The organism is Acidovorax sp. DW039 (genome assembly GCF_037101375.1).
Lineage (GTDB): Bacteria > Pseudomonadota > Gammaproteobacteria > Burkholderiales > Burkholderiaceae_C > Acidovorax.
This window is the reverse complement of record NZ_AP029019.1, coordinates 3,064,100-3,121,770: the sequence shown is the minus strand read 5'-3', so window position 1 is coordinate 3,121,770 and position 57,671 is coordinate 3,064,100. Positions and strand designations below refer to the sequence as shown.

The following is a 57,671-nucleotide window of genomic DNA, read 5'->3' as shown; positions in this document are numbered from 1 at the left end:
ATGCGCCAGCGCCACAGCGTGCTGATCGACGAGGCTGGCGAGCCTGAAGGCGGCCAATGGAACTACGACCACGACAACCGCAAGCCCTGGCCCGGCACGCCTGCTTTGCCGCCTGACGACCGCCCCACGCACGACCACAGCGCCCTGTGGGCCACCATCCAGGCCGCGGGCGTGCAAAGCTTTGGCAACCCGCAGGCCCACGCGCTGCGCTGGCCGCTGAACCGGGCCGAGGCACTGGCGTGGCTCGACCACTTCATCACCACCACGCTGCCCGACTTTGGCGCGTATGAAGACGCCATGAGCACCAAGAGCGCGCGGCTCTTTCACTCGCTGCTGTCCTTCGCACTCAACACCAAAATGCTGTGCCCGCACGAGGTGGTGCAACGCGCCCAGGCCGCGTACCACGCAGGCGCTGCGCCCCTGCCTGCGGTGGAGGGCTTTGTCCGCCAGATCCTCGGCTGGCGCGAATACGTACGCGGCATCTACTGGGCCCACATGCCCGGCTACGACGAGCGCAACGCCCTTGGCCACAGCATGCCGCTGCCCGAATGGTTCTGGACGGGCCAAACCCGTATGCGCTGCATGCAGCACGCCGTGGGCCAGTCGCTGGAGCATGCGTATGCCCACCACATCCAGCGTCTCATGGTCATCGGCAACTTTGCGCTTCTGGCGGGGCTTGACCCTGCCGCCGTGCACCGCTGGTACCTGGGCGTGTACATCGACGCCTTCGAATGGGTGGAAGTGCCCAACACCGTGGGCATGAGCCAGTTTGCCGACGGCGGCCTGCTGGCCACCAAACCCTATGTGAGCAGCGCCGCCTACATCGACCGCATGAGCGACTACTGCAGCGGCTGCCACTACGACAAAAAGCAAAAAGTGGGTGAGCGCGCCTGCCCGTACAACGCGCTTTACTGGGACTTTTTTGTGCGCAACGAAGGCACGCTGGGCAACAACTTTCGCCTCGGCATGGTGTACCGCCAGTTGCAGAAGATGCAGGGCCCGCAGCTGGATGCGCTGCGTGAGCATGCTGTCAGTCTGCGCACGCGGCTGGATGCGCTGTAGCCCCCCTGCTGCCCCTCCATCAAACCCTCACCGGACCGCGCCATGTCACAAGCTCAGCCCACCGCAACGCCGTTCACCTCTTTGCAGTCATTGCCCGAGGGTTACCGCGTCATCGTCATCGGCTCCACCGGCGCCATCGGCAGCGCCTTTCTCGCCCACCTGCAGGCCGACCCACGCTGCGCCCTGGCTGTGGGGCTGGGCCGTCATACCAACCCAGCGGTGGACTTGGACGACGAAGCCACCATCGCCACTGCCGCCCAGCAACTCAAGGCCCAGGGCCCGTGGCACTGCATCATCCACGCCGCAGGCCTGCTGCACGGCCCCCACGGCATGCCCGAAAAGCGCCTGGGCCAGTTGAACTACGCGCAGATAGAGGCCACCTTCCGCACCAACACCTTTGGCCCCGCGCTGGTGCTGGCCCACTTTGCGCCGCTGCTGCCCAAGCAGGGCCGCAGCCTGCTGGCCGTGCTGTCGGCCAAGGTGGGCAGCATTGGCGACAACCGCCTGGGTGGTTGGTACAGCTACCGCGCCAGCAAGGCCGCGCTCAACATGGTGGTCAAAACCGCGTCCATCGAAGTGGCCCGTACCTACCCGCAGGCCGTGCTGGTAGCGCTGCACCCAGGCACCGTCAATTCAGCCTTGTCGGCTCCGTTCAATGGCGCAGAAATTGGCCGCCCGGCTGCTGATGCGGCGGGGGATATGTTGCGGGTGCTGGATAGGGTGCCTGTGGAAGAAACGGGCGGGTTTTATGCGTACAGCGGGGACAAGCTGCCTTGGTAGCCGCGCTGGTGCGATCAAAGCGTTTTGCTATCGTTTTGATACTGCATGCGCCCGTCTATCAAGCGCTAGCGGGCGATTTGGTCTTGAGTCAGTTCGACGCGAGCGGGTTCTAGGGGCAAATTGCAAGACCTGACTCCTGCGATCCGACCCATTCGATCCCCTCGTTTTGCTTCGACCGCCAAGCTCTTGCATCGCATACTGGTGAACCAGCACACAAGGAGGCCGCATGAAGATCACCGTGGAAACCACTGTCAACGCTCCCATCGACCGGGTCTGGAGCGCTTACACGACGCCAGAGGACATCAAGCAATGGAACGCAGCATCAGACGACTGGCACACCACACAGTCCACGGTGGACTTGCGCGAGGGAGGCTCGTTCTCATCCCGCATGGAAGCCAAGGACGGCAGCTTTGGCTTTGACTTTGCGGGCACCTATACGAAAGTCGTTCCACACCAGCTCATTGAATACTCGTTTGGTGAGCGGGGTGCCGTGGTGGAATTCAGCCGTGCAACCAACGGTGTCAAGGTACGTGTCACTTTCGACGCGGAACAGCAGCACTCGGTCGAGCAGCAGCGTCAGGGTTGGCAGTCCATTCTGGATAACTTTGCCAAGTACGTGCACAAGCAGCAGTAGGTTTTGAATCCAGGCGGCGGTTTGGAAGCAACTGCCTGAGCACACGGGCACTTCGCCACACGATCCACGCGCAGGTGCGTGGTCAGAACAGGGCAGCAAGATCCTTGGTCAGCCAGAGCGCCATGCCGAACATGGCCATCGCCGTCACTGCATCCACGATCTGCCAGCTCTTTGGCGAGGTCAGCCAGTGGCTGGTGCCCCTGGCCAGAAAGACCCACGCGGTGAACCACACGACCGACGCGCACACGGCACCCAAGGAGAAGGTCACACTGGCTGAGGAGGGTAGTGCTGCCCCCACCGATCCAAGGATGACCACGGTATCGAGCCATGAGGCAGGGTTGCCCAGAGACATCACCAAGAGGCGGCGCACCCAACTTCCGTTGGCCTCTTGGGTCGCAGAGACAAGAACTGCAGAGGACCCTTTTGATGCAGCACACGCCGCGTGCACAGCGTGACCGAGGAGCAGGGCCACGCCTGCGGCCTGCAAGAGCATTTGGAGAGAGGGAAAGGTTTCAAGCGCCGCAGAGACACCGAGAACGCCCACGGCAATCAGGACAAGGTCGCTGCCACTACTGATGGCGACAAGCACTGCCCGAGAGCGCCCCAGAAGTGCCTCGCGGAAAACCAGAACGTCCTTGGGGCCGGGGCAGACGAAAAGGCCCAGGGCAAGCAAAAAGCCTTGTACGGCAGCAGAGAGGTCGAGCATGTCGGAGAAACCGACAACCTCTCAAGCTGAACCGGGTGGGTGAGTAGATGCCGCTCATCTTACCTGCGGCGTCGCTCATGTCCCGCTCTTCCTTGGCTGCACCCCCGCAGACACATCTGTGGAGCCCTTCAGCTCTGCTCTTTTCCACCAAGAGGCAGCAGCCCACTTCTTCGCTGGCGATCTGGCGGATGAGCGCCAGGGCCCTCGCAGCGGCGGTTTGCCGTCTGGGCTCCTCTTCTCAATTCCTAATCCCAAACTTTCTCACCCGATAAGCCATCGTCGCGCGGCTGATCCCCAGCAACCTCCCAGCCAGCGCCACGTTCCCCCCCGCGCTCTGCAGGGCCTGCCGCAGCATCTGCTCTTCCGCCTGGTGCAGCGGTGCCACCACCGGCGCAGCGGCAGGCATTGGCCCCGCACCAGCCCGCACACTCGCTGCTGCAGCGGTTTGCGGAACCTGTATCGCAGCAGCCCCCACACCCGCCAACCCCTGCGCATGCAACGTCCCCCCGCTGTTGCCTTGCAAGTGCAGCGACATCACCCCGCCGCCGCTTTGCTCACCCCCCGCAAACAGATGGTGCGGCTCAATTGGCTCGCCATCCGTCGCCAAGATCACCGCGCGTTCAATCAGGTTCTGCAGCTCGCGGATGTTGCCGGGGAAGGGGTAGTGAAACATCGCCTTCACCGCAGTTTGACTGAAGCCGGGCACCTGCCGCTGGTGCTTGCGCTGGTAGTGGGCCAAGAAGTGGCTCATCAGCAGTGGGATGTCGTCGCGCCGCTCGCGCAGCGGGGGCAGGTGGATGGGGAAGACGTTGAGGCGGTAGAACAAGTCCTCGCGGAAGCTGCCCTCGCGCACGGCCTGGCGCAGGTCAACGTTGGTGGCGGCCACCAGGCGCACGTCCACGCGCACGGTGCGGGTGCCGCCAACGCGCTCGACCTCGCCTTCTTGCAGGGCGCGCAGCAGCTTGCCCTGGGCTACCAGGCTGAGCGTGCCGATTTCGTCGAGGAAGAGGGTGCCGCCGTGGGCGCGCTCAAACCGGCCGGGGCGGGATGTGCCTGCGCCGGTGTAGGCACCGCGCTCCACACCAAAGAGTTCGCTCTCCACCAGCGTTTCGGGGATGGCTGCGCAGTTGATGGCCACAAACGGCTGGCTGCTGCGCGGGCTGATGCGGTGGAGCATGCTGGCAAACATTTCCTTGCCCACGCCCGATTCCCCGGTGAACAGCACAGTGGCGGCGGTGGGGGCCACGCGCTGCAGCATGTGGCAGGCAGCGTTAAAGGCGGATGACGCGCCCACCATGGTGGCGTGGGCGGTGGGCTCTGCTGCAGTGGGGGTGGGGTGAGTAGGCGGGGTAGCAGGTGCCTTGCCGGGTGGCGTGCCCAGGTAGGTGGTGCGGCCTGCTTTGCCCAGCAGCTTGTCGGCCAGCGCGGCGGGCGGGGTGCCTACAAAGTCTTGCGCGTTCAGGTAGAAGAGGTCTTGCTCGGGGTCGTCCCAGCGCTCGGCCGATTTGCCGATCACGCGGCAATGCGCTGCGCCGGACGATCGGCACTCCACCTCACGAAAAACGATCATGCGGCCAAACAGGGTGCTGACGTAGCCAGTGGCGTAGCCCACCTGCATCCAGCATGCGGGCGAGCCGCCCACGCCGTAGGCAGCAATGTGCTCGTCGTCCTCGCTGGAGTTGTGCCAGAGGAATTCGCCGTCGTAGTCGCCCAGCTCGGCGTTGTAGCGGGCGTGTACCACCTCTACCTGCACCACGCCCTCCAGCGCGTGCAGGCGGGTGCCTGCCAGGGCAGCGGCCTGGGGCTCTACATCGGGCCACTGCTTGCGCACCAGGCGGGCGTCGCGTGCGCCGCTCACATAGCCTGCGCGGGTCAGCAGGCCGCGGGCCTTGTCCAGGCCAATGCTGTCGATCAGCTCGCGCCGCAGCGCGCCCAGGGCCTCAGCGTGCAGCAGCACCATGCGCTGGTCTTGCAGCCAGATGCGCCCGTCGCCAGGCGAGAAGAACAGGCATTCGCTGATGTCGGCCACCGTGGGGTGGGCGTGCTGGCTGATGCCGTGGGTGTCAAACCCGCCCAGGGCGCGAGGGGCTTCAGCGGGCACGCTGCCCAGCAAGGCCTGACCCTGGCCCATGGCGTTGCGGTGCAGGTCGGCCAAAGAAATACGGCGTTTGGGCATGGGCTGGTGTACCGGAAGTGAATCAAAAATTCATCAAAAAGTGATCATTTGATCAATTGCAGTGGCTGCTTTTGATGATGAATCGTAACGATTTGGCGGTGAAAAGTCGCCCATGCCAGCGCACTGAATGACTAGGGAAAGTCCGTAGCGCTCCCTCTGAAAAACACCGTTTTTGCACCCCTTGTGCCGCCTTGCACGTGCCTGCCTGGTATGCGCGTTGCAAAAACAGGCCACACCGCACCCGGAGGTCAGTCGCTTGGTGATGAACAAGCCCCGGCTTGCCGGGTGGCGGTGATGACTACCCCGGCGATTACGCAAACACACAAGGAGCAACGCACATGGGAATTTCTGAAACACCGGGCCTGCTGGACAGCAGCCTGTGGGCAGGCAAGGCATTTGATGGAACGTGGCGCACCACGCTGAGTGCGGTGCGCGATGTGGTGGAGCCCGCCACCGGCAAGATTCTGGGCCTGGTGGGTGTGGCCAGCGCGGGCGACATGCGCACCGCCATTGGCCGTGCAGCGCAGGCCCAGGCCGCCTGGGCCGCGCAGAGCCCGCGTGAACGTGCCGCGGTGTTTTTGCGCGCGGCGCGCATTTTTGAGCAGCACTTTGACGAGCTGGCCCTGCACATTGCGCGTGAGACGGGCGGCATCGTGCCCAAGGGCCAGCACGAGGTGCGCGAGGCCATCACGCTGTGCCAACTGGCTGCCGCCTTGCCCATGCAGGCGCAAGGCCAGGTGCTGCCCAGCACGCCAGGGCGTTTGTCCATTGCGCGGCGCGTGCCGTATGGGGTGGTGGGGGTGATTTCGCCGTTCAACTTCCCGCTCATCCTGGGCTTGCGCTCGGTGGCTCCGGCGCTGGCGCTGGGCAATGCGGTGGTGCTCAAGCCTGACACGCGCACGCCTGCCAGCGGTGGCTTCATCATGGCCCGCGTGTTTGAAGAGGCGGGCCTGCCCGCAGGCCTGCTGCAGGTGGTGCCCGGCGACGCCGAGGCGGGCGAGGCGCTGGTGGTGGACGAGCGCGTGCCCATGATTGCCTTCACCGGCTCGCCCACCGTGGGCCGCCGCATTGGCGCGCTGGCGGGCCAGCACCTCAAGAAGGTGTCACTGGAGCTGGGCGGGGCCAACAACCTCATCATTCTGGAAGACGCTGACCTGGACGCCGCTGCCAGCGCGGCGGCTTTTGGTGCGTGGTTCCACCAGGGGCAGATCTGCATGGCGTCCAACCGCGTGCTGGTGCACGAATCCATCGCCGCAGCGCTACAGCAGCGCCTGGTGGCCAAGGCCACGCACCTGCCGGTGGGCGATGGTGCCAGTGGGCAGGTGGCCCTGGGGCCGATGATCGACGCCAAGCAACTGCAGCGCTTTGACAGCGTCATCAAAGACAGCGTGGCCCAAGGGGCCAAGCTGGAGGCCGGCGGCACCTACGACGGCCTTTGCTACAAGCCCACCGTGCTCTCGGGCGTGAAGCCCGGCATCCGCTCGTTTGACGAAGAGCCCTTTGGCCCCGTGGTCAACCTCGTCACCTTCCGCACCGATGACGAAGCCGTGCAACTGGCCAATACCAGCCAGGGCGGGCTGGCTGCCGCCGTCATCAGCCCCAACGTGGGCCGCGCCCTGGCACTGGGCCAGCGCCTGCGTGCAGGCATGGTGCACATCAACGACCAGACCGTGAACGACGAATGCACCAACCCCTTTGGCGGCCCCGGCCTGGGTGGCAACGGCAGCAGCGTGGGTGGCCCTGCGGACATTGACGAATACACGCAATGGCAGTGGGTGACGGTGAAGGACGCGCCGCCCGCATTCCCGTTCTGAAGTTTCAGGCCCATGGCGGTTGGGCCGTACTGGGCCTGGCCCCCCCTCAAAAAAACAGGAGACAAGTTTCATGACACTGCAAAACAAAACCATCGTCGTCACCGGCTGCTGCTCGGGCATTGGCGCAGACTTTGCCAAGCTGGCCCGCCAGCAAGGTGCCCGCGTGATTGGCGTAGACCGCAACGCTCCCACGCTCACGCTGGATGGCTTTGTGCCGATTGACCTGGGCGACCCTGCGGCGATTGACGCTGCCCTGGCCCGCCTCCCCTCCGAGGTGGATGCACTGGCCAACATTGCCGGCGTGCCCGGCACGGCACCGGCCGAGCTGGTGGGCCGCGTCAACTACCTGGGCCTGCGCCACTTCACCCACCGCGTGCTGCAGCGCATGGGCGAGGGCGGCTCCATCGTCAATATCTCGTCCATCCTGGGGGCAGAGTGGCCCCAGCGGCTGGAGCAGCACCGCGCCCTGGGGGCCACCACCAGTTTTGATGAAGGTGCCAAGTGGCTGGCAGAGCACCCCGTGCCGCAAGAGACCTGCTACCAGTACTTCAAAGAGGCGCTGATCGTGTGGACGTACACCCAGTCGCAAAAGATCTTTATGGAGCACGGCGTGCGCATGAACTGCGTTGCCCCCGGCCCGGTGTTCACGCCCATTCTGGGCGACTTTGTGCAGATGCTGGGGCAGGAGCGCGTAGAGAAAGACGCCCACCGCATGAAGCGCCCCGCCTTCAGCGACGAAGTGGCTCCGGTGATTGCCTTCCTGTGCAGCGACGCGGCACGCTGGGTGAGCGGCATCAACCTGCCGGTGGATGGCGGGCTGGCTTCGACCTACATCTGAGCCCGCCTGAGTCCCACCGAATACCTGCCAGCGGTGCAGCAAGCAACCGCTCCGCACTCGCAACACAAAACCCATAACGAGGAGACAACATGCCCATCCATTCAACACCCCTGCGCCTGTGCCTTACCCTGGCACTGGGCGGCCTGCTCACCCACGGCGCTTTTGCTACCGAGGGTGGTGGCTCCACCTACCCCGTAGGCACAGAGAACTTCACCGCCGGGGCTGCGCCACCGCCCGGCCTGTATGTGCTGGAGTACCTGAACCGCTACAGCGCCACGCGCGTCAACGATGGGCAGGGCAACGCCGTGCCGGTGCCCGGCTTCAAGGTGCGGGCCAATGTGGCTGCCACGCGCATCATCTGGGTTACGCCGGTGGAGGTGCTGGGGGGCAACTTTGCGGCCCACACCATCTTGCCGCTGGTGGATTTGTCGGTGCGTGCCGGGGGCGCAAGCGATTCGCGCACCGGCCTGGGCGATGTGACCGTGGGCGGGGCCATTGCCTGGCACCACTCTGCCAAGCTGCACACCGTGGCGGGGCTGGACGCCGTGCTGCCCACCGGCGCATACGACCGCAACCGCCAGGCCAACATCGGGCGCAACTACCTCTCGTGGCAGCCCATTGGCGTGGTGACGTGGATGGACCCGACCGGCCTGAACGCCGACGTGAAAGCCACGCTCAACTTCAACCGCACCAACGACGACACGGGCTACCGCTCGGGTCGCGAATTCATCGCCGACTACGCCGTGGGCTGGGGCCTGGGCGGCGGCTGGATTGTGGGCGTGGGCGGGTACGTGTACCGGCAGTGGAGCGACGACAAGCTCAACGGCGCGGTGGTGCCCGGCGCACGCGGGCGCAGCCAGTCCATAGGCCCCTCCGTCCGCTACGCCAATGACAAGGGCTGGCTCATCACCGCCAAGGTAGAAAAAGAGTTTGGTGCACGCAACCGGGCACAAGGCTCGGCATTCTGGCTGCGCACCACGGTGCCGTTCTGATAGCGCCTGTGGCGTGTTCCACTGGTGCTGCAGGCACTGAGCCTTTTTCACAGGGCTTTGTTGATCTTGCATGCGCCTGCTTGAACCGTTCACGCTGAGCTTGTCGAAGCGCCGCACAGCCCGTGCCCTGGCTTCGACAAGCTCAGCCCGAACGGACTTTCAAGTTCAAAAAGTCCGGATTCATAAAAGCCCGTTCAGGCTGAGCCTGTCGAAGCCCAGCGCAGCGCTTCGACAGGCTCAGCGTGAACGGTTCAAGCAAGTTCACGCTGGCCCCATAAATTCAAGAACGCGAACCCCAGCACCGCTGTTTTTGGCGACACTCCCCCCGGTAGCGGGCAAATGGTTTGCCCCGCTCGGCTCGATAAGGAGGAGTGTGCGATGTACCGTCTTCACAGCTTTTGCCAGTCTGGCAATGCATACAAGGTGGCGTTCTTTCTGCAGACCTTGGGTCTGGAGTGGGAGCCCGTGTTTGTGGACTTCATGAACGGAGTCACCCGCACGGCAGACTGGCGCGAGCAGGTCAACCCCATGGGCGAGGCCCCTGTGCTGGAGGACGGAGAGCGCAGCCTTACCCAGTCTGGCGTGATCCTGACCTATCTGGCCCAAAAGCACGCCCCCGCGTATCTGGGCAACACCGAGGACGACAAGCTGGAAGTGCTGCGCTGGGTGCTGTTCGACAACCACAAATTCACCGGCTACTTTGCCCCCTATCGCTTCATGAAATCGTTTGGCCCCACAGCCCCTGATGCAGCAGTGATGGGCTGGCTGAAAGGGCGCATGGACAACGCCTTTGGCATCGTCAACAAGCATCTGGCACACCGGGCCTTCATGGTGGGCGATCAGCCCACCATTGCCGACTTTTCTCTGTGCGGCTACATGTTCTACCCGCTGGAAGAAAGCGGCTACGACGTGGCCGCGAGCTACCCCCACATCCATGCGTGGCTGCAGCGCCTGCGCCAACTGCCCGGATGGGGCAGTCCCTACGACATGCTGCCGGGCGAGCGCATCCAGCCCAAGTGGTAACGGGGTTACCTGCAACGGGTAGCACCGCCAAAAAGTTGCAATGGCGGCGGCTGCAAATCTGCCGTGGCCCTGTTGGCGCACCCACACCGCTGCAGCGCGTGGGCCAGCGCCATGGCCATGGCCTGCTGCACAGCGCGCCCCCGCATCAGGCGGCGATGATGCGCAAGCGACAGCGCGGCCCCATCACCGTGCCAGAATGAACTGATGAGCACCACCTCCTCATTCCAGTCCAACGCCGATGGCACCCGCATCACCACCTACACCTGGGCCCAAACCCTGGGCCAGCCTGTGGGGGCAGTGCAAATCTCTCACGGTTTGGCCGAACATGGCGAGCGTTACGACCGCTTTGCCCGCGCCCTCAACGCCGCAGGCTTTATCGTCCACGCGGCAGACCATCGCGGCCACGGGCGCACCGCTGGCGGGAGGTTGGGGGACTTTGGCAGCGCAGGCTTCAACGGCCTGATTGCCGACGTGGCCCAGTTTGGCGCATTGCTGCGCGCCCAGCACGGACCGCGACTGCCCGTCTTCCTGTTCGGCCACTCCATGGGCTCGTTTGCAGCGCAGGCGGCCATCTTGGATCACTCCGCCACTTGGTCCGGCGTCATCCTGTCAGGCTCCACCGCCCTCGACCTGTTCGCTGCCGCCATGGCCAACGCCCCCGCCGATGCGCCTGCCGGGCTGGCTGCCTTCAACGCAGGCTTTGAACACCGCACCGGCTACGAATGGCTGTCGCGCGACGCTGCCGAGGTAGACGCCTACGTGGCCGACCCCTGGTGCGGTTGGGACGTGCCACCCGACGTCATCCCCTCACTCTTCGCCCCCGCACCGCGCCTGGCCGACCCCGCACAACTCGCCCGCATCCGCAGCGATTTGCCCATCCTCATCGCATCCGGCGACGCAGACCCGCTGGCCGCAGGCGGCGTCTTGCTTGAGCAACTGGGCCAGCGGTATCGGGACGCGGGTTTGGCCGATGTCACGGTCAAGCTGTACCTGGCGGCGCGGCATGAGATCTTGAATGAGACGAATCGGGATGACGTAACGAGCGATGTGCTGGGGTGGTTGCGGGGGCGGGTTGCAGCGATTTGATGTGCAACAGCGAGTGGTTTGGTAGTGCTGGTAGCTCTTTCACTTCGACACTCTATTGCAAGTGAAGGAATACCAGAGGCTGGAGGCTTGGTTTGAGCGCGCGGGAGCGGTTTTATTTGGAACCGCTAAGTCGATACCGGCCAGTATCGATCTTTACCAACAGCTTTTGTGCACACAAGCTACTAATCGTACGACCTACAAGGTCTTCGATGGGATCATCCAATTCGCTACTTACTAATACTTCTCTCAGCCATTGGTTGATCTGGGCTTTGTTAGCAACTCCTGTTTCGGTGCGCATCCGAAACTCAACAATCGTTGTAGCGAGGAATAACGCGGGCATTTCAGTTATCCCGCGTACCGAGTCATTTGCTCGGGGGAAATCGAAATTTTCGACCACTGCGGCGGTTTTGAGCAGTGATGCTCCCCGTGCACTCGGCGGCATGATTCCAAAATTGGTCGCTTGTAGAACGATCGCTGGGATTCTGGTTTCGTCCAATGCTGAAGCAGTGCAGGTCAGACATTCGCCATATGGGTCATGCGGTGTGATGGTGCAGCACTTGGTGCACTGATGTAAGTAGCTGTCGGTCAGCTCGTTGCGCACAAGATCAACTCCCGAAATGGGAAGGCTTGTCGAGAGCGATAGCCACCAGCCCCAGAGCTGTACTCCGCGGCTGGTCCACCGCGCACCTCCTTCGTAGATCCATCGTTTCCAACGGCTTGCGTAAAAGAAACCTTCACCGAATACTTGGTGTCTTCCGATTGCGCCCGCAAATCTTGGTATTTTGTTCGTGATGAAACTTGGATTCGGAGCATAGGCGTCCTGATCTAGCACTCTTGCACGGTCGCTTTTCTCCAGGCCTTTGCGCAGGAAATCCGACTTCACAGCGCTCACGCCGACTAACAACGTTACAGGTACGATGATGTAAGCGCACGTAGTTGCTCGCCCGAGTGCGCAGGCTAGCGTGGTGTCGTCCATCTCGAAGCCCGCCACGATGATGACGATCGGCTTCTCCATGCCCCGATATGCCGAGATCGTGGAGCGCGAGATATTGACTCCTTCGAGCGACCATGGGAACTGACCAAGTACTACCAAGTCGTCTGCGTTGATACCCGCTTTCAAGAGTTCCGCCGTCAATGTGTTAATGCTCTTGGGAACATCTTTGCAGATTCTTCTGGACAGGTCCTCCGTTGAGATGGGACGAATGCGGTTGACCTCGTGTTGAGGGGGGCGCATCTCCATCATCGTTTTGGTGATGCCGCCGGGATTCCTATACACCGTCGCCAAGTAGAAGAATCGTTCACCATAGGTATCTTCTAAGAAGCGGTAGGAGCTGCCTTTTTCGATTCCGGGAAGAACCTGAAGTTCGTCGGCAAAGACGAATTTGCGTGCGTTAGTGAAATGGTCGTGCAACGCTATGTGATCAGCTTCGTTCAGTGCCTGAGCTTCATCGACGATCAATACGGCGTATTTTTGGTCAACAGTTCCATGCAGCGCCAAGTGATGGTGGTCGTAGTTGGGTTCGCCGACGTTCGTGTCCCTGTTCCGCGCGCCTAGTGACTCGCAATAGGAGTGGAAGGTTTGAACCGTGACCAATGGGCCGATATGACCCAGTTGAAGGGCCACTTTCTGCGTGATTTGTCGATTCTTGAGAAGGAAGAGCACCTTAAAGTCCCGAACCGCAAATTGCTCTGCCAGGGAGCGTGCAATCAGCGTCTTACCACTGCCCGAGAATCCCGCTATCAAACGTTGATTTGCTTCAAGGCACAAGGAGACTTGATTCGCTTGCTTTTCGTCCAGTCGAAGCCACAACTCGCCATCAGCGAGAATTTTGCGTCCTAGATGGCCATCCCGAGCTTCTTGCGGCCAGACAGCTTCGAGAAAGCGATTGATTTCACGGCTGAAGTTGTTCTGATTTCCGTAGTTCAGTGCAACTTTCCAGTGCGCCATCAATTGCATGATGCGTGAGGGCATCGCTGCGCTATGTTTCTGCAGGATTAGGATACCGTCCGCGAGCGGTCGGCCAAGCGGCAGGTATGCATTGGAAATCTGCGAAATATCGAGATCGAAATCCGGGAAGTGCACTGCGTACCCAACGGGACACTTCATCTGCCATGACCGCAGCATCTCGTTGAGGGCGAAGGTGTTGTCCCTCACCTGAGTCAGTGGATCAATTTCGTATCCGTCCCGTTCGTGGACGAATCGAAAGCCCGAGGGTTTGTAGCGTCCAGACTTCGTCTCGATGCACAGCATGCCCAGCTCTACATGCAAGATTACGAAGTCCACTTCGCCGGAGAGATGCTTTCTGGCAATCGGCTCCTGTAGGTACTCCTGGAGTTCCTTGGAGTACACCCGCTTGGTTCTACCGCGCAGCCACGGCAAGGAGTGAATGACGGTAAAGCCGTCGTCGAGCGCGGCCAATTCCTGGAAGAGATGGAACTCGCCTTTGCTGCGGAATTCCGCTTGATCGAGTGTCGGAAAGAACTTAGCCATGAACGGGAAGTGTGTTTTCAGTGAGATGTATCAACGCGCGTGGTAATGGCTGCGGAATAGCGGCTCTAAATACTTCGGGCTGAGTGGCCGGGTGCTTGTAAGTCACGCCGAGACCAGGCGATTACGCTCATCTCGAACTTGCGCAGCTCTTCCTATCTGCTCCGCCCCCCACGCCCCCTCCGCGCCCCACCCGCCACCTGACAAGCCCTCCGATACCCCCGCAGCGTCACTTCCGCCCGCTGCATCACCGTGTCCTCCACCGTGGCTGCACCTCCGGCCAGTGCATCGGCCTGCGCCTGCACTAGCTCCGCCGGGCTCATACCCGATGCCTCGCCCGTCAGCAGCGCAATGCCTTCGCTGACGTGCTGCATGGTGTAGACGTGGAACAGCCCGCGTTCCACGGCGTCCAGCACGGCGCGGCTGAGCATCAGGTGGCGCTGGTTGCGGGCGGGGATGAGTACGCCTTGGGTGCCGTCCAGCCCCGCCGTATCGCAGGCGCGGAACCAGCCTTCGATTTTTTCGTTGATGCCGCCCACGGGTAGCACTTCGCCATGCTGGTTGAGTGCGCCGGTGATGGCGATGCCCTGGCGCAGCGGCAGGCCTGACAGGCTGGACAGCAGCGCATACAGCTCGGCGCACGAGGCGGAGTCGCCTTCGATGCCGCTGTATTCCTGCTCAAACACGATGGAGGCGTTGAGCGCCAGTGGTGCCACATGGCTGAACAGGGCGGTGAGGTAGCTGTGCAGGATGAGCACGCCTTTGTCGTGGATGGGGCCGGACATATCGACCTCGCGCTCGATGTTGAGCAGGCCTTCTTGCCCCGCAAAGGTGCGGGCGGTGATGCGTACGGGGAAGCCAAAGCGGTAGTCGCCCAGGTCGATTTGCGTGAGGGCGTTGATTTGCCCCACGGCGCTGCCGGTGAGGGTGATGAGGCGCTCGCCTTCGACGATGGATTCGTGCAGTTCTTCTTCGGGGTAGTTGTGGCGCAGGGTGCGGGCCTGTTGGGCGGCGTGCACGTCGGCGGGCTCTACCAGTGCGCCGCCACGGGCCTGGCACAGGGCGGCGGCTTCCATCAGCAGGGCTTCGATGTGGCCGAACTGGGCGCTTTGGCGGCCTTGGTCGTCGGCCTCGCGGTGGGCTTGCTCCAACAGCAGGGCCACGGCGGGCGCGCCAAAGTGGGGCAGGCCCCGGCGTTTGCAGCTGTGGGCCACAAAGATGGCGCTGGCCAGGCGGGTGGCGGGGCTGGCGGTAAAGCGCTCTACAAAGTCCACCTTGGCGCGAAAGCGGCGGGCGGTGTCGGGGTCGGCCTCTTGCAGGGCGTAGTACTCGTCCACGGTGCCGATGAGCACGATCTTCACATCGACCTGCACCGCCTCGGGCTGCAGGGCCACGGGTGCGCCTGCGCTGGCACCGCTGGTGGCTTCGTCAATGTGCAGGCGGTTGCAGCGCAGAAAGCGCCGCAGGCGCGCCCACAGGCCTTCTTCATGCGTCAGGTCGTGCAGGTGCAGCAGCAAAAAGCCGCCGTGCGCGCGCAGCAGGCTGCCTGCGCGGATGCCGGTGTAGTCGGCCTGGGGTGTGTCGCCGTCGTGGCGCGATTCGATGCTGCCAAACAGGGTGCGGTGCTGGGGGTTGTCTTCCACGATGACGGGCGCACCTGCCTGGCCGTGGTGGTCTACCGCCAGATGGACCTGGCACAGGTGCAGCAGGTGGTCCAGCGCGTCTTGCGCGTCGTCGTCACGGTTGTTGTTCCGGTCGGTGTCGTCTTCGTAGTCATTGCCGGGGGCTGAGCGCGTGTCTTTGCCGGAGCTGCTCGAATTGCTGGCGTTGCCCGGGATGCCGGAAGAGGGCAGGTCGGCCAGTTCAAACCAGTGCAGGTGGTTGAGCAGTTCGCGCTCCACCTGTTGCAGCCAAGCGGGCAGGGGCTCGGGTTGCTCGGGCATGGCGGCGCGCACGGCGTTCAGCGCCTGTTGCACCACGGGGCGCACGGTGCCGCGGCGCAGGTCGTTCAGCGCGTCGTCGCGGGTGCGTTCCAGCGGGCGCAGGGTTTGCGCAAAGGCCACGATCTCGCTGCGCAGGGCCTGCTCGGCTTCGTCAATGCGGGCGCGCTGCTCGGGCGGCAGCGCGCGGGCTTCGCTCTCTGTCAGCGGCTGGCCGTTGGCCCCGGTGAGGGTAAAGACCAGATGCCCGCCGTCTTCGTCGGTGCGCGAGAGCTGGAACTGCCGCGCCTGCGCAAAGGCTTGCAGGGTCGCAAAGGCCTGGGCCTCTTGCGCTTCGTAGGCTTGCTCGATGCTGCGGGCCTGGGCGCGGAAGTCGGGGCTTGTCAGGTGGCGGGGGATGTCGGTCTGCAGGGTTTTGGCCAGCTCGGCCATGGCGCGGCGCAGCACGCGGCCCTGGCCTGCAGGCAGGCGCAGGGCGCGTGGGTGCTCGGGCGATTCAAAGTTGTGCAGGTAGCACAGGTCGGGCGGCACGGGGCGCAAGGCTGCTGCCGTGTGCATGGCCTGCCGCATGAGCGAGGCGCGGCCACTGCCCACTTCGCCCAGCACAAACAGGTGGTAGTCGGGCTGGGCCATCTGCAGGCCAAACTGTGCGGCGGCCTGGGCGCGCTCTTGCCCAATCCATGGCAGGGGCAGGTCTTGCAGCTCGGCGGTGCTGGCAAAGCCCAGGGTGGCGGGGTCAATGGTCAGGCGCAGTTGCGGGGCAGAGAGGGCGTGAGCAGGCATGGGCAACGTGGGGGCCGCTGCCGGGGCTGGTGCAGGCCCGCAGCGGCTGGTTGATAAGAAAATGGCAGCTAGCGCTTATGGAATAAGCGCAGGCAGCTATTATTTTTGTAGCGATAGAGTCAGGGCCGGAAGGCCGGGCGCTACCGCAGTGGGGCTCAGTGTGCCACCGGGCAGCGGCCCTGGGGCGCACCGCCCGCCAGCGCATGCTGCCTGACCTGCTGCAGCACCGCATCGGGCGGCACCTGGGTGGGCCAGCCCTGCAGGTGCTGCTGGGCCACGCGGCTCAGGGCCGTGATCCAGTGGCTGTTGTCGTTCAGGCACGGGATGTAGTGGAACTCCTTGCCGCCGTGGTGCAAAAAGGCCTCGCGCACTTCCATGTTGATTTCTTCCAGCGTTTCCAGGCAGTCGCTGGTAAAGCCAGGGCAGATCACGTCCACACGGCGCGTGCCTTTTTGGGCCAGGGCTTCGATGGTGGGCTGGGTGTAGGGCTCCAGCCACTTGGCCTTGCCAAAGCGCGACTGGAAGGTGATCTGGTAGCGGTCTTCGCGCAGGTCCAGGCGCTCGGCCAGCAGGCGGCCGGTTTTGCGGGCCTCGCAGTGGTAGGGGTCGCCCAGGTGCAGGGTGCGTTCGGGCACGCCGTGAAAGCTCATCACCAGCTGGTCGGGCTGGCCGTTGTGCCGCCAGTGGGTTTCCACGGTGCGGGCCAGGGCGTCGATATAGCCGGTGTCGTCGTGGTAGTGGTTCACAAAGCGCAGCTCGGGCACGTTGCGGGTGCGGGCGGCCCAGGTGTAGACCGCGTCAAACACGCTGGCGGTGGTGGTGCCGGAGTATTGCGGGTACAGCGGCAGGATCAGGATGCGTGTGGCCCCCTCGGCCTTGAGCGCCTCAAGCTGGCTGGCAATGGAGGGGTTGCCGTAGCGCATGGCGTGGCGCACCAGCACGTTGTGCCCGGCCTCGCCCAGCCAGCCGCGCAGCAGCGTGGCCTGCTTGGCCGTCCACACCGCCAGGGGCGAGCCCTCGGGCGTCCACACACTGGCGTATTTGGCGGCCGACTTGGCGGGCCGCACCCGCAGGATGATGCCGTGCAGGATGAGCATCCACAGGGGTTTGGGAATCTCCACCACGCGGTGGTCCGACAGGAACTGGCCCAGGTAGCGCCGCAGCGCGGGGGCGGTGGGCTCATCGGGCGTGCCCAGGTTGCACAGCAGCACGGCGGTGCGTTCTGCCTGGCCGTGGGTGTAGGGGGGTTCTGGGGAGAAAGGAGAGAGCATGAGGCGATTGTGGCAAATGCGCCGGAGGCCCGGCCGGTGGTGGAGTATTCTCAGCGTTCCATGCTGCCTTCTTCTCTTGACACGCATCAATCCCCAGGCTCTGCCGCAACGCTGGACGTGGGCCGCATCCGCGCCATTTCCATCGACCTGGACGACACCCTGTGGCCCATCTGGCCCACCATTGCCAAGGCCGAAGAGGTGCTGCTGCAGTGGCTGACGCTGCACGCCCCCGCCACCGCCCGGCTGTTTGCCAACACCGAGGCGCTGCGCGCCATACGCAACCAGATGGTGACGCTGCGGCCTGACCTGGTGCATGACCTGAGTGCGTTGCGGCTGGAGTCCATTCGCCTCGCGCTGGTGCAGGCGGGTGACGAGCCCGCCCTGGCAGAGCCCGCGTTTGATGTGTTTTTTGACCAGCGCCAGCGCGTGGAGCTGTTTGACGATGCCCACGACACGCTGGCTTTTCTATCGGCACGCTACCCGGTGGTGGCTTTGTCCAACGGAAATGCCGACGTGCAGCGGGTGGGCATTGGCCACTATTTCACGGCCAGCATCCACGCCAAGGAGTTTGGTGTGCCCAAGCCCGATGCGCGCATTTTTCACGAGGCAGCGCGCGCCGCGCAGGTGCAGCCCCACGAGGTGCTGCACGTGGGCGACGACGCCACAGCCGATGCCCTGGGCGCCCTGGCCGCAGGCATGCAGGCGGTGTGGCTGAACGCAGCAGGGCACGAATGGCCGCACGGCTCGCAACCCCACGCTACGGTGGGGAGCCTGTCTGAGCTGTGCCGTTTGCTGGCCTGAGGGCTGACGGGTTTGCCAGGTGGTTCGCTGATGCACTGTGACGACTGCCCTTCGATTGCCTTTTTGATTGCCAGCTGATTGCTTGAAGAAACAGGTGACCTCCGCCATGCCCAAGACACCGCTTTCCCTGCCGCACGTTCGTACCGTGGGGCTGATGCAGCCCATGACCTGGCTCGTGCTGGCCTGGCGCGACATGGCGCGCTCGGGCTGGATCAGCTTTGCCCACGGGCTGGCGCTTACCGCGCTGGGGGCGCTGATTTTTACCGTGGCGGGCCAGCGGTTCTGGTTGCTGGCGGGTGCCTTGTCGGGGTTTCTGGTGGTGGCCCCGGTGCTGGCAACCAGCCTGTATGCCCTGAGCCGGGCGCTGGAGCAAAAGCAGGCCGCCAACATGGGGGTGGTGCTGAAAACCTGGCTGAACTGGCAGAACAGCCACATCAACAAATGGGGCAGCGACTACTGGTGCATGCTGCAGTTTGGTGCGCTGCTGGCCCTGGCGGCCACAGGCTGGGTGGTCACTTCGGCCGCATTCATCACGCTGCTGGCCCCCATGCCGGTGAACACGCCCATGGACTTTATGCACCATGTGGTGCTGGCCAACGATGGCTGGCTGTTTGAGCTGTGGCTGGCGCTGGGCAGCCTGTTGGCTGCGCCCATTTTTGCATCCAGCGTGGTGGCGATGCCGCTGCTGCTGGACCGCCGCGCATCGCTGCGCCTGGCGGTGCTGACCAGTTGGCAGGTGGTGGTGGCCAATCCGCTGCCCATGGCGTTCTGGGCGGCCTTGATTCTGGGCTTTACGCTGCTGGGGCTGGGTTCCCTGCTGCTGGGGCTGATTTTTGTGATGCCCATGCTGGGCCATGCCAGCTGGCATGCCTATCGCGATCTGGTAGACGCTTCAAGCCTGCCCCTGCGTGATGCCCCGGCAGACCATGGGCAAGGCAGTGGGGTTGCATCGTGATTTTTGGTTTTACCGAAGCGCAGATCTCTGGCTTCTTCCTCACCTACGGGGTGGGGGCTTTCATCCTGTACATGCTGTTCATCATCGGGCAGCTGGCGTGGGAATCCAAGGCCGGGCGGTTTGGCACCTTTGTGCTGTTCCTGGGGCTGGGGGTGGGCTTCCTGGGCTTTCTGGCCAAGGTCGTCATCCAGTGGTGGCTGACGCGTTAGCTGCCCGTGTGCGACCCTCAGAAAAAGGCTTGCACGCCTCTTGCATGCGCCTGATGAAGGTGTCCACTTTGTGACCTGTCATCGCCGTTTCACAAGGGTTTTGGCAGAGTTTCTTACAATCAATAGCTTCTTGGTACACAGGGTGCGTCAGGCACCCTTCATATGGAAATAGCAATACTGTTCGCCCTCATCTGCCTCAACGGGGTATTCGCCATGTCGGAAATTGCGCTGGTGACTGCGCGCAAGGCCCGTTTGCAAAAGCTGATTGATGAGGGCGACAACGGCGCAGCCGCCGCCGTGAAACTGGGGGAAGACCCCACACGTTTTCTCTCTACCATTCAGATCGGCATCACGTCGATCGGTGTGCTCAACGGTATCGTGGGTGAAGCGGCATTGGCCGAACCCCTGGGCCTGTGGCTGGCCAGCGTGGGCGTGCCTTCGCCCTATGGCAACTACGCGGCGACCGGGCTGGTGGTGGTGCTGATCACCTATTTCTCCATCGTGGTGGGAGAACTGGTGCCCAAGCGCATCGGGCAGTCTTACCCTGAGACTTTTGCACGCCTGGTGGCCCGCCCTATCAACCTGCTGGCCTTGGCCACCAAGCCATTCGTGCTGCTGCTTTCGGGCTCCACGCGCACCTTGCTGCGCCTGTTGGGTGTGAAGGAAACCAGTGGCAGCCCGGTGACGGAAGAAGAAATTCACGCCATGCTGGTGGAAGGCACCACGGCGGGCGTGATCGAGTCGCATGAGCACACCATGGTGCGCAATGTGTTCCGTCTGGACGACCGCCAGATCGGTTCGCTGATGGTGCCCCGCGGCGATGTCGTGTGCCTGGACCTGGATGCGCCTTTTGAGGAAAACCTACGCCGCATTGAAGAATCAGACCACGCCCGCTTTCCGGTGGTGCGGGGCGGTATGGACAACCTGCTGGGCGTGATCAATGCGCGCCAGTGGCTGTCTCGCGCATTGCGGGACCCTTCCCATACCCTGGCCGACCAGCACCTGCAGACTGCGCTGTATGTGCCTGAGACGATCACGGGCATGGAGTTGCTGGACAACTTCCGCCTTTCGGATGTGCACATGGCGTTTGTCATCGACGAATATGGCGAAGTGCAGGGTATTGTCACGCTGCAGGATCTGATCGAGGCCATCACTGGGGAATTCCAGCCACGCGACCCAGAGACCTCCTGGGCCTTGCAGCGGGAAGACGGCAGCTGGCTGCTGGATGGGCATATTCCCGTGCCTGAGCTGAAGGATCGGCTGAACCTGGATGCAGTGCCGGAAGAAGAAAAGGGCCGCTACCACACCCTGAGCGGCATGGTCATGTTGCTGACGGGCCGTTTGCCCAAGGTGACCGACACCGTTCAGTGGGAAGACTGGAAGCTGGAGGTGGTGGACATGGACGGCAAGACCATCGACAAGGTGCTGGCCACCCGCATTGCGCAGCCTGAGCAGCCTGCGGCCTCTGCCGTAGAAGCGGTCTGATCAGGGTCTGAGCAGGAAGCAGGCTTAGAGGGCCTGCTCAGGAAATCTGTTCAGGGGGCCTGCTTCAGGCCTTGGGACTTCCACATCTGCAGCCCCAGCTCCTTGGCCAGCTGCTGGTATTCATCCACGCTTTTTTGCACAAACGCCTGCAAGGCCGCGCCTGTCAGGCGGTGGGGCTGCAGGCCCACCGCCTCGCAAAGCGCGGCGTAGCCGGGCGCGGCGTGGGCCTGGGTGAATGCGGCCGTCCACGCATCGGCCACCGCGTCTGGCGTGCCTGCGCCCATGTAGACGCCACGCACAGTGGGCCACACCAGTGCGATGCCTTGTTCCTTTGCAGTCGGTGCAGTGCGCAACGGGCCGTTGAGCCGGTGGGGTGACAGCACTGCCAGCAGTCTGAAGGTGGCCCCCTGGTTCAGGGCGCGCATGGCTTCAGCGGCATCGCCTGTAAAGACCTGGATGTGGCCGCCTTGCAGGGCCTTGATGGCTTCACCTCCACCCTCGAACGATACGAAGCGCATGTTGCGCGGCTCTTGTCCGGCATGCCGCGCCAGCAGTGCCGCTTTCATCCAGTCCTGGCTGCCCAGGGTACCGCCCGCACCAAACACCAGCCTGGGTGCGCCATCGCGCAGGGCCTTTATCAGCTGCGCCAGGGTTTGGTAGGGGCTTTCCTGGTGCACGGCGATGACCCCGTAGTCGGTGCCCAGCGTGGCGATCCAGCGTACCGCCTGAATGCCGTGAGGCCCGAAACGGCCTTGCGCAATGTTCAGAAGCGAGCCACTGGAGAACGCCACCAAGGTACCTGAACCACCCAGCCTGCCCGTGGCGGCCTGGTCAAAAGCCACAGCGCCAATGCCGCCCGGCAGGTAGCGGGTTTGTACCGTGATGCTCGGGCGCAAGACGGCCAAGGCCTGTGTGGTCAGCGTGCAGGTCAGGTCAAAGCCACCCCCAGGTTTGGAGGGGGCCACGCACTCCGCTTGTGACGGCCACGGCCCGGTTGGCGAGGCATGAGTCGTGGTGGCTGCAGGTGCTGTGTTTGCCAACGCGCTCCCCCAGGTGCTGGTCAGCAGGGGCGCAGCCAGCGCACACAAGGCATGGCGCCTGTTCGGGGTGCGCGGCGGTCTTGTGGCAAAGGCGGGGAGGGGCATCTTCATGGCTGGCCTGGGGCCCGAGATTATGGCTGTGCCGAAGGGCTAGTCCGCTGATTTCAAGGATTCAGTGGACTAGGCTTGCGGGGCCACCACACGGTGGCGATCAGCCCTCGGCCCTGTTCACGGTTTTCCAGGCGCAGGGTTCCTTGGTGCCGCTCTGCGATGGAGCGCGCTATTGACAGCCCCAGTCCAGAGCCAGGCGCACTGGCTGCTGTTCCACGGCGAAACCGCGTGCCCAAGGCAGACAGTTCGCCCGAAGTAAGGCCGGGGCCGTTGTCTTCCACCCGCAGGCTCCAGCCCAATGGGTCGCCCGCGGCACACAGGGTGACCGTGCTGCCCGCAGGGCAGTAGGTGACGGCGTTGGCCGCCAGGTTGCGCAGCGCTTCGCGCATCAGGTCTCCGTCGGCCACAGCCGTGGCGTAGGTGGTGCCGGGGGGCTGGATGCCCAGATCAATCTGCCGTGTGCGCGCCAGTGGCAGCAGCTCCAGGGCCACGGTGCGCAGGAGTGCAGGCAAATCCAACGGTGCCAGCGTGAGCGCGGCGGTGTCACTGCGGCCCAGCGCCAGCAGTTGCTGCGTGCTGCGGGTGGCGCGCGAAATCTCTGCAGCGATGGCCGTCAGGGTGTTTTGCACCTCGGCTGCGTCGGGCTCGCGCCGCGCGCAATCGATCTGCATCTGCAGCGTCGTCAGGTGCGTGCGCAGCTGGTGGGATGCGTCGTCCAGAAAATCGCGCTGTTGTCGCACCAGCGCCTGGTTGCGCTGCATGTGCTGGTTGACCGCCTGCACCAGGGGGCGTATGTCTGCAGGCAAGTGTTCTGCCGCTATTGGCGCGAGGTCTTCGGCGGTGCGCTGCTCCACATCTTGCGCCATGCGTGCCAGCGGGCGCAGCGCTACAGCCAAGGTGCCTGCAGTGCCCAGCAGCATCAATGCCAGTACCAGCCCATCGCGCAGTGCCGCACGTTGAACAAAGCGGCGGGTGAACTCTTGCCGGGATTGCAGGCTTTCTCCTACCTGCACCAGCACATGGCTTGGCGGATGGGTGGGTGCGGAGCCAGCGCTGTCTGCGTGGGTTGTGATCGGGCGGCTGAATGCGGCCAGTCGTAGGGTTTCGCCAAAGTAAGTGGCGTCGTAAAAGCGGGGCACTCCCGGCTCCAGAGGCTGCGCAGGCAAGGGCAGGTCTGCATTGCCAAGCTCCACCAGCCCATCGGAAGAGGCGACTCTGAAAAACACCGCCCCACTGGCCGTGAGTTCGAAAAACTCCAGCACGCTGTACGGCAGCTCGACGGACAGGCCACCGGAGGCTGTGGATACGCCTGCATCAATGGCCTTGAGGGCTCCAGCGAGTGAGCGGTCGTAAGCAGCGTTGGCGGCTTCCAGTGCGTCGTGGCGGGTCATCCACAGCTCCAGTGCCGTCACTGCAGCCAGAAGGGGAAGCAGCACCATGGCCAGCCGCTGCCACAAACGGGCCCGCACAAATACGCCCGCGAAGACGGAGCGCTTGGGCTTCAGCCCCATCATTCAGAAGCTTTCCAGGGCGTAGCCCAGCCCGCGCAGCGTGGTGATGCGTACATCGCTGCCCTCCAGCCGCTTGCGCAGGCGGTGCACAAACACTTCTACGGCTTCGGGGTGCACGTCTTCGTCGTCCGAAAAAACGCGCTCAAGAATCTGTTGCTTGGAAAAAGGCTCGCCACTGCGCTGCACGAGTACCCGCAGCACAGCCTGTTCCCGTGGTGACAGGAGCAGGGGGGCTCCGTTCAGAAAAAATTGCTTGCGCCCGGTATCGAACACCAGCGAACCGCAGGCAAGGCGGGGATGTTCTACACCGCGGGCACGCCGTACCAGTGCATGCAAGCGTGCCTCCAGTTCCGCCAGCTCGAACGGTTTTGCCAGAAAGTCGTCCGCCCCCGCATGCAGTGACCGCACCCGCTCTTCCAGCGAGTTGCGGGCAGTCAGGATGAGGGCAGGCAGGCGCTGGTCGCGTTCGCGCAGACGTTGCAGCACGGTTTGCCCGTCCATGCCGGGCAAGCCGAGGTCGAGCACCAGCGCGTCATGGTCGGCCTGCTGCAAGACGCGGTCGGCCAGCCGTCCATCGGTCACCCACTCGACCTGGATGCCTGCATGTTCCAGAGCCCGGGTGAGCCAGGTGCCCAGGCTGTGTTCGTCTTCCACCAGAAGGATGCGCATGCAGCGATGCTACTTGGAACAGGCTTTGCCCTTTGAACAGGTTCTTCGCGGCCGGGCATGCGCCTTCGTGGGGGCGATATCAGTCGGGTTTGACCTTGGCGCGCAGCAGCACCTTCTTCCAGCGCTCCTGCTCTGCTGCGATGAACTGTGCAAACTGGGCAGGTGTGCCGCCAATGGCCTCCGCTGCGTCGCCATTGAGTCGTTCCAGCGATGCGGGGGCTTTGACGGCCTTCATCGTTTCGGCCGAGAGCTTGTCGAGGTTGGCCGCGGGCATGTTGGCGGGGGCCAGCATGCCGTACCACTGTGTCATTTCAAAGCCGGGAAAGCCTTGCTCGGCCACGGTAGGGACATCGGGCAACTGGGGCAGGCGCTTGGCAGAGCCTGTGGCAATGCAGCGCACCTTGCCCGATTTGATGAAGGGCAGCATGGCTGCTGCACCCACTGCCGATGCCTCAAGTCTGCCCGAGAGCAGGTCCGTCATCATGGGGCCGGTGCCGCGGTAGGGCACATGCAGCATGAACAGGTCGGCCGTCATCTTGAGGTATTCAAAGGCCAGATGGCCTGCGCTGCCGTTGCCTGCAGAGCCGTAGCTCAGCTTGCCAGGGTTCTTTTTGGCGTAGGCGATGAATTCCTTGAGGTTCTTGGCGGGAACGTCGGGATGCACCACGTACAGGCTGGGGACTTTGGCCAGCAGGCTGACGGGCTTGAAGTCCTTGTTGGCGTCGTAGGGCAGCTTGTCAAAGATGAATGGGTTGACCGCCAGGGTGCCGATGTGACCCAGGATGATGGTGTGCTGGTCTTCCGCGCGGGCCACTTCTGACATGGCAATGTTGCCTGCCGCGCCAGGTTTGTTGTCCACATAAACGCTTTGGCCCAGGGTCTTGGTCAGCTCGGCTGCCGTGGACCGGGCCACGATTTCAGAGCTGCCGCCGGGTGCAAAGGGCACCACGAAGCGCACTGACTTGCTGGGCCACGCGGCCTGCGCCGAAGCGCCCGAAGGGATAAGCCCTGCCAAGGCAAGGCCTGCACCTGCGCCCAGCATCTGACGGCGTGTGGAATGAGAAGGAAGATGTGGCATGAATGTCTCCGCGTTGTGTTCGTAAGCCCGTTCCGGGGTGGCTCGCATCCTGCCTTGGCCCAGCTTTCGGAATGCTGTCGGTGTTGCTGTATTGCCGCAGTGAATCGAGTTCTCGGCCACAGTGAACCGCTTTTAACGATCAGACAACTCTGCCGCAGGTGGCGGTGACATCACTACCTTGTTGCGCCCGGTATTTTTGGCCTCATACAGTGCTGCATCGGCACGGGCCAGGGTGTCTGCAGAGTTCTCCATTACAGTGCTTACGCCGATGCTCATCGTCACCCGTATGACTTCGCCCGCGTCTGTCACCACCTGGCTTTGCTCCAGGGCCTGACGCAGCCGCTCACCGATGGCAAGGGCTTCCTGGGCGTTGGTGGAAGGCAGTAGCACGGCGAATTCCTCACCGCCCAGGCGCCCCGCAATGTCTTCCTTGCGAAGCAGGTTGCCACGCAGCAGCTTGGCCAGATGGACCAGAACCTTGTCGCCCGTGGCGTGCCCCCAGGTGTCGTTGACGCGCTTGAAGTGGTCTAGATCCAGCATCAGCAGCATGGCGCAGGGGGCACCGTGGGCCACATGGGTCAGCTCTGCTTCCAGCCTCGCCATGAAGGCCCTGCGATTGGCCAAGCCTGTCAGCGTGTCTGTGGCAGCCAGGCGCTCCAGCGTGCGTTCGTGGCGACGGCGCTCCGTGATGTCCTGACCCAGCCAGAGTTGGCCCAGGTCATCGCCGCGGCCTGTGCGCATCGGAATACATTCCACCCGTACCGTGCGGCCATCCTGCAGCATGACCTCGGTGTGCTCACTGGTCTGCCCTGCGACGGGTTGGTCGCAAGGGGGAAGAGCAGAGAGCACTTCCGCAGGCACCAATGCCTTCAAGGCATCGCGTTCCCATCCCACCAGCTCTTCAGGGGGCGTTGTAGTGCCTATCAGATCACACATGGTCTGGTTGATGACCACGGCCTTGCCAGACTGGTTCTGGACCAGCACTCCGCCGGGGAAGTGCTGAATGACCTCCAGCAGGTGGGCGCGGGCTGTGGCCAGGGCCTCCTCCGTTTCGCGTCGCTCTGTGGTGTCCACCAGGGTCCAGACCGTGTCTCCTTCCGGCTGGTCGGGGTCCAGCGGAGTCCCTCGCATGGAGAACCAGCGCAAAGCGCCGCTGGCGGTACGCAGCAGGTATTCCACCTGGGCATTTCCGTTCTGGCGCGCGGCATCAGCATATTGCTGAAAGTGCACAAAGGCCGCTTCGTGCCTGTGCAAGGCGCGTGTGCTCTGGCCCTGCAGGGGCATCCCATCTTCCGAGAACGCCTCCACCGCACGCTGGTTGGCCAGTGCAATGGTCCGCTCGGGGGTGGTAATGAGCAACGCGGCAGCCGCGTTGTCCAGCAGTGCCTGGCGCAGGTGGGCTTCCTGCTTGCGTTGGGTGATGTCGGTCTGGGTGCCAATCACAAGAAGTGGCATGCCGGGGGTGACAGGCGCCGCCTGGCCCCGAATCTCCACCCACTTCCAGTGGCCCTCCTGCGTGCGAAGGCGCACTTCAATATCAAAGGGCTGACCCAGAGCCACCTGCCTTTGCAGGGTGGTCAAAACGGTCTGGCTGTCGTTGGGGTGCAGAAGCCGGGTCCAGTCGGCAAAGGGCACGCCTTGGGGTTGCATTCCGTAGCCCAGGATTTCGGCGCAGCGTGCGTCCATTGTGATGGTGTCGGACTCGGTGTCCCATTCCCACACGCCGTCCTGCACCGCAGCCATCGTCAGCCGCAGGCGGGCTTCGCTGTGCTGCAAGGCCTCTACCATCGTGTGCTGCTCGGTCACGTCATGCACGTAGCCATGCCACAGGGTGCCACCGTCGGCCTCGCGTTCGGGGTTGGCCCTGCCAGCAAGCCAGCGCACTGAACCATCCTGCCTGCGCTGCCGCCATTCACATTGCCAGGGCTGCAGGCTTTGGGAGGATTGCTGCACGCTGGCCAGTACCGCTTCCCGGTCATCGGGGTGGATGCTGTCAAAAATGGGCTGAGCGTCCTGAAGGGCCGCTTCGGGGGAGAGTCCGTAGATATCGACAATCGCAGGGCTGGCGTAGGGAAAGCTGGCCGTGCCGTCACTGCTGACTCTGAATTGGTAGACCATGCCAGGCACCTGGCTGAGCAGCTTGCTCAGCCGTTGCTGGAGTTCGTTGCGGGCATCCTCCGCCGCATGGCGCGCGGTCACGTCGGCATAGGTGCCCGCCACATGGGCGGTTTGCATTGCATGGCTTCGGAAAACCCGCCCCCTCAGGTGCAACCAGATCCAGCGGCCGCTGCTGTGCTGGAAGCGGGACTCGGTCTCGAACGTTTCCGCCAGCGCCATGCGGTGATCGTGCAAGGCCTGCGCCCATGCGGGCCAGTCCTCAGGGTGAATCAGGTCCTGCAGTGCCTGCAGGCTGGGGCTGCGCGCCTGGTGTGGCAAACCCAGCAAGCGTGCCCATGCCGCGTCGAAGTGCATATATTCCAGCGTGGATGGCCAGTCCCAAGTGCCGAGCTTGCCGCCGTCCAGCGCCAGCCGGTAGCGTTGGCGGTGCCGTTCCAGTCGGGCCTGCGTGCGGCGTTGCCTTACGAAAAGGCTTGCGATCCACAACGAGGCAATCAGCACCACTGCGGTGCCCGTCGCGTTGCGCAGCTGGCTTTGGTGCACTACCTCGAGCGTGGACTGAAGCGCCTGCTCACGGCCGAGCCCGACGCTGACCACTAGCGGGTATTGCCCCACGCGCTGCCATGCATACATCCTGTCTACGCCGTCAATGGGTGCAGGGCCTTCGTAGGTACCGCTGTTCCTTTCGGGATGGTTGAGAAATTCCCGGTCGTTCGGAATGCTCTGGTCCAGCACCTCGCTTTGCACATGTGAGCGGGCAAGGTATGCGCCGTCTTCCCGCACCAGCAGTGCCACATCTTTGCCACGGGTGAACACCTCGCGGAAATGGCGGGAGAGGTATTCCGGGTTGATGGACAGAACCACTGCACCTGCAAAGCGACCGTCATGCTCCACCGGATAGGACATTTGCACGGACCATTTGCCCGAAATCAGGCCTTGCACCGGGCGGCTGATGAAAAGACGCTTTTCCGCAGCGTGTGCATGGGCCAGAAAATGCGCCCGCTCTGCGATGGAAACCTCTGGCAGGGGTTGCCCTGAGGGCACCAGTGATGAATACACGATGCGCCCTTGCGCATCGGCCACGGCTATCTGTGTGATGCTTTCCGGCGGAAAGGTGGCCAGCGCATTTGCTGTGGCAAGGGTAAACGTTCGCTCCGGGTTGTCGTCGTAGAGCACCGCGAGGCTGCGCGCCAGATACTCCAGACCAGACATTTGCGAGCCCACCTGCGCTGCCAGGGTTTGAGAGACCTGGCTTGCGCGCAGGCGGGTTTGCTCCTCTGCGAAGGTGATCTGTTCGCGGTGTTCCCCCAGCAGGTGCCACCAGTAACCTGCGCAGGCCATGATCACCAGACTGAGCGTGGCGACCACGCGCCATTGTTGCCGCAAGCTCTTCATGATGAAGCGTCCGGTAAATGGTTGCCCTGTGCGACGGATGTGTCAGGGCGGAAAACGGGACTGGGTGGGTGTGCTGGCTGCATGGACTTTCATTCAAGGGCACTGGTATCAGTTTGTTACTCCACTGAACCTTGATCAAGACCACTGGTGCCAGTTTGCGACGCCACAGCGGTTTCATTTGACGTTCGTCAAGGGTTTACGTTCGTCCCGTCGGTCGCCCGCACCGCATCGGTTGGCCTGTACCCGGCAACGTTATTGGCAGAGCAAAGTGGCCGCTTTTTGCCCGCTCATCACGGCTCCCTCCAGAGTGGCGGGGTAGGGGCCTTCGGTGTAGTCCCCTGCAGCACACAGGCCGGGTGCCAGCACATTGGGTGGGCGGTTCAGGCCAGGGGTGCAGGCAAATGTGGCCCGTTTTTCCACCACGGTTTTCAGGGGGGTGAACTGGGTGAGGCCCAACTGATCCCGGGCTTGCTGTATGACTTGCTCTTCCAGCACGGCGCGGTCCGCCTCGCTGGCACTCACCACAAATGCCAGCAAACCCCTTGGCCCGGCGAGTTGGCCCCTGTCGAACACAAACTGTGCAGGCTGGTGGAGCCCGGGGCGCAGGGCCACCATGGGCTGGGGCAACGTGTGCCCACTGGTAGAGGTGTAGGCATAGACCGTGCCGATGGCCGTGTGCTGCAGGGCCTGCGCGGTATCTGCCCAGCGCGCCAGGGCTGTGCGCTCATCTGGAAGGCTTGTGTGCTCGGCCAAGTCGTGCGCCAGTCTCGCTGCTTCAGCGCTGTGCGTTGCGAGCACTACGGCATCAAAGTGCCGTGGGCCTATCAACCAGCCGCCCTGGTCAGCGCGATCCAGGTGGTGCACCCGTTCGCCCATGACGACTTCAGCCCCTTGCAGCTGTAACCACCGGGCCGCTGCATCCGGCAGCAGGCTACCCAGGTCGGTGCGCGGAATCAGCAGGTTGGAGCCACCGCGGCCGCTGAACAGGCTGTCGCGCAGCACAGTCAAAAAAACTTGTGCGCTGGAGGCATGGGCCGGTGTGTTGAGGGCTGAAACGCACAGGGGATCGATGAACTCCTGCAGCAGCCTAGTGGGGAGGCTTGCGCACAGCTGGCCTACCGTGAGGTGGCTGGCGCACCGGAATCCTTGGAGTTGCCAGCGAGCGCAGGTGAGCAGCAGGCTGCATTTTTCAGCGGGGCTCCAGCCTTTGGCGCGCACCACGCCGACCAGTGCATCCCACGGCGGGGGCAGGTCCGGCAGCTTCAGGCCGGTGCCGTCTGCGTAGATCAGGGCCAAGGGCAGGCGCAGCAGGGCTTGGTCGGCCTGTACCCCCACAGCGTGCATCAGTGCCAAAGTCTGGCGGTAGGCCCCAATCAGGATGTGCTGGCCGTTGTCCAGGGTCCAGGGCGTACCGTCTGACCCTTCCACAGTCAAAGCCCGTGCACGGCCCCCCAATGTTCGGGCCGCTTCCAGCACGGTGACCTGATGCCCTTGCTGTTGCAGCTGCACAGCAGCAGCCATGCCTGCCCAGCCGGCACCGATCACGCCCACGCGCATTACATGCGCCCCAGTGCCTGAACCTTCCAGGCGAGCCAGAGCTTGCGCAAGGGCGTCAGGCGGATACGCTGGTGAAGCACCTGAAAGTTGTCGTGTTCGATCTCTCGCAGCAGGGTGCGGTAGATGCTGGCCATCATCAGGCCGGGCTTTTGCGCCCTGCGGTCTGCTGCGGGCAGCATGGCCAGCGCTTCGTCGTAGAGCCGGTGGGCACGCTCTGCCTGAAAGCGCATCAGCGCGGTGAAGCGGTCCGAATACTGGCGTTTGAGGATCTCATGCGCTTTCACATCAAACTGCTGCAGCTCGCTCACCGGCAGGTAAATTCGGCCCAGCATCGCGTCTTCCCCCACGTCGCGGATGATGTTGGTGAGCTGGAAGGCTAGGCCTAAAGTGTGGGCGTATGGCGTGGTAGCGGGATCGGTCTGGCCAAAGATGCGCGCAGCGACTTCTCCCACCACGCCTGCCACCAGATGGCAGTAGCCCTTGAGTCCGGCGAAGTCCAGATAGCGGGTCTGCTCCAGATCCATCTGGCAGCCGTCGATGACGGCCTGCAGGTGCCGGGGCTCGATGCCGTAGGTGGCGGTGTGCGGCATCAGTGCCTGCATGACCGGGTGGCTGGCCTGCCCGGCAAATGCTTTGTTCACTTCGGCTTGCCACCAGGCCAGCTTGGTGCGGGCCACGCCGGGGTCTGAAACCTCATCGACGACATCGTCCACTTCACGGCAGAAGGCGTAAAAGGCCGTAATGGCAGCACGCCGTGGCGCTGGCAGGAACAAGAAGGCGTAATAGAAGCTGCTGCCCGAGGCAACGGCTTTTTGTTGGACGTACTGTTCCGGAGTCATGGGGGGCGATTGTCCCATGCGCGTCCCTGCGCGCTGCCGAAAATCTGCGCTCGGGCTGAGCAGGGTTTTTGTTGTGAGGCTGCTGCACGTTCAGCGGGCGAGCACCGCAAGTGCAGCCTCCTCAGAGGCCGCTGGCTGGGGACAGCCTCTGCGGCTTAGAAAGCGATTTGCTCAACCCCGATGTCACTGGGGCGGCGCAGCGCTTCTTTCATGAACACGCTGATGGGCAGCGTGCCTTGCTCGGAACTGAACCACTTTTTATAGAGCGCGGTCATTTCTCCGTTCTGGATCATGCGACGGGTCACGCGGTCCACCAGCTCCTTGAACTTGGGGTCGTCCTTGCGCAGGCCAATGCTGTAGGGCTCCACGGACAGGCGTTTTTCCAGAAACTGGTACTCGTCCATGGCTTTGCCCAGGCGCGTGAGCGGAATCCAGATACCTGCATCGTCTGCAAAGGCTGCATCGGCGTCGCCTTTGGCCAGGGCGTTGACGGCATCCAGTGTGCTTTCCACCAGCACATAGTTGAATTTGCGGTTGTAGGTGCGTTCGTTGGCACGCAGCAGGTTTTCGTTGGTGGTCTTGCCCTGGACGGCAATGCGCTTGCCCTGCAAGTCGTCCAGTGTCTTGATGCCTGAGCTTTTGCGTACCAGGAAGGCAGACGAGGCCACAAAGATGTGGTGGCTGAAGGAAATTTCCTTCTGCCGTGCTGCGGTGTTGGCGGTGCCACCGCATTCCAGGTCCACCACGTTGTTTTTTACATCGGTGACGCGGTTCTTGCCATCGACCAGCAGGTAGTTCACGCGCAGGTCCGGGCGTTTGAGTTCTTTTTTGATCTCGTCAAAGATGTGCAGGCAGATATCCACCGTGTAACCCTGCACTTTGCCCGTGGCCGGGTCCTTGTAGGAAAAAGGCAGGGATTTTTCGCGGTGTCCCAGACGCAACTCGCCAGAGCTGGCAATGCGCGACAGCGTGTCCTGGGCCATGGCCGATGCACCTGTCAGGGCGAGGGTGGCGATGATGGCCCATGAGCGAAGTTGGCGAGAAAGTGACATCTTGAAGAGGGTGAGTGAACGGATGCAACGGGTGGGTGGAACGGGATGCCTGAGAAAGCCTCAGTCACCCCATCCGTGCATTGTCATTCGGGTGGCCCCCAATGGCACATATTCAGTTGCAGGGCGTCAGCATTCCACAACGTTTACCGCCAGTCCGCCACGCGATGTCTCTTTGTACTTGCTCTTCATGTCGGCACCGGTCTGCATCATGGTCTTGATGACCTTGTCCAGCGATACCACATGTTCCCCATTGCCGCGCAGCGCCATGCGGGCTGCGTTGATGGCCTTGATGGCCCCCATGGCATTGCGTTCGATACAGGGTATCTGTACCTGCCCGCCCACCGGGTCGCATGTCATCCCCAGGTTGTGCTCCATGCCAATTTCTGCCGCGTTTTCCACCTGCTCGGGCGTTCCACCCATCACCGCCGCCAAGGCCCCGGCGGCCATGGAGCAGGCCACGCCCACTTCGCCCTGGCAGCCCACCTCTGCGCCCGACAGGGACGCATTGATCTTGTAGATGATGCCGATGGCCCCCGCGGTGAGCAAAAAGGTGGCGATTCCCTGGTCATTCGCCCCTGGCAGAAAGCGCACGTAGTAGTGCAGCACAGCAGGTATCACGCCTGCGGCACCGTTGGTGGGAGCGGTCACCACCCGGCCCCCAGCGGCGTTTTCCTCGTTCACCGCCATGGCGTACAGGTTGACCCAATCCAGCATGGACAGCGGGTCACGCAGTGCCGCTTCGGGCTGGCTGCTGAGGCTGCGGTGCAGCTCCGCAGCGCGGCGGCGCACCCGCATCGGGCCGGGGAGCTCTCCCGTGGTGGCGCAGCCACGCCGTACCGCCCCGGCCATGGTGTCCCAGATGCGCATGAGCTGGCGGTGCACTTCTGCTTCGCAAAGCCAGTGCTGTTCGTTGGCGGCCATGACCTGGGCCATGCTGAGCCCGCTGGCGCGGCATCGGGCCAGCAATTCTGCGCCCGTGCTGAAGGGGTAGGGCAGTCCTTCTCCGTGGCCCGCGGTAGAGGGGGCGGCTCCGGCATTGCCGTCAGAACCAGCAGCCGCGTTGGTCACGCGCACGCCTTGCTCATCCACCACAAAGCCGCCACCGATGGAGTAGTACTCCCGCGCCACCAGTTCGTTGCCCTGCGTATCAAAGGCATGCAGACACAGGCCGTTGGGGTGGCGGGGCAGGCTTTTGCGGCGCATCAGCATGTGCTCTTTGTCTGCCCAGGGTACGAGGTGCGTGCCCAGCAGAGACAGTTGCCGGGTTTGCCGGATGTGCTGGATGGTGGGCGTGATCTGGTCAGGGTCGATGGTGTCTGGCTCGTGACCGGCCAGGCCGAGCATGACCGCGGTGTCCGTGCCGTGCCCGATGCCGGTGGCAGAGAGAGAGCCGAACAGCTCACAGGTGACGTGGTGAACCTCGGGCAACAAGCCACTGTCTCGCAGATGGCAGGCGAACTGCCGTGCAGCAATCATGGGCCCGACCGTGTGGGAACTGGAAGGGCCGATGCCAATTTTGAAGAGGTCAAAAACGCTGACGGACATGTGTGCAGTGAGATGTGCGCTGGCTCAGGCAGACCTGTTGGGTCGCCCTTGTGCGCAATGGGTGAAAGGGTGCAGGTCGCCACCCTAGCGGGCAGCGGGTGGCAGGCACATGCTCGCAATCCCTGTGCCCTGCGCGGCGGAGTTGCGTGGAATCTCTCTGCAGCAAAATTGATTTGCTATTGATTTGATAGCTGCTTGCGCTCGTCTATAAAGCGCCAGGGCCTGTTTTTCCTGGAGGGCTGGCTGGTTGTGCAAGCGCCACTATTCGGCGGCACTTGCTGCCCATGAATCTTTCTTACATCGCCAGTGCACGGCCCAGCATGACGCACCAGTCCCACGCATGCAGGCGCGGACGGGTGTGCAGGCTGCCACCGTGCAGGGCATCCACCTTGTCCAGGATGCGCAGGCCTCCCTGCACCACCAGGCGCAGTTCCCATCCGGCGCGGCCGGGCAGGCGGTGCACCAGAGGGGTTCCACGCAACATGGTGGTGCGGGCCCAGGCGGCGCAGTCCTGGATCAGGTCGATGTTCTGCGGCGTGTTCTCCAGCGCCAGCAAGTCGGCCTGACAAGCACCGTGGGCTGCGCAATCTGAGCGGGGCAGGTAGTGGCGGCCCCGCGGAATGTCCACACTCAGGTCTTGCCAGAAGTTGATGAGCTGCAATGCGGTGCAAATGGCATCACTCTCTTGCAGCGCCTGGGCGCTTTGCACACCGTAGAGGTGCAGCAGCAGCCGGCCCACGGGGTTGGCAGAGCGGCGGCAATAGTCCAGCAGCTCGGCGCGGTCTGCATAGCCTTCTGCATCACGTGTTTTTTCAATGTCTTGCGCAAACGCGCTGAGCAAGTCGCGCAGCAGATCCACAGGCAGGCGATGGCGCTGCATCTGAGCCTGCAGGGGAATGAATACGTTTTGCCAACGGGGCGAGGGGCGCTCCCCCTGGGCGATGGCCTGCAGATCGGCCTCAAAGGCGCTGAGTTCTGCCAAACGCTGGGCGGGTGTGGCATCTCCTTCATCGGCAATATCGTCTGCCGTGCGAGCGAAGGCATAGATGGCCTGGATGGGGGCACGCAGGTGGGGTGGACACAACAGTGATGCCACCGGAAAGTTCTCGTAGTGGGTGACAGCCTGGGGTTGCTGGCTGGGTGGGTGAGCGGTGGAATGCAAGGGCTGTGTCACGGGCTGGATGCGTGGTTCGGTTTTCGTCAGGCCATGGATTGTCGCTTGACAAGGGGTGTGGGGTTCTCATAGATTACTAACCGGTCAGTCAGTAACCGTTTGGGATACTGGCTACGCAAGCCTGTTGGGGTCTTTTCCTTGTCTTGTGCGCGCCATTTTGTCGTGCATGTTTGTCGTGCATATGCGCGGGATACGCGGGTCAAATCTGCGGTGCGGCGCTATGGAGCGGCGGCTTGGCTCTGCTGTGCTGGTGACTGCTGCGCCATGGGCATGGCCCGTGGTTTGGCGGATTGCCTTAGGCTGTGGTGCCAGTGGTTTCGCAGATGCAGGCACCGAAAGACGTAGTACCGCTTTGACGGGGACGAAGGGCAGGGCGCTGACAGGCTTCTGGTTGCGGTGTGGCGGCACGGGGTACGTGCTGTGGCCGCTGCATCGCTTGCTGCATTATTTTCACTACCGGATTTCCCATGCGCACATCCTCCGCCTTGCGGCCCGTTGACAGGTTCACCAGGTATTTGCCGCTTGTGGGCGTCGCCGCTTTGCTGGTGGCCTGTTCCCGCCCCGAGCCTGCACCCGAGCCTGTGCGCTCTGTCAAGTTGATGACGGTGGGCGTCAGCCCGCTGGAGGCGCAGGTGGAGTACGCCGGTGAGGTGCGTGCGCGCATCGAGTCCCGCCTCGGCTTCCGGGTGGCGGGCAAGATCATCAAGCGCCAGGCTGAACTGGGGCAGCGTGTGAAGGCGGGCGATGTGCTGGCCCAGCTGGACCCTAAGGACTACCAGCTGGCTACCGAGGCCGCCCGTGCCCAGGTGGCCGCCGCTGCCACGCAGCGCGATCTGGCTGCCGCGGACTTCAAGCGCTATGCAGCGCTGAAAGACCAGAACTTCATCAGCGGTGCAGAGCTGGAGCGCCGTGACACCACCCTCAAGGCTGCCCAGGCCACGCTGGATCAGGCCCGTGCGCAGTTGGCTTCGCAAGGCAACCAGGCGGAGTACACACGCCTGGTGGCGGACGCGTCGGGGGTCATCACCGGCATTGATGCAGAGCCTGGGCAGGTCGTGTCTGCCGGGACGCCCGTGGTGCGCATCGCGCAGGACGGCGCTCGCGATGTGGTGTTTGTCGTTCCCGAAGACAAGGTAGGCCTCATGGCGGTGGGCCAGGAGGTGATGGTGCGCGGCTGGTCTGGCGGCGACAGCATTGCGGGCAAAGTGCGCGAAGTGGCCGCCAGCGCCGACGCAAGCACGCGGACTTTCCAGGTCAAGGTAGCCATTGACCGCGCGGAATCACCCGCCCTGGGCGCCACCGTGTATGTTACCCCCAAGGCCTTGAGCCACGCGGGTACCCCGGCCATCAAGTTGCCCACGAGTGCCCTGCGCCAGGAAGGACAGGCCACCGCTGTGTGGGTGTATGACCCTGCGAGCAGCACCGTGAAGTCGCAAGTCATCCAGATTGCCACTGCCGACGGCAACGAGGCGGTGGTGGCCTCAGGCCTTGCGCCCGGCATGCAGGTGGTCTCCACCGGGGTGCATGTGCTCTCGCCTGGACAAAAGGTCACGGTTTATCAGCAAAAATATGCTCCAGCGCCCGCCAGTACAGCGCAGCAAGCTACTAATTCAGTAGCGCCTGCATCGTCCGCTGGTGCATCTGCGGCGGCGGCAGCTGCTTCTGCCTCGGCAAAGTGAGGCGAACCATGAGCCAGAACCAACCCAAAGAGGGGTTCAACCTCTCCAAGTGGGCGCTAGATCATCCGGCGCTGACCCGTTACCTCATGGTGGTGCTGATGCTGCTGGGCTTCGCAGCGTACTTCCAGCTCGGTCAGGACGAAGACCCTCCGTTCACCTTCCGGGTGATGGTGGTGCGTACCTATTGGCCGGGGGCCACTGCGCAGCAGATGGCCGAGCAGGTGACCGACAAGATCGAGCGCACGCTGCAGGAAGTGCCCTATGCCGACAAGATCCGCAGCTATTCCAAGCCCGGCGAGTCGCAGATCATCTTCCAGATCAAGGACTCGTCCCGTCCGGGGGACGTGGCCAATGTCTGGTACACGGTGCGTAAAAAGGTGGGCGACATGCGCTACACCTTGCCCAGCGGCATCCAGGGCCCGTTTTTCAATGACGAGTTCGGTGACGTCTATGGCGTGATCTACGCGCTGGAGTCCGAAGGCTTCTCCTATGCCGAGCTCAAGACGTTTGCTGACGATGTGCGCCAGCAACTGCTGCGGGTGCCTGATGTGGCCAAGGTCGAGCAGTTTGGCGTGCAGGATGAAAAGCTGTTTGTCGAGGTCTCGCAAAAGCGCCTGTCGCAGTTGGGGCTGGACTTCAACCAGGTGTTGTCGCAACTGGGGCAGCAGAACGCGGTGGAGTCAGCGGGTGCGGTGCAGACGCCTCTTGATCAGGTGCAGGTGCGGGTCGGTGGCCAGTTCAACGCCATCGAAGACTTGCGCGCCATGCCTGTGCGGGGCCCCAACGGTGCGCAGTTCCGCCTGGGGGATATTGCCGAGGTCAAGCGCGGTTATGTGGATCCAGCCACCGTCAAGGTGCGCCACCAAGGGCGCGAAGTGATCGCGCTGGGCATCTCCATGGCCAAGGGGGGCGACATCATTGCCCTGGGCAAGGCGCTGGAAAAAGCTGCCCAGCACATCAGCGCGACCCTGCCTGCGGGCGTCAAACTGGTGAACGTGCAGGACCAGCCCAAGGCAGTGGCCACTTCGGTGAATGAGTTCGTCAAGGTGCTCATCGAGGCGGTGGTGATTGTTCTGGCCGTGAGCTTCATCAGCCTGGGCCTGCACAAGCGTGCCGGGCAACAGCCTTTATGGAAGCGCTGGTACATCGACCCACGTCCTGGCCTGGTGGTGGCAGTGACCATCCCCATGGTGTTGGCCGTGACGTTCCTTGCCATGTGGTACTGGAACATCGGGTTGCACAAGATTTCGCTGGGCTCCCTCATCATCGCGCTGGGGCTGCTGGTGGACGACGCCATCATCGCCGTGGAAATGATGGTGCTGAAGCTGGAAGAGGGCTACGACAAGGTGCGCGCGGCCACCTTTGCCTACGAATTGACGGCCATGCCGATGCTGACGGGTACGTTGATCACTGCGGCGGGTTTCCTGCCCATTGGCATTGCCAAGTCCATGACGGGGGAGTACACGTTTGCGATCTTTGCGGTGACGGTCATTTCGCTCGTCCTGTCGTGGATCGTCTCGGTGTATTTCGTTCCCTACCTGGGTACTCTGCTGCTCAAGGTGCCGCCGCATGTGCAGGCTGCGCAGGCGCAAAAGGGTATTTCTGAAGACCCGCACGAGGTGTTCGACAGCCCGTTCTACATGACCTTCCGCCGTTTGGTGAACTGGTGTGTGCAGCACCGCTGGATCACGATTGGCCTGACGATCCTCACTTTCGTGCTGGGCATCGTGGGCATGGGGAAGGTGCAGCAGCAGTTCTTCCCCGACTCCAGTCGGCCTGAAATTCTGGTGGAGGTCTGGTTTCCCGAAGGCACTTCGTTCGAGGGGAATGAGGCAGTCACCAAACGGGTGGAGCAGCGTCTGCTGAACGAGCCTGGAGTGAACAGCGTCAGCACCTGGGTCGGCTCGGGCGTTCCGCGGTTTTATCTGCCGCTGGATCAGGTGCTGCCTCAAACCAACGTGTCGCAGATGATCGTGCTGCCCAAGGATCTGGCTGTGCGCGAGTCCTTGCGCATCAAGCTGCCGACTTTGCTGGCGGAGGAGTTTCCTGAGGTGCGTGGCCGTGTGAAGCTGCTGCCCAACGGGCCTCCGGTGGCGTACCCCGTGCAGTTCCGCGTCATGGGGCCTGATCCGCGCGTCTTGCGCGAGCGCGCCGATGAGGTGAAAGCAGTGCTGCGCAAGAACGCGGACATGCGTGGCGTGAACGACAACTGGAACGAGTCGGTCAAAGTGGTGCGCATGGAGGTGGATCAGGACAAGGCACGCGCCTTGGGTGTCACCAGCCAGTCGATCGCTCAGGCTGCCAAGATCATCCTGGCGGGCTCGCAGATCGGGCAATTCCGCGAGGGCGACAAGCTCATCGATATCGTGCTGCGCCAACCGCTGGATGAGCGGGACGCCATTACCGATATCGGCAGCGCCTATCTGCCAACGGCCTCGGGCAAGTCGATACCGCTGACGCAGATTGCCAAGCCTGTGTTCACCTGGGAACCTGGTGTGATGTGGCGCGAGAACCGCGACTACGCCATCACGGTACAGGGCGACGTGACAGAAGGCATGCAGGGGGCTACTGTCACCAGCGCGCTGCTGCCGTCCCTGCGCGAGATCGAGGCGAAGTGGCATGCCGCCGGGCAGAATGCTTACCGCATAGAAGTCGCCGGGGCTGTGGAGGAAAGCTCAAAGGGGTCTGCGTCCATTGCGGCGGGCATCCCGATCATGCTGTTCATCACCTTTACCTTGCTCATGCTGCAGCTGCACAGCTTCAGCCGCGCCATGCTGGTGTTTCTGACCGGCCCCTTGGGCTTGGCGGGTGTTGCGGGTGCGTTGCTGTTGCTCAACCGGCCCTTCGGCTTTGTGGCGCTGCTCGGGGTGATTGCCTTGATGGGCATGATCCAGCGCAACTCGGTGATCCTCATCGACCAGATTGAGCAGGACCGCCAACGCGGAGTTCCCGCTTGGGACGCCATCGTGGAATCTGCGGTGCGCCGTTTGCGGCCTATTGTGCTGACTGCGGCTGCAGCCGTGCTGGCCATGATCCCGCTGTCGCGCAGCGTGTTCTGGGGGCCCATGGCGGTCGCCATCATGGGCGGTTTGGTCGTTGCCACGGTGCTGACCCTGTTGGCTTTGCCCGCCATGTATGCGGCCTGGTTCCGCGTGCGCAAACCGGCTGCAGAAGTGCATTGAAACGTATCTTCTTTCTGCAGGTCCTCACATCAGGCTAAAATAGAAGGTTGACCGATTTCACACAGGTGGCTCGCAGTGCTCGCCACCTGTTTGTTTGTTGAACCGCGCGGGTGGCGAAATTGGTAGACGCACCAGGTTTAGGTCCTGACGCCAGCAATGGTGTGGGGGTTCGAGTCCCCCCCCGCGCACCATCCATGTGAGACTTTGCGGAACACGGCGCTGCTGCGCTGCAGCCAGCACGATCCACATTCATAAGAGGAAAAGCCATGGCCGTTACTGTTGAAACCCTTGAAAAGCTCGAGCGCAAGATCACGCTCAGCCTGCCCGTCACCCTGATCCAGTCTGAAGTGGATTCGCGTCTCAAGCGCCTGGCTCGCACAGTCAAGATGGATGGTTTCCGTCCTGGCAAGGTGCCTCTGAATGTGGTGGCTCAGCGTTATGGCTACTCCGTGCAGTACGAAGTGCTGAACGACAAGGTGGGCGAAGCCTTTGCAACAGCCGCCAACGAAGCCAATCTGCGTGTTGCTGGCCAGCCCCGCATCACCGAGAAGGAAGGCGCTCCTGAAGGTCAAGTCACTTTCGACGCGATCTTTGAAGTGTTCCCCGAAGTCAAGATTGCCGACCTGTCTGGTGCTGAAATCGAAAAGCTGTCTGCTGATGTGACCGATGCGGCCATCGACAAGACCATCGAAATCCTGCGCAAGCAACGCCGCACCTTCGCCCAGCGCGCCGCGGATGCAGCAGCCCAGGACACCGACCGCGTGACTGTGGACTTCGAAGGCAAAATTGACGGTGAGCCCTTTGACGGCGGCAAGGCTGAGAGCTTCCAGTTCCTGGTCGGCGAAGGCCAGATGCTCAAGGAATTTGAAGACGCCGTGCGCGGCATGAAGTCTGGCGAGAGCAAGACTTTCCCTCTGGCATTCCCTGCGGATTACCACGGCAAGGATGTGGCCGGCAAGACCGCCGACTTCCTGGTGACGGTCAAGAAAATCGAAGCTGCCAATCTGCCCGAAGTCAACGACGCCCTGGCCAAGTCCCTGGGTATCGCCGATGGTTCCGTGGAAGGTCTGCGTGCAGACATCAAGAAGAACCTGGAGCGCGAAGTCAAGTTCCGTCTGCTGGCCCGTAACAAGCAAGCCGTGATGGACGCCTTGGTGGCCAAGGCCGAGCTGGATCTGCCCAATGCCAGCGTGCAGGCAGAAATCGCCCGTTTGATGGAAGGTGCACGTGCCGAGCTGAAGCAACGTGGCATCAAGGACGCCGACAAGGCCGAGATTCCAGAAGATGTGTTCCGTCCCCAAGCCGAGCGCCGCGTGCGTCTGGGTCTGGTGGTTGCTGAGCTGGTGCGCGCCAATGAGCTGCAAGCCAAGCCAGAGCAACTGAAGGCCCATATCGACGAGCTGGCAGCCAGCTATGAAAAGCCAGAAGATGTCGTGCGCTGGTACTTCAGCGACCGTCAGCGTCTGGCAGAGGTGGAAGCGGTTGTGATCGAAAACAACGTGACCGAGTTCGTGCTGAGCAAGGCCAAGGTTGTGGACAAGGCCGTGTCGTTCGACGAGCTGATGGGTCAGCAGGGCTAAGCCCTTTGCCGCTGGCAGATCGGCTTGTGAAAGCCGGTGGCAACACCTGACAAGGGGCTTGTGCTTTTCTGCACAAGCCCCAATTCATTTCTGGGTACAGTATCTGCTTGACTGGAGAAAAATATGAGCGCACTGGAAACACAAGGCTTGGGCATGGTCCCAATGGTCATTGAACAGTCGGGCCGTGGTGAGCGGTCTTACGACATTTATTCGCGTCTGCTCAAAGAGCGCGTCATTTTTCTGGTAGGGCCTGTGAACGACCAGACTGCTAACCTGGTGGTGGCGCAGCTGCTGTTCCTGGAAAGTGAAAATCCTGACAAGGACATTTCCTTCTACATCAATTCGCCTGGTGGCTCGGTCAGTGCTGGCATGGCCATTTTCGATACGATGAACTTCATCAAGCCCGATGTGTCTACCCTGTGCACGGGCATGGCAGCCAGCATGGGTGCGTTCCTCCTGGCCGCTGGTGCAAAGGGCAAACGCTTTGCTCTGCCCAACTCCAAGGTCATGATTCACCAGCCTCTGGGCGGCATGCAAGGTCAGGCGACGGAGATCGAGATCCATGCCCGCGAGATTCTGAAGACCCGTGAGCAGCTCAACAAGATCCTTGCCGAGCGCACAGGTCAGCCTCTGGAGAAGATCCAGCGTGACACCGAGCGTGACTACTTCCTATCTGCAGACGAGTCCAAAGACTATGGCCTGGTGGACCAGGTGATCAGCAAGCGCGCCTGATCCCGGCAGAAGACTGGGCGGCGTTTTCCCTCAGGGAAGACGCCGTTTTTATTTGGTTATCATCCTGACAACTTTCCGTAACAAGGCATTGCTCCATGGCCGAGAAAAAAGGCTCTTCCAGCGAAAAAACCCTTTACTGCTCCTTCTGCGGTAAAAGCCAGCATGAGGTAAAGAAGCTGATCGCTGGTCCGTCGGTCTTTATCTGCGACGAGTGCATTGAGCTGTGCAATGAAATCATCCGTGACGAATTGCCTGTCGGCGAACTGTCTAAGGAAGCGCGCAGTGACCTGCCCACGCCTGTAGAGATCAAAACCAATCTCGACAACTACGTCATTGGCCAGGACTTTGCCAAGCGAACCCTCGCAGTTGCGGTCTACAACCACTACAAGCGTCTTCGCCACAAAGACAAGGCGCTCAAGGATGATGTGGAGCTGTCCAAGAGCAATATTTTGCTGATTGGCCCAACGGGCTCGGGCAAGACATTGCTGGCTCAAACCCTGGCCCGGATGTTGGACGTTCCTTTTGTCATGGCAGACGCCACCACATTGACCGAAGCAGGCTATGTGGGTGAGGACGTGGAGAACATCGTCCAAAAGCTGCTGCAAAGCTGTAACTACGATGTGGAGCGCGCACAGCGCGGCATTGTCTACATCGATGAAATCGACAAGATTTCCCGCAAGTCAGACAACCCTTCCATCACGCGCGATGTCTCTGGTGAGGGCGTGCAGCAGGCTTTGCTCAAGCTGATCGAAGGGACTATGGCGAGTGTGCCGCCCCAGGGTGGGCGCAAACATCCCAATCAAGATTTCCTCCAGATCGATACGACCAACATCCTCTTTATCTGCGGGGGCGCCTTCGCTGGTCTGGAGAAGGTGATCGAGAACCGAACAGAAGCTTCGGGAATCGGCTTTGGTGCCGCAGTACGCAGTAAGAAGCAGCGATCACTGACAGATGTCTTCCAGGAAATCGAGCCTGAGGATCTCATCAAGTTCGGCATCATCCCGGAATTGGTGGGGCGCATGCCGGTGGTCACAGCGCTGGCTGAGTTGAGCGAGGATGCCTTGGTGCAGATTCTGACTGAGCCCAAGAATGCGCTGGTCAAGCAGTACAGCAAGCTGTTGAGCATGGAAGGTGTCGAGCTGGAGGTTCGCCCTGCAGCCTTGAAAGCAATCGCACGCAAGGCCTTGGCGCGGAAGACTGGTGCTCGCGGGCTGCGCTCCATCTTGGAGCAGGCGCTGATTGGCACCATGTTTGATCTTCCCAACAGCAGCAATGTTGAAAAGGTGGTGGTGGACGAGTCCACCATCGAAGAGAACAAGCCGCCGCTTCTCGTGTATCGCGAAGCCGCCAAGAAGGCCTGAGAAGCCTTGCGTGGGTGTCATCTCTGATGCTGACACCCGCTCCCTCATCTGCCTATCCGTCAACCCTTGTGCCAGTGAGGCTGCGTGCAAGGGTTGAAAATCCCCGCTTGTGGACCCATTTCCACAGAAATCACTGAGGATTTCCATGTCCGGACATACCCCCCTACCTGCAACCCCCATCGACCTGCCACTGTTGCCTTTGCGCGATGTGGTGGTCTTTCCTCACATGGTCATTCCCTTGTTCGTCGGGCGGCCAAAGAGCATCAAGGCTCTGGAACTGGCGATGGAGTCCGAGCGACGGATCATGCTTGTGGCCCAAAAGGCTGCTGCGAAGGATGAGCCTTCTGTCTCTGACATGTTCGATGTGGGTTGCGTCTCCACGATCCTGCAGATGTTGAAGTTGCCCGATGGCACCGTGAAGGTTCTGGTGGAGGGGCAGCAGCGCGCATTGGTCACTTCCATTGAGGACGCCGAAACGCATTTCACTGCGACGGTTGCGCCTGTGGAGGCCGGTGGTGACACGGGTAAACCCAGCGAAATCGAAGCCCTGCGCCGTGCGGTCATGCAGCAGTTTGATCAGTACGTCAAACTGAACAAGAAGATTCCGCCTGAAATTCTGACCTCTATAGCCAGCATCGATGATCCAGGTCGATTGGCTGACACCATTGCTGCGCACCTTCCCCTCAAGTTGGAAAACAAGCAGGTGGTACTGGACCTCTCCGATGTGAAGGCTCGCCTTGAAAACCTTTTCGAGCAGCTGGATCGCGAGGTGGACATCCTCAATGTCGACAAGAAGATTCGTGGCCGTGTAAAGCGGCAGATGGAGAAGAACCAGCGCGACTTCTATCTCAACGAGCAGGTCAAGGCCATCCAGAAGGAACTCGGCGAGGGCGACGAGGGTGCGGATATCGAAGAGATTGAGAAAAAGATCAAGCTCGCAAAGATGCCCGCTGAAGCCCGCAAAAAGGCCGAAGCGGAGCTGAAGAAGCTCAAGCTGATGTCGCCCATGTCGGCAGAGGCTACCGTGGTCCGCAATTACATTGACGTGCTGACTGCGCTGCCTTGGTCCAAGAAGACCAAAATCAAGCACGACCTCGTGAACGCAGAAGGCGTGCTCAATGAGGATCACTTTGGTCTGGACAAGGTCAAGGACCGCATCCTTGAGTACCTTGCTGTTCAGCAGCGTGTCGACAAGGTCAAAGCCCCCATCCTGTGTCTGGTGGGCCCACCAGGTGTCGGTAAGACTTCTCTGGGGCAATCGATTGCCAAAGCCACTGGGCGTAAATATGTGCGCATGGCTTTGGGTGGTATGCGCGACGAAGCAGAAATCCGTGGCCATCGCCGCACCTACATTGGTGCTCTGCCGGGGAAAGTTTTGCAGAGTCTCTCGAAGGTTGGCACCCGTAATCCGTTGTTCTTGCTGGACGAGATTGACAAGCTGGGCACCGATTTCCGAGGTGATCCTTCCAGTGCGCTGCTGGAGGTTTTGGACCCAGAACAGAACCACACCTTTGGTGATCACTACGTGGAAGTGGATTTTGATCTGAGCGACGTGATGTTTGTCGCCACGTCGAATTCCATGAACATCCCCCCAGCTTTGCTGGACCGGATGGAGGTCATTCGCCTGTCCGGTTACACGGAAGACGAAAAAACCAACATCGCAATGCGCTATTTGCTGCCTAAGCAGCTGGAGAACAACGGTGTGAAGGACGAAGAGCTTTTGGTCACCGAAGGCGCGGTGCGTGACATGGTCCGCTACTACACCCGTGAGGCGGGAGTCCGCTCGCTGGAAAGAGAACTGTCCAAAATCTGCCGCAAGGTAGTGAAGGGGCTGCAGTTGAAAAAGCTGACTCCTCAGGTGGTGGTAACTGAGGACAACCTCCCGGACTTTCTGGGGGTTCGCAAATTCACGTATGGCCGTGCCGAGCAGCAGAACCAGGTGGGGCAGGTTGTGGGTCTTGCCTGGACAGAAGTGGGTGGCGACCTGCTGACCATTGAAGCCGCCACCATGCCGGGCAAAGGGGTGATCACACGCACCGGCTCGTTGGGTGACGTCATGAAGGAGTCCGTCGAGGCTGCGCGCACTGTGGTTCGCAGTCGTGCCAAGTTGCTGGGTATCAAAGATGAAGTCTTTGAAAAGCGTGACGTGCATATTCACGTGCCCGACGGCGCTACACCCAAGGATGGTCCAAGTGCCGGTGCCGCTATGACGACTGCGTTCGTTTCAGCCTTGACTGGTATTCCCGTGCGCGGTGATGTGGCGATGACGGGTGAAATCACTCTCCGTGGTGAGGTTACGGCCATTGGCGGGTTGAAAGAAAAGCTGCTTGCAGCCCTGCGCGGCGGAATCAAGACCGTATTGATTCCTGAGGAAAACGTGAAGGATCTCCAAGAGATTCCCGATAACGTCAAAAGTGGGCTGGAGATCGTTCCCGTCAAATGGATCGACAAGGTGCTTGAGATCGCTCTGGAGCGAAAGCCAGTGCCCCTGTCAGACGAGGAGGCTACTGCCGTGGTCTCCGCAGCGACTGACAAGGCCGTGGCAGCTTCCACTGGCGATTCTTTGAAGCATTAAGCGTTTTTTCTGAAAAGCTCCAAAAAATGCGCTACAATTCACTCCATCGCAGCAAACGTTGTACAATGTGAGGCTTCGGTAAATTGCGGGAATAGCTCAGTTGGTAGAGCGCAACCTTGCCAAGGTTGAGGTCGAGAGTTCGAGACTCTTTTCCCGCTCCAAATTTGAAAAGGGAAGCTAAGCTTCCCTTTTTCGCCAAAGCATTGGATTACGGCGCGGTAGCAAAGCGGTTATGCCCCGGATTGCAAATCCGGTTAGTCCGGTTCGACTCCGGACCGCGCCTCCAGGTTGTGGTTGACACGCAAAGCGTGTCGGGTAAGTTAAAAATTTTTTGATGGTTTGAAAATCAAAAAATTTGGTGTTATAATTTAAGTCACTGCTGATACAGTGATGTGTTGGTAAATGCGGGAATAGCTCAGTTGGTAGAGCGCAACCTTGCCAAGGTTGAGGTCGAGAGTTCGAGACTCTTTTCCCGCTCCATATTCAAAAGGGAAGCTTTGGCTTCCCTTTTTTCTTGGTTCGGTCGCTGCGAGGAATTTCGTGCATGTCTTGTGCGCGTTAACATGGGCCTTCGCATGCGCCAGGGTCAGGCGGCTGTCCTTCAGGTAGGCTGCGCCCCGATGGTGAAATTGGTAGACACTGCGGACTTAAAATCCGCCGCTTCCTGAAAAGGGGCGTGCCGGTTCGACCCCGGCTCGGGGCACCACTACGATTCAATCATGTCAAGTTACAACGCTCCCTTCGAAATTCACGTCCACGGACAGGTGCAACTCCGTGCCGATGCAGACTTCGATCAGCTTCAAGAGGCTCTGAAGCCTTTGTGGAAGTATGCAGGAGCCCGTTCTTTGGCGGATGGCGCTGCCAGCGCCTATGAAGAAGAGCCTGGCATCAAGTTTGATCCCAAAGAGCACCTTCTGCAGATGTGTTGGACCGTGCGGGGGGATGATGACTTTCGCCAGTCGCTGGACGAGATGTGCATGAGCCTGAACGAGCTTTGCGAGGTAGGGGCTGCCCTCGAAGTGACCTTCTACGATGCTGAGTTCGAAGAGGAAGATGGTCGTGAAGGTGCAGAATCTCGCGACGACTTCTTGATGCTTTTCGTGGGGCCCACCCCTGCTGCCATCATGCAGATCCAGCGTGATTTGCTCGTTCAGGATGTCGTCAACATGATGGAGCGTCATTTTGATGGTGCCGAGCTTGGGGGCGTTGTTGCTGAGATCGACAAGCTTTTCACTCAGCGTTTCGATGCCCTTGTGAACTCGCTGGAAATCGGCAAGCCCCCTCGCGGGCCTGGTGGCGCGGCAGGCGGCCATGGTGGCGGGCGTCGTCCGCGCCATCTGCATTAACCAACCCGGATAACGGGGTCGCCTGCTGAACCGGGCGACATCCCTTTGGGTGTCTGATGCCATCGCAGCTCAACCTCTCTTACCTCGGGGCTTACCCTCAGACCTTGAGAGATCAAGCGCGCGATCTCCTGACCCAAGGAAAAATGGCGCAGGTGCTTTTGCGCCGATATCCCGAGCCGCACGCGATCCGCAGTGATAAAGGCTTGTTCGAGTTCGTCGCAGACATCAAAAGCCAGTATCTACGCCAAGCGGGCACGCTCAACAAGGTCTTGTTTGATAACAAGATCCATGTGGTGCGCAATGCCTTGGGCTTGCACACCGCGGTTTCTCGTGTCCAGGGTGGTCGGCTGACAGCCAAGCACGAGATTCGCATAGCAGCGCTTTTCAAGCAGGTGCCCGAGGCTTTTTTGCGCATGATCGTGGTCCACGAACTTGCCCATCTCCGCGAGAAGGAGCATGACAAGGCTTTCTACAAGCTCTGCGAATACATGGAGCCTCAATACCATCAACTGGAACTGGATGTCCGTCTGTACCTCACGCACTTGGAGTACACCGGAGAGAGGCTCTGGGAGAGTGCGTGATATGAGTTTGCTATTTAATTGATAGCTGCTCGCGCTTTACCTGTAAGCGCAAGAACTATTTATACCGCTACGTGCTGGCACTGGTCCGAAGAGATGCCCATCCAACGCAAGGCCGCTGCCTCCAGCATCTCTACAGCACCGGTAGTCAAAAGGCGCAATTCGGCAGATTGGGTCGTCTGCTGATTTTCTGGACTTAAAAGTCCTGCACTTTCCAGCAGCCGGCGGGTTTGCCTGGCGACGGGTTGTCCTGTTTCAATCAGTTGGACATGCGGTCCGGCAAGCGCCCTTAATTCGTGGGCGACAAAAATGTAGTGCGTGCATCCCAGCACCAGGGTGTCGATCTGGCCAGGGGACTTGCCAAACTTCCCCATGGCCTGGAGGTACTTTGTGCAAAGCGCTCCAGTTTCAGTGGCTCCCACATCTGGCCCTTCTGCGTCAGAGGGGGGAGGCGCCACGCTGCGCTCAATCGCGTGCGCCAGACCATCACAAGGTTGAACCACCCATGACGCTTGGGACCGCACGGAATCCAGCAGCTTGTTGAATTTGGTGCTGCCCAGGGTGCCGCGTGTGCCGATGACGCCAATTCGGCCTGTTCGGGTGGCAGCTACCGCCGGTTTCAGTGCGGGCTCGACACCCACCAGCGGCAACGTCGGGTGAGCGCTACGCACTTCATGAATGGCCGCCGCTGTCGCCGTATTGCAGGCGACGACCAAGGCTTTGATGCCGTGGGTTCTGAGCAGGTAGTCGCTGATGGCATGGGTTCTGGCGGCCACATACGAATCCCCACGCTCCCCATAAGGTGCGTTGGCGCTGTCGGCAAGGTATACAAAGCGCTCATGCGGCAGCTCCGCTTGCAGTGCTTTCAATACGCTGAGGCCACCGACCCCGCTGTCAAAGACGCCAATGGGTTTTTGATGGCCTGCTTGGGGGCTGCCAGGCCCTGTCTGATCTGATGCCATGACTTGGCAGTTTTGGTGGGGTGAAGATTTGCTTGAGAAGCGGCAGAGAGTCCTGCCCTTGAAACTGCGGTAACGGCAAAACCCGGAACGCCGGCCCCGGGTTTTGCCATCAGATCATCAGGCAGCGGCTACGCTGATGCCTTTGAACTCGCCAGAAGCAATGCGCTTTTGCCATTCAGCAGGACCTGTGATGTGCGCGCTGGTGCCGCCAGCGTCCACCGCCACGGTCACGGGCATGTCCACCACGTCGAACTCGTAGATGGCTTCCATGCCCAAGTCCTCAAAGCCCACCACTTTGGCGTTTTTGATGGCCTTGGAAACGAGGTAAGCGGCACCGCCCACCGCCATCAGATAGGCGGATTTATGGTTCTTGATGGCTTCGATGGCGACTGGGCCGCGCTCCGACTTGCCGATCATGGCGATCAGTCCGGTCTGGGCCAGCATCATGTCCGTGAACTTGTCCATGCGTGTGGCGGTCGTGGGGCCAGCAGGGCCCACCACTTCATCGCGCACGGGGTCCACGGGGCCCACGTAGTAGATCACCCGGTTGGTGAAGTCCACGGGCAGCTTCTCGCCCTTGGCCAGCATGTCCTGAATGCGCTTGTGGGCGGCATCACGGCCCGTGAGCATCTTGCCGTTGAGCAGCAGGGTCTGGCCTGGCTTCCAGTTGGCCACCTGCTCCTTGGTGAGGGTGTTGAGGTCCACGCGTGTGGACTTGTTGTAGTCAGGGGCCCAGTCAATTTTGGGCCACAAGTCCAGAGAGGGGGCTTCCAGGTATACGGGGCCAGAGCCGTCCATCACGAAATGGGCGTGGCGTGTGGCCGCGCAGTTGGGGATCATGGCCACGGGCTTGGAGGCTGCGTGCGTGGGGTACATGTTGATCTTGATGTCCAGCACGGTGGTCAGCCCACCCAGGCCCTGTGCGCCAATGCCCAAGGCGTTGACCTTTTCGAACAGCTCCAGGCGCAGTTCTTCCACCTGATCCAGCTTTTCACCACGGGCCGCCTTCTGTTGCAGCTCGTACATGTTCAGGTCTTCCATCAGGCTTTCCTTTGCCAGCAGCACGGCTTTTTCCGCAGTACCGCCAATGCCGATGCCCAACATGCCCGGAGGGCACCATCCCGCACCCATGGTGGGCACTGTCTTCAGCACCCAGTCCACCAGGTTGTCGCTGGGGTTCATCATGATCATCTTGGACTTGTTCTCCGAGCCGCCGCCTTTGGCTGCCACGGTCACGTCCAGCTTGTTGCCAGGCACGATCTGCACGCTGATCACTGCCGGAGTGTTGTCCTTGGTGTTCTTGCGGGCGAACTGGGGGTCTGCCACTACGGATGCACGCAGAGTGTTGTCGGGGTGGTTGTAGCCACGACGCACGCCTTCGTTGATGGCGTCTTCCAGGCCCATCGTGAAGCCTTCCCACTTCACATCCATGCCGACCTTCAGGAACACATTGACGATGCCGGTGTCCTGGCAGATGGGGCGCTGGCCTGTGGCACTCATCTTGGAGTTGGTGAGGATCTGCGCCATGGCATCTTTGGCTGCCGGGCTTTGTTCACGCTCATAAGCACGAGCCAAGTGCTGGATGAAGTCAGGGGTGTGGTAGTAGCTGATGTACTGCAAGGCACCAGCGATGGATTCGATCAGGTCTTCTTGGCGAATGGATGTCGTGGTCATGGCGGGAATGGTTATGGGAGAAATCGACAGCCCTCGATTATCCCTCTGCGGGCTTGCGTGGTTCTGTCAGGGGCCTTGTCCCTGCCTTGATGGAGTCCTGCACGAGGTCTTTGAACAGGTTCTTACACGCAGCGTCTGGCTTGACCTGCTTGTGCAAAGCGCTGCTCGGTCGTTATGCTGGGCGTAATGCACCTGTGCGCTGCCAACCTGGGCGCTGCCAGTTGGGTTTGCCTCATGGTGTGGCTCGTTGGCGTGTTCACGCTTGTTTTCTTCACACCCAGGACTTCGATATGACACTTCAGAATGGCAAAGCGGCTGCACACAGAACCGAGCGCGATACCTTTGGTCCCATTGAAGTCCCCGCCCGACGCCTGTGGGGCGCGCAGACACAGCGGTCTTTGCACCACTTTGCCATTTCAGGTGAGCGCATGCCTACCGAGTTAATACGCGCGCTCGCGCAGGTTAAACGGGCCAGCGCCTACGTCAACCACGATCTGGGTTTGCTGGATGCCACCCGCACCACGGCCATTGTGGCTGCGTGCGATGAAGTGATTGCGGGAGCCCACGAAGAGGAGTTTCCGCTAGTGGTATGGCAGACCGGCTCGGGCACCCAGACCAACATGAACATGAACGAGGTGCTGGCAAACCGTGCCAGCGAGTTGCTCAGTGGCCCGCGCGGGGAGGGGCGGCTGGTGCATCCCAACGATGATGTCAACAAGAGCCAGTCCAGCAACGACGTGTTTCCCACGGCAATGCATCTCGCAGCTGTTGATGCGTTGACCCACAGGCTTTTGCCTGCTTTGCATGGGCTGCGTGCAACTCTTGCCGCCAAGGCCCAGGCCTATGCCGACATTGTGAAGATAGGACGTACCCATCTGCAGGACGCTACCCCCCTGACCTTGGGGCAGGAGATTTCTGGCTGGGTTGCACAGCTGGAGCATGCGGAGCGGCATCTTCGTGCAGCAATGCCGCATCTGTGCGAGCTGGCCTTGGGGGGCACGGCCGTGGGGACGGGGCTGAATGCCCCCGCAGGCTACGCAGCGGCAGTTGCCAAAGAACTGGCTGAGCTGACGGGGCTGAATCTGGTCAGTGCGCCGAACAAATTCGAGGCGTTGGCAACCTGTGATGCCCTGGTCCATGCCCATGGTGCGCTGAAGGGGCTTGCAGCAAGCCTGATGAAAATTGCCAATGATGTGCGTTGGCTGGCCAGTGGCCCCCGCAGTGGCCTGGGTGAAATTTCCATTCCAGAGAACGAGCCTGGCTCGTCCATCATGCCTGGCAAGGTCAACCCCACGCAGTGCGAGGCGCTGACCATGGCCTGTGCACAGGTCATGGGCAATGACGTGGCGATTGGAGTGGGCGGCGCGTCAGGCAATTTCGAGCTGAATGTGTTTCGCCCGATGGTGATACACAACTTCTTGCAGAGTGTGCGGCTGATGGCGGACGGCATGCGCAGCTTTGATCAGCACTGTGCCGTAGGGATTGAGCCCAACCATGAGCGTATTGACGAACTGGTGGAGAGGTCCCTCATGCTGGTGACAGCCCTGAATCCTCATATTGGCTATGACAAGGCGGCCTTTATCGCCAAGAAAGCACACAAGGAAGGGCTCAGCCTGCGGGAGGCCGCCCTTGCCTCTGGATTTGTCAGCGCCGAAGAGTTTGATGCTTGGGTGGTGCCCAGCCTCATGGTGTGAGGCTGGGGCCAGGACCCGTGGTGTGCAGCTGATTGATCAGTGGCTTTCGGAGTGCGACATGAGGCGGTCCGTCAGCGCAATGGCCAAAGCGCTCAGCAGGAACGCGATATGGATGATGGTCTGCCACATCAGCACCTTGAGATCGTAGTTTGCGGCGTTGATGAAGGTTTTGAGCAGGTGGATGGAGCTGATTCCGATGATGGCCGTTGCCAGCTTCACCTTCAGAACGGATGCGTTCACGTGGCTGAGCCATTCAGGCTGATCGGGGTGGTCTTCCAGGTGCAGGCGCGAGACAAAGGTCTCGTAACCTCCCACGATCACCATGATGAGCAGGTTGGAGATCATCACCACGTCGATCAGTGCAAGCACGACCAGCATGATGATCGTTTCATTGAGCGCGGTGGGCTCGAAATCGCTCTTGTAACCAATACTGGCGACCAGTTTCTGGAGTGCGGCGGTGTTCCCGAAAGCGGCCTCCACCAGATGCACCAGTTCCACCCAGAAGTGGAAAACGTACACGGCCTGCGCCAGTATCAGTCCCAGATACAGCGGCAGCTGCAACCAGCGGCTGGCAAAAATCAGTGAGGGCAGGGGGCGCAGGGGCGCTGGTGGTTTCTGTGGATTGGACATGCGAGCCTGTCTTGGATGGTTATCTGGAGGTGCGCGATTTTAGGAGGCCCGCATGACACCACAACTGCCAAGGGCTAACCCTAGGTCTGGCAGGCTCTTATAGGCCTGTTCCAGTCAGTAGCATGTAAGTGCTGCAGAAGAAAGTACCCTGCAATTCTTATTTCAATCACCCAGGAGACAACACCATGAGTGCGACCACATCTGCCATCGAGTCCGTGCTGGTAGAGAACCGCGTATTTCCGCCATCTGACGCTACCGTCAAGGCTGCGCGTGTTTCGGGCATGGCAGGGTACGAGGCATTGTGCAAGGAGGCTGAAGCAGACTTCGAAGGCTTCTGGGCCAAGCAAGCCAGGGCCCATGTGCGGTGGACCAAGCCCTTCACCCGCACGCTGGACGAATCCAACGCACCGTTCTTTCGCTGGTTTGACGATGGCGAGTTGAACGCCAGCGCCAATTGCCTGGACAAGCACATTGGCACCCCCACGGAAAACAAGACGGCTATCGTCTTCGAAGCCGATGACGGCACGGTCACCAAGATCACCTACAAGGAGTTACTGGCGCGGGTGAGCCAGTTTGCCAATGCACTCAAGGCCCACGGTGTCGCCAAGGGCGACCGTGTTTTGATTTACATGCCCATGACCATCGAGGGCGTGATTGCCATGCAGGCTTGCGCCCGCATTGGCGCTACGCACAGTGTGGTTTTTGGCGGCTTCAGCGCCAAGGCAGTGCACGAACGCATCATTGACGCGGGTGCGGTGGCCGTCATCACCGCCAACTTCCAGATGCGTGGTGGCAAGGAGTTGCCGCTCAAGTCCATCATCGACGAAGCCCTCGCCATGGGGGGCTGCGACACCATCCGTAACGTGTTTGTGTACCAGCGCACGGCCACGGCCTGCAACATGGTGCAAGGGCGGGACAAGACCTTTGCCGAAGCGCTGGAAGGGCAAAGCACTGAATGCGCCCCCGTGGCTGTGGGGGCAGAGCACCCGCTGTTCATCCTCTACACGAGCGGATCCACCGGAAAGCCCAAGGGCGTGCAGCACAGCACCGGCGGCTATCTGCTGTGGGCGAAGATGACCATGGACTGGACATTTGATCTGCGCCCTGACGATGTGTTCTGGTGTACGGCAGACATTGGCTGGATTACCGGCCATACCTATGTGGCATACGGGCCTCTGGCGGCAGGTGCAACGCAGATCATTTTTGAAGGCATCCCCACCTTCCCGAACGCGGGCCGCTTCTGGCAGATGATTGAGCGCCACAAGTGCACCATTTTCTACACCGCGCCGACGGCCATTCGCTCTCTCATCAAGGCTGCTGAAGGAGATGCGGCCGTGCATCCCGCGCGTTCGGATCTGTCCAGTCTGCGCATCCTCGGCAGCGTGGGCGAGCCTATCAACCCCGAAGCCTGGATGTGGTACTACAAGAACGTGGGTGGCGAGCGCTGCCCCATTGTGGACACCTTCTGGCAGACCGAAACGGGTGGCCACGTCATCACCCCCTTGCCAGGTGCTACGCCACTGGTTCCCGGCAGTTGCACGCTGCCTCTGCCAGGCATCACCGCAGCCATCGTGGATGAAATGGGCAATGATGTGCCCAACGGCTCGGGTGGCATTCTGGTCATCAAAAAGCCATGGCCGTCGATGATTCGCACCATCTGGAACGACCCGGAGCGTTTCAAGAAGAGCTACTTCCCTGAAGAGCTCAAAGGTTATTACCTGGCTGGCGACGGGGCTGTTCGCAGTGCCGACCGGGGCTATTTCCGCATCACTGGCCGTATTGACGACGTGCTGAACGTATCAGGCCACCGCATGGGCACGATGGAGATTGAGTCGGCCCTGGTTGCCAAGACAGATCTGGTGGCTGAGGCTGCCGTGGTGGGCCGCCCCGACGATGTGACGGGCGAGGCCATCTGTGCCTTTGTGGTGCTCAAGCGAGCCCGACCCACCGGCGAAGAAGCCAAGCAGATCGCCAACGAGTTGCGCAACTGGGTTGCCAAGGAAATCGGCCCCATTGCCAAGCCCAAAGACATCCGGTTCGGTGACAACCTGCCCAAAACCCGCAGTGGCAAGATCATGCGCCGCCTTTTGCGCAGTATTGCCAAGGGGGAGTCCATCACCCAGGACACCAGTACCTTGGAAAATCCCGCCATCCTCGACCAGCTGGCGCAAACCAACTGATGCATTGATGGCGAGAGGGGCACGCCCCGTATCCACCCAAAGCGCCCGCTCTGCCGGGCGCTTTTTTCATGGCGGCTCGCTCTTTGACCGGGGGAGTTATGTGGAACAGCCCTTGGGTATTCGCCTGTTCTGTAGGATGGCGCCGCGATTTGCATCGCAGCCCGTGTGGTGTAACCCGGATGCGTTACAACAGGCGCTGATGCGGAACCCGTCCCGATCTCCTGTGGCGGGCGCGATTCAAATACCTCCGCGGGAAACCACTGAAAAGGACCATTCCATGAAAATGCTCTCGACACTTCTGTTGTTGATCATTGCCGCCATTGCTACGGTGGCAGCCCTGAACTGGGAAGCACTGTCCGTTGTCACAGCCGTTTCTGTAGGACTCGCCACCTTTGATGCCCCACTGGGCTTGCTCATGCTAGGTCTTACGGCCTTGCTTGGCGTCCTGCTGGTGGCTTATGTGCTTTCGCTCCAGGGCACGGTTCTGTTGGAAACGCGCCGCCACACGAAAGAAATGCAGGCGCAGCGTGAGCTGGCAGACAAAGCGGAAGCATCTCGGTTTACCGAACTGCGCGCATTTCTGGAAAACCAGCACACCATGGGGCACACCACCCTCATGAACCGGCTCGACAGCCTGGAGACCCGGCTCACCGCGCGCGCCCAGGAAACGGACAACACCACTGCTGCCTATGTGGGGCAGCTTGAGCAGAGGCTGGTCAGCGGCCCTGCCTCTACGCCTTGAGAAGCCCAGGGCCATGGCGAGGAGTTCACTCCCGCAGGCTCTCTAACCCGATTCAAAGAAAAAAAGCCGCAGGCGATAAGGCCTTCGGCTTTTTTACGCAGCTGCAGATCACTGCAGCTTGAGCGGCGAAGTTACTTGATGGACAGAACCCAGGCAGCCAGCTTCTTCGCTTCTGCTTCATTCACCTGAGCGTTGGCGGGCATGGGAACGGGGCCCCAAACGCCAGAGCCGCCCTTGATGATCTTGGTGGCCAGCTTGTCCACAGCGTCCTTCTGGCCTGCGTACTTGGCGGCCACATCTTTGTAAGCAGGGCCCACCAGCTTCTTGTCCACTGCGTGGCAGGCCATGCAGTTCTTGGACGTAGCCAGTGCTTGGTCAGCCATGGCGGGGGCTGCAACGGCAAGCGTCATGGCGATGGTGATCAGGGCACGTTTCATGGTGGGTTTTCCTGTGGTTAGGTTACAGTTCTTTTAACGCGATTGTAGTGAAGCGGGTTGACCAGTGGTTGTCTTTGGTCAACGAATGCGACACACGTTACCTGGGGGAACCTGCTATGTATCTGTTAGGCGTTTCGTTGCTGCTGCTTTTGCTCAAGTACATGGAAATCGGCCCGGTAGCCAACTGGTCCTGGTGGGTGATTGTGGGCTCGTTTGGTGCCACGGCTGCTTGGTGGTGGTGGGCTGACGCCACCGGCTACACCAAGCGCAAGGCTGTAGAGCGCATGGAGCAGCGCAAGCAGGACCGCATCAACAAAAACAAGGAAGCCCTGGGCATGCGCCCACGCAAGCCGCGCTGACCTGCCGTCAGCCGGTTTCAGCGCCTTGGCAGGGGGGCTATTCCCCCTGTGCGTCGGGGCTGCTCCCGTTCAGTCCCGAAAACCGCTGGGGGATAATTCCCCCGCACTTTTCGATCTCCGATAAACCCATCTCCCAACTCACGATGCCCGTCTACCGTTCCAAAACATCCACTGCTGGTCGCAACATGGCTGGTGCCCGCTCGCTGTGGCGTGCCACCGGCATGAAGGATGACGATTTCAGCAAGCCCATCATCGCGGTGGTGAACTCGTTCACGCAGTTTGTGCCCGGGCATGTGCACCTCAAGGACCTGGGTCAACTGGTGGCGCGAGAGATTGAGGCGGCGGGCGGTGTGGCCAAAGAGTTCAACACCATCGCCGTGGACGACGGCATTGCCATGGGCCACGACGGCATGTTGTATTCGCTGCCCAGCCGCGACATCATTGCCGACTCGGTGGAGTACATGGTCAACGCGCACTGCGCAGATGCCATGGTGTGCATCTCCAACTGCGACAAGATCACCCCCGGCATGCTTATGGCCGCCATGCGGTTGAACATTCCGGTGGTGTTCGTCTCGGGCGGCCCCATGGAGGCTGGCAAGGTCAAGTTGGCCAACCCACAGACCCAAAAGATCGAATTCAAGAAGCTCGACCTGATCGACGCCATGGTGATGGCCGCCGACGATAAGGTCAGCGATGCCGAAGTGGCTGAGGTGGAGCGCTCTGCCTGCCCCACCTGCGGCTCCTGCTCTGGCATGTTCACGGCCAACTCCATGAACTGCCTGACCGAAGCCCTGGGCCTGTCGCTGCCCGGCAACGGCACGGTGGTGG

44 protein-coding genes and 5 tRNA genes (2 of these 49 running past the window's edge) are annotated in these 57,671 nt (G+C 61.6%); 30 read left to right on the top strand and 19 right to left on the bottom strand.

All coding sequences use genetic code 11. The annotated features are described in order from the left end of the window. The 3 genes from AACH87_RS13900 to AACH87_RS13890 all read left to right on the top strand — a co-directional run. Positions 1-1,062, top strand: the 3' portion of a protein-coding gene (locus AACH87_RS13900) for a cryptochrome/photolyase family protein (RefSeq protein WP_338795056.1). It extends 501 nt beyond the left edge of the window; only the last 1,062 of its 1,563 coding nucleotides appear in the window; the start codon falls outside the window, past its left edge; it ends in the stop codon at positions 1,060-1,062. 42 nt (positions 1,063-1,104) lie between these two features. After that, positions 1,105-1,842: an SDR family NAD(P)-dependent oxidoreductase gene (locus AACH87_RS13895; RefSeq protein ID WP_338795055.1), complete on the top strand. Its 738-nt coding sequence runs from the start codon at positions 1,105-1,107 to the stop codon at positions 1,840-1,842. A 226-nt stretch (positions 1,843-2,068) separates the two neighbouring features. After that, positions 2,069-2,476: an SRPBCC family protein gene (locus AACH87_RS13890; RefSeq protein WP_338795054.1), complete on the top strand. Its 408-nt coding sequence runs from the start codon at positions 2,069-2,071 to the stop codon at positions 2,474-2,476. Positions 2,477-2,558: 82 nt separating this feature from the next. Here the strand turns inward: AACH87_RS13890 and AACH87_RS13885 are convergent, their stop codons facing one another. After that, complete coding sequence (locus AACH87_RS13885; protein WP_338795053.1) at positions 2,559-3,182, bottom strand: LysE family transporter; 624 nt, start codon at positions 3,180-3,182, stop codon at positions 2,559-2,561. A gap of 238 nt (positions 3,183-3,420) precedes the next feature. Beyond that, positions 3,421-5,358 (bottom strand): sigma 54-interacting transcriptional regulator, encoded by a 1,938-nt coding sequence (locus tag AACH87_RS13880; RefSeq protein WP_338795052.1) that lies wholly within the window; start codon positions 5,356-5,358, stop codon positions 3,421-3,423. Between the two features lie 338 nt (positions 5,359-5,696). Here AACH87_RS13880 and AACH87_RS13875 point away from each other — a divergent pair, with 338 nt between their 5' ends. The 5 genes from AACH87_RS13875 to AACH87_RS13855 all read left to right on the top strand — a co-directional run bounded on the left by AACH87_RS13875 (position 5,697) and on the right by AACH87_RS13855 (position 11,111). After that, a complete protein-coding gene (locus tag AACH87_RS13875) occupies positions 5,697-7,172 on the top strand; it encodes a benzaldehyde dehydrogenase (RefSeq protein WP_338795051.1) in 1,476 nt (491 codons plus the stop codon). Between the two features lie 70 nt (positions 7,173-7,242). Beyond that, positions 7,243-8,010, top strand: a complete 768-nt coding sequence (locus AACH87_RS13870; protein WP_338795050.1) for a coniferyl-alcohol dehydrogenase — start codon at positions 7,243-7,245, stop codon at positions 8,008-8,010. 89 nt (positions 8,011-8,099) lie between these two features. After that, positions 8,100-9,002: a transporter gene (locus AACH87_RS13865; RefSeq protein WP_338795048.1), complete on the top strand. Its 903-nt coding sequence runs from the start codon at positions 8,100-8,102 to the stop codon at positions 9,000-9,002. Positions 9,003-9,380: 378 nt separating this feature from the next. Continuing rightward, the gene (locus AACH87_RS13860) at positions 9,381-10,025 is read left to right on the top strand and encodes a glutathione S-transferase (RefSeq protein ID WP_338795047.1); all 645 of its coding nucleotides are present in this window, start codon (positions 9,381-9,383) and stop codon (positions 10,023-10,025) included. A gap of 204 nt (positions 10,026-10,229) precedes the next feature. Further along, positions 10,230-11,111, top strand: coding sequence for an alpha/beta fold hydrolase (locus AACH87_RS13855; RefSeq protein WP_338795046.1), 882 nt, complete (start codon positions 10,230-10,232; stop codon positions 11,109-11,111). Between the two features lie 112 nt (positions 11,112-11,223). Here the strand turns inward: AACH87_RS13855 and AACH87_RS13850 are convergent, their stop codons facing one another. From AACH87_RS13850 to hemH, 3 genes are all read right to left on the bottom strand, one after another. Further along, on the bottom strand, positions 11,224-13,602 hold the full coding sequence (locus AACH87_RS13850) for an AAA family ATPase (protein ID WP_338795045.1): 2,379 nt from the start codon (positions 13,600-13,602) through the stop codon (positions 11,224-11,226). 152 nt (positions 13,603-13,754) lie between these two features. Beyond that, positions 13,755-16,322, bottom strand: coding sequence for an ATP-binding protein (locus AACH87_RS13845; RefSeq protein ID WP_338795044.1), 2,568 nt, complete (start codon positions 16,320-16,322; stop codon positions 13,755-13,757). Between the two features lie 155 nt (positions 16,323-16,477). Continuing rightward, on the bottom strand, positions 16,478-17,593 hold the full coding sequence (gene hemH, locus AACH87_RS13840; protein ID WP_338795043.1) for a ferrochelatase: 1,116 nt from the start codon (positions 17,591-17,593) through the stop codon (positions 16,478-16,480). Between the two features lie 60 nt (positions 17,594-17,653). Here hemH and AACH87_RS13835 point away from each other — a divergent pair, with 60 nt between their 5' ends. The 4 genes from AACH87_RS13835 (at position 17,654) to AACH87_RS13820 (ending at position 21,043) form a co-directional block, all read left to right on the top strand. Beyond that, positions 17,654-18,394 carry an HAD-IA family hydrolase gene (locus AACH87_RS13835; protein ID WP_338795042.1) on the top strand — a complete coding sequence of 247 codons (741 nt, stop codon included), beginning with the start codon at positions 17,654-17,656 and terminating at the stop codon, positions 18,392-18,394. A 106-nt stretch (positions 18,395-18,500) separates the two neighbouring features. Then, a complete protein-coding gene (locus AACH87_RS13830) occupies positions 18,501-19,349 on the top strand; it encodes a DUF2189 domain-containing protein (RefSeq protein ID WP_338795041.1) in 849 nt (282 codons plus the stop codon). Continuing rightward, the gene (locus AACH87_RS13825) at positions 19,346-19,558 is read left to right on the top strand and encodes a DUF2788 domain-containing protein (RefSeq protein ID WP_338795040.1); all 213 of its coding nucleotides are present in this window, start codon (positions 19,346-19,348) and stop codon (positions 19,556-19,558) included. The genes AACH87_RS13830 and AACH87_RS13825 overlap by 4 nt, the downstream gene beginning before the upstream one ends. Positions 19,559-19,720: 162 nt before the next feature. Beyond that, positions 19,721-21,043, top strand: a complete 1,323-nt coding sequence (locus AACH87_RS13820; protein ID WP_338795038.1) for a hemolysin family protein — start codon at positions 19,721-19,723, stop codon at positions 21,041-21,043. A 50-nt stretch (positions 21,044-21,093) separates the two neighbouring features. Here the strand turns inward: AACH87_RS13820 and AACH87_RS13815 are convergent, their stop codons facing one another. From AACH87_RS13815 to hpnC, 10 genes are all read right to left on the bottom strand, one after another. Then, on the bottom strand, positions 21,094-22,008 hold the full coding sequence (locus AACH87_RS13815) for a tripartite tricarboxylate transporter substrate-binding protein (RefSeq protein WP_338795037.1): 915 nt from the start codon (positions 22,006-22,008) through the stop codon (positions 21,094-21,096). A gap of 239 nt (positions 22,009-22,247) precedes the next feature. Continuing rightward, positions 22,248-23,708 (bottom strand): sensor histidine kinase N-terminal domain-containing protein, encoded by a 1,461-nt coding sequence (locus tag AACH87_RS13810; RefSeq protein ID WP_338795036.1) that lies wholly within the window; start codon positions 23,706-23,708, stop codon positions 22,248-22,250. Then, complete coding sequence (locus AACH87_RS13805) at positions 23,709-24,374, bottom strand: response regulator (protein ID WP_338795035.1); 666 nt, start codon at positions 24,372-24,374, stop codon at positions 23,709-23,711. Positions 24,375-24,453: 79 nt separating this feature from the next. After that, positions 24,454-25,452 carry a tripartite tricarboxylate transporter substrate binding protein gene (locus AACH87_RS13800; protein ID WP_338795034.1) on the bottom strand — a complete coding sequence of 333 codons (999 nt, stop codon included), beginning with the start codon at positions 25,450-25,452 and terminating at the stop codon, positions 24,454-24,456. Between the two features lie 132 nt (positions 25,453-25,584). Continuing rightward, positions 25,585-28,965, bottom strand: a complete 3,381-nt coding sequence (locus AACH87_RS13795; RefSeq protein WP_338795033.1) for a diguanylate cyclase — start codon at positions 28,963-28,965, stop codon at positions 25,585-25,587. 252 nt (positions 28,966-29,217) lie between these two features. After that, a complete protein-coding gene (gene hpnE / locus AACH87_RS13790) occupies positions 29,218-30,522 on the bottom strand; it encodes a hydroxysqualene dehydroxylase HpnE (RefSeq protein WP_338795031.1) in 1,305 nt (434 codons plus the stop codon). After that, complete coding sequence (gene hpnD, locus AACH87_RS13785) at positions 30,522-31,361, bottom strand: presqualene diphosphate synthase HpnD (RefSeq protein WP_338795030.1); 840 nt, start codon at positions 31,359-31,361, stop codon at positions 30,522-30,524. The genes hpnE and hpnD overlap by 1 nt, the downstream gene beginning before the upstream one ends. Positions 31,362-31,516: 155 nt before the next feature. After that, complete coding sequence (locus AACH87_RS13780) at positions 31,517-32,413, bottom strand: amino acid ABC transporter substrate-binding protein (RefSeq protein ID WP_338795029.1); 897 nt, start codon at positions 32,411-32,413, stop codon at positions 31,517-31,519. 126 nt (positions 32,414-32,539) lie between these two features. Further along, a complete protein-coding gene (locus tag AACH87_RS13775; RefSeq protein WP_338795028.1) occupies positions 32,540-33,958 on the bottom strand; it encodes an L-serine ammonia-lyase in 1,419 nt (472 codons plus the stop codon). A 295-nt stretch (positions 33,959-34,253) separates the two neighbouring features. Next, complete coding sequence (gene hpnC / locus AACH87_RS13770) at positions 34,254-35,132, bottom strand: squalene synthase HpnC (RefSeq protein ID WP_338795027.1); 879 nt, start codon at positions 35,130-35,132, stop codon at positions 34,254-34,256. A gap of 467 nt (positions 35,133-35,599) precedes the next feature. Here hpnC and AACH87_RS13765 point away from each other — a divergent pair, with 467 nt between their 5' ends. The 13 genes from AACH87_RS13765 to AACH87_RS13705 all read left to right on the top strand — a co-directional run bounded on the left by AACH87_RS13765 (position 35,600) and on the right by AACH87_RS13705 (position 48,168). Continuing rightward, positions 35,600-36,811: an efflux RND transporter periplasmic adaptor subunit gene (locus AACH87_RS13765; protein ID WP_338795026.1), complete on the top strand. Its 1,212-nt coding sequence runs from the start codon at positions 35,600-35,602 to the stop codon at positions 36,809-36,811. Positions 36,812-36,819: 8 nt separating this feature from the next. Continuing rightward, positions 36,820-39,993, top strand: coding sequence for an efflux RND transporter permease subunit (locus tag AACH87_RS13760; protein ID WP_338795025.1), 3,174 nt, complete (start codon positions 36,820-36,822; stop codon positions 39,991-39,993). Between the two features lie 104 nt (positions 39,994-40,097). Beyond that, positions 40,098-40,184 (top strand) — tRNA-Leu (locus AACH87_RS13755). A gap of 75 nt (positions 40,185-40,259) precedes the next feature. Continuing rightward, on the top strand, positions 40,260-41,573 hold the full coding sequence (gene tig, locus AACH87_RS13750; RefSeq protein WP_338795023.1) for a trigger factor: 1,314 nt from the start codon (positions 40,260-40,262) through the stop codon (positions 41,571-41,573). Between the two features lie 123 nt (positions 41,574-41,696). Further along, entirely contained in the window at positions 41,697-42,305 is a 609-nt protein-coding gene (clpP, locus tag AACH87_RS13745) for an ATP-dependent Clp endopeptidase proteolytic subunit ClpP (RefSeq protein WP_338795022.1), read from the top strand. A 95-nt stretch (positions 42,306-42,400) separates the two neighbouring features. Then, positions 42,401-43,666 (top strand): ATP-dependent Clp protease ATP-binding subunit ClpX, encoded by a 1,266-nt coding sequence (gene clpX, locus AACH87_RS13740; RefSeq protein ID WP_338795021.1) that lies wholly within the window; start codon positions 42,401-42,403, stop codon positions 43,664-43,666. A gap of 145 nt (positions 43,667-43,811) precedes the next feature. After that, a complete protein-coding gene (lon, locus tag AACH87_RS13735) occupies positions 43,812-46,241 on the top strand; it encodes an endopeptidase La (RefSeq protein ID WP_338795020.1) in 2,430 nt (809 codons plus the stop codon). A gap of 85 nt (positions 46,242-46,326) precedes the next feature. Next, positions 46,327-46,402 (top strand) — tRNA-Gly (locus AACH87_RS13730). A 51-nt stretch (positions 46,403-46,453) separates the two neighbouring features. Beyond that, a tRNA-Cys gene (locus tag AACH87_RS13725) sits at positions 46,454-46,527 on the top strand. A gap of 118 nt (positions 46,528-46,645) precedes the next feature. Then, positions 46,646-46,721, top strand: a tRNA-Gly gene (locus AACH87_RS13720). 134 nt (positions 46,722-46,855) lie between these two features. After that, positions 46,856-46,947 (top strand) — tRNA-Leu (locus AACH87_RS13715). A 13-nt stretch (positions 46,948-46,960) separates the two neighbouring features. After that, positions 46,961-47,587, top strand: a complete 627-nt coding sequence (locus tag AACH87_RS13710) for a DUF6806 family protein (protein WP_338795019.1) — start codon at positions 46,961-46,963, stop codon at positions 47,585-47,587. A 56-nt stretch (positions 47,588-47,643) separates the two neighbouring features. Beyond that, entirely contained in the window at positions 47,644-48,168 is a 525-nt protein-coding gene (locus tag AACH87_RS13705) for a YgjP-like metallopeptidase domain-containing protein (RefSeq protein ID WP_338795018.1), read from the top strand. Positions 48,169-48,227: 59 nt separating this feature from the next. Here AACH87_RS13705 and AACH87_RS13700 read toward each other — a convergent pair whose 3' ends face one another. Continuing rightward, positions 48,228-49,127, bottom strand: a complete 900-nt coding sequence (locus AACH87_RS13700) for a glutamate racemase (RefSeq protein ID WP_338795017.1) — start codon at positions 49,125-49,127, stop codon at positions 48,228-48,230. Positions 49,128-49,244: 117 nt separating this feature from the next. Next, positions 49,245-50,801: a fumarate hydratase gene (locus AACH87_RS13695; RefSeq protein WP_338795016.1), complete on the bottom strand. Its 1,557-nt coding sequence runs from the start codon at positions 50,799-50,801 to the stop codon at positions 49,245-49,247. Between the two features lie 290 nt (positions 50,802-51,091). Here AACH87_RS13695 and fumC point away from each other — a divergent pair, with 290 nt between their 5' ends. Continuing rightward, positions 51,092-52,495 carry a class II fumarate hydratase gene (fumC, locus tag AACH87_RS13690; RefSeq protein WP_338795015.1) on the top strand — a complete coding sequence of 468 codons (1,404 nt, stop codon included), beginning with the start codon at positions 51,092-51,094 and terminating at the stop codon, positions 52,493-52,495. Positions 52,496-52,531: 36 nt separating this feature from the next. Here fumC and AACH87_RS13685 read toward each other — a convergent pair whose 3' ends face one another. Further along, on the bottom strand, positions 52,532-53,125 hold the full coding sequence (locus AACH87_RS13685; protein WP_338795014.1) for a TIGR00645 family protein: 594 nt from the start codon (positions 53,123-53,125) through the stop codon (positions 52,532-52,534). A 185-nt stretch (positions 53,126-53,310) separates the two neighbouring features. Between AACH87_RS13685 and acs the strand changes: the two genes are divergently transcribed. After that, on the top strand, positions 53,311-55,305 hold the full coding sequence (gene acs, locus AACH87_RS13680; protein ID WP_338795012.1) for an acetate--CoA ligase: 1,995 nt from the start codon (positions 53,311-53,313) through the stop codon (positions 55,303-55,305). Between the two features lie 277 nt (positions 55,306-55,582). Then, complete coding sequence (locus tag AACH87_RS13675) at positions 55,583-56,047, top strand: LapA family protein (RefSeq protein WP_338798960.1); 465 nt, start codon at positions 55,583-55,585, stop codon at positions 56,045-56,047. 131 nt (positions 56,048-56,178) lie between these two features. Here the strand turns inward: AACH87_RS13675 and AACH87_RS13670 are convergent, their stop codons facing one another. After that, on the bottom strand, positions 56,179-56,484 hold the full coding sequence (locus AACH87_RS13670) for a c-type cytochrome (protein WP_338795011.1): 306 nt from the start codon (positions 56,482-56,484) through the stop codon (positions 56,179-56,181). A 116-nt stretch (positions 56,485-56,600) separates the two neighbouring features. Here AACH87_RS13670 and AACH87_RS13665 point away from each other — a divergent pair, with 116 nt between their 5' ends. Together AACH87_RS13665 and ilvD are read left to right on the top strand one after the other, a co-directional pair. Further along, complete coding sequence (locus AACH87_RS13665) at positions 56,601-56,843, top strand: TIGR04438 family Trp-rich protein (RefSeq protein ID WP_338795010.1); 243 nt, start codon at positions 56,601-56,603, stop codon at positions 56,841-56,843. 143 nt (positions 56,844-56,986) lie between these two features. Beyond that, on the top strand, positions 56,987-57,671 hold the 5' portion of the coding sequence (gene ilvD / locus AACH87_RS13660) for a dihydroxy-acid dehydratase (protein ID WP_338795009.1). It continues 1,175 nt past the right edge of the window; the window shows 685 of its 1,860 coding nt (coding positions 1-685); its start codon is at positions 56,987-56,989; its stop codon lies off the right edge, out of view.

Bases quoted from the DNA above. Each gene is read 5' to 3' on its own strand.
- AACH87_RS13895 (WP_338795055.1), top strand. From the start codon at position 1,105: ATGTCACAAGCTCAGCCCACCGCAACGCCGTTCACCTCTTTGCAGTCA.
- AACH87_RS13890 (WP_338795054.1), top strand. From the start codon at position 2,069: ATGAAGATCACCGTGGAAACCACTGTCAACGCTCCCATCGACCGGGTC.
- AACH87_RS13885 (WP_338795053.1), bottom strand. From the start codon at position 3,182: ATGCTCGACCTCTCTGCTGCCGTACAAGGCTTTTTGCTTGCCCTGGGC.
- AACH87_RS13880 (WP_338795052.1), bottom strand. From the start codon at position 5,358: ATGCCCAAACGCCGTATTTCTTTGGCCGACCTGCACCGCAACGCCATG.
- AACH87_RS13875 (WP_338795051.1), top strand. From the start codon at position 5,697: ATGGGAATTTCTGAAACACCGGGCCTGCTGGACAGCAGCCTGTGGGCA.
- AACH87_RS13870 (WP_338795050.1), top strand. From the start codon at position 7,243: ATGACACTGCAAAACAAAACCATCGTCGTCACCGGCTGCTGCTCGGGC.
- AACH87_RS13865 (WP_338795048.1), top strand. From the start codon at position 8,100: ATGCCCATCCATTCAACACCCCTGCGCCTGTGCCTTACCCTGGCACTG.
- AACH87_RS13860 (WP_338795047.1), top strand. From the start codon at position 9,381: ATGTACCGTCTTCACAGCTTTTGCCAGTCTGGCAATGCATACAAGGTG.
- AACH87_RS13855 (WP_338795046.1), top strand. From the start codon at position 10,230: ATGAGCACCACCTCCTCATTCCAGTCCAACGCCGATGGCACCCGCATC.
- AACH87_RS13850 (WP_338795045.1), bottom strand. From the start codon at position 13,602: ATGGCTAAGTTCTTTCCGACACTCGATCAAGCGGAATTCCGCAGCAAA.
- AACH87_RS13845 (WP_338795044.1), bottom strand. From the start codon at position 16,322: ATGCCTGCTCACGCCCTCTCTGCCCCGCAACTGCGCCTGACCATTGAC.
- hemH (WP_338795043.1), bottom strand. From the start codon at position 17,593: ATGCTCTCTCCTTTCTCCCCAGAACCCCCCTACACCCACGGCCAGGCA.
- AACH87_RS13835 (WP_338795042.1), top strand. From the start codon at position 17,654: ATGCTGCCTTCTTCTCTTGACACGCATCAATCCCCAGGCTCTGCCGCA.
- AACH87_RS13830 (WP_338795041.1), top strand. From the start codon at position 18,501: ATGCCCAAGACACCGCTTTCCCTGCCGCACGTTCGTACCGTGGGGCTG.
- AACH87_RS13820 (WP_338795038.1), top strand. From the start codon at position 19,721: ATGGAAATAGCAATACTGTTCGCCCTCATCTGCCTCAACGGGGTATTC.
- AACH87_RS13810 (WP_338795036.1), bottom strand. From the start codon at position 23,708: ATGATGGGGCTGAAGCCCAAGCGCTCCGTCTTCGCGGGCGTATTTGTG.
- AACH87_RS13805 (WP_338795035.1), bottom strand. From the start codon at position 24,374: ATGCGCATCCTTCTGGTGGAAGACGAACACAGCCTGGGCACCTGGCTC.
- AACH87_RS13800 (WP_338795034.1), bottom strand. From the start codon at position 25,452: ATGCCACATCTTCCTTCTCATTCCACACGCCGTCAGATGCTGGGCGCA.
- AACH87_RS13795 (WP_338795033.1), bottom strand. From the start codon at position 28,965: ATGAAGAGCTTGCGGCAACAATGGCGCGTGGTCGCCACGCTCAGTCTG.
- hpnE (WP_338795031.1), bottom strand. From the start codon at position 30,522: ATGCGCGTGGGCGTGATCGGTGCCGGCTGGGCAGGCATGGCTGCTGCT.
- hpnD (WP_338795030.1), bottom strand. From the start codon at position 31,361: ATGACTCCGGAACAGTACGTCCAACAAAAAGCCGTTGCCTCGGGCAGC.
- AACH87_RS13780 (WP_338795029.1), bottom strand. From the start codon at position 32,413: ATGTCACTTTCTCGCCAACTTCGCTCATGGGCCATCATCGCCACCCTC.
- AACH87_RS13775 (WP_338795028.1), bottom strand. From the start codon at position 33,958: ATGTCCGTCAGCGTTTTTGACCTCTTCAAAATTGGCATCGGCCCTTCC.
- AACH87_RS13765 (WP_338795026.1), top strand. From the start codon at position 35,600: ATGCGCACATCCTCCGCCTTGCGGCCCGTTGACAGGTTCACCAGGTAT.
- AACH87_RS13760 (WP_338795025.1), top strand. From the start codon at position 36,820: ATGAGCCAGAACCAACCCAAAGAGGGGTTCAACCTCTCCAAGTGGGCG.
- tig (WP_338795023.1), top strand. From the start codon at position 40,260: ATGGCCGTTACTGTTGAAACCCTTGAAAAGCTCGAGCGCAAGATCACG.
- clpP (WP_338795022.1), top strand. From the start codon at position 41,697: ATGAGCGCACTGGAAACACAAGGCTTGGGCATGGTCCCAATGGTCATT.
- clpX (WP_338795021.1), top strand. From the start codon at position 42,401: ATGGCCGAGAAAAAAGGCTCTTCCAGCGAAAAAACCCTTTACTGCTCC.
- lon (WP_338795020.1), top strand. From the start codon at position 43,812: ATGTCCGGACATACCCCCCTACCTGCAACCCCCATCGACCTGCCACTG.
- AACH87_RS13710 (WP_338795019.1), top strand. From the start codon at position 46,961: ATGTCAAGTTACAACGCTCCCTTCGAAATTCACGTCCACGGACAGGTG.
- AACH87_RS13705 (WP_338795018.1), top strand. From the start codon at position 47,644: ATGCCATCGCAGCTCAACCTCTCTTACCTCGGGGCTTACCCTCAGACC.
- AACH87_RS13700 (WP_338795017.1), bottom strand. From the start codon at position 49,127: ATGGCATCAGATCAGACAGGGCCTGGCAGCCCCCAAGCAGGCCATCAA.
- AACH87_RS13695 (WP_338795016.1), bottom strand. From the start codon at position 50,801: ATGACCACGACATCCATTCGCCAAGAAGACCTGATCGAATCCATCGCT.
- fumC (WP_338795015.1), top strand. From the start codon at position 51,092: ATGACACTTCAGAATGGCAAAGCGGCTGCACACAGAACCGAGCGCGAT.
- AACH87_RS13685 (WP_338795014.1), bottom strand. From the start codon at position 53,125: ATGTCCAATCCACAGAAACCACCAGCGCCCCTGCGCCCCCTGCCCTCA.
- acs (WP_338795012.1), top strand. From the start codon at position 53,311: ATGAGTGCGACCACATCTGCCATCGAGTCCGTGCTGGTAGAGAACCGC.
- AACH87_RS13675 (WP_338798960.1), top strand. From the start codon at position 55,583: ATGAAAATGCTCTCGACACTTCTGTTGTTGATCATTGCCGCCATTGCT.
- AACH87_RS13670 (WP_338795011.1), bottom strand. From the start codon at position 56,484: ATGAAACGTGCCCTGATCACCATCGCCATGACGCTTGCCGTTGCAGCC.
- AACH87_RS13665 (WP_338795010.1), top strand. From the start codon at position 56,601: ATGTATCTGTTAGGCGTTTCGTTGCTGCTGCTTTTGCTCAAGTACATG.